General features: G+C 71.3%; 57 protein-coding genes and 1 riboswitch (2 of these 58 only partly in view). Of the genes, 27 read left to right on the top strand and 30 right to left on the bottom strand.

The features are described from left to right. The 6 genes from ASF45_RS31940 to ASF45_RS31915 all read right to left on the bottom strand — a co-directional run. Positions 1 to 1106 carry the 5' portion of a URC4/urg3 family protein gene (locus ASF45_RS31940; protein WP_056673200.1) on the bottom strand. Its footprint begins 172 nt before the window's first position, so only the first 1106 of its 1278 coding nucleotides appear in the window; its start codon is at positions 1104 to 1106; the stop codon falls past the left edge of the window. Beyond that, on the bottom strand, positions 1103 to 2398 hold the full coding sequence (locus ASF45_RS31935) for a GTP cyclohydrolase II (RefSeq protein ID WP_056673197.1): 1296 nt from the start codon (positions 2396 to 2398) through the stop codon (positions 1103 to 1105). The genes ASF45_RS31940 and ASF45_RS31935 overlap by 4 nt, the downstream gene beginning before the upstream one ends. A 153-nt stretch (positions 2399 to 2551) precedes the next feature. Then, a complete protein-coding gene (locus ASF45_RS31930; RefSeq protein WP_056673193.1) occupies positions 2552 to 2773 on the bottom strand; it encodes a hypothetical protein in 222 nt (73 codons plus the stop codon). Between the two features lie 161 nt (positions 2774 to 2934). Next, positions 2935 to 4413, bottom strand: coding sequence for an amidase (locus ASF45_RS31925; protein WP_056673190.1), 1479 nt, complete (start codon positions 4411 to 4413; stop codon positions 2935 to 2937). Between the two features lie 50 nt (positions 4414 to 4463). Next, the gene (locus tag ASF45_RS31920) at positions 4464 to 5528 is read right to left on the bottom strand and encodes a metal-dependent hydrolase (RefSeq protein ID WP_056673187.1); all 1065 of its coding nucleotides are present in this window, start codon (positions 5526 to 5528) and stop codon (positions 4464 to 4466) included. Between the two features lie 4 nt (positions 5529 to 5532). Beyond that, entirely contained in the window at positions 5533 to 7056 is a 1524-nt protein-coding gene (locus tag ASF45_RS31915) for a helicase HerA-like C-terminal domain-containing protein (protein WP_056673186.1), read from the bottom strand. A 71-nt stretch (positions 7057 to 7127) separates the two neighbouring features. Between ASF45_RS31915 and ASF45_RS31910 the strand changes: the two genes are divergently transcribed. From ASF45_RS31910 to ASF45_RS31845, 14 genes are all read left to right on the top strand, one after another. Continuing rightward, on the top strand, positions 7128 to 7847 hold the full coding sequence (locus ASF45_RS31910; RefSeq protein WP_056673183.1) for a YebC/PmpR family DNA-binding transcriptional regulator: 720 nt from the start codon (positions 7128 to 7130) through the stop codon (positions 7845 to 7847). Beyond that, entirely contained in the window at positions 7844 to 9136 is a 1293-nt protein-coding gene (gene purD, locus ASF45_RS31905) for a phosphoribosylamine--glycine ligase (RefSeq protein WP_056673180.1), read from the top strand. The genes ASF45_RS31910 and purD overlap by 4 nt, the downstream gene beginning before the upstream one ends. Then, positions 9133 to 10050, top strand: coding sequence for an oxygen-dependent coproporphyrinogen oxidase (gene hemF / locus ASF45_RS31900; protein ID WP_056673177.1), 918 nt, complete (start codon positions 9133 to 9135; stop codon positions 10048 to 10050). The genes purD and hemF overlap by 4 nt, the downstream gene beginning before the upstream one ends. Then, complete coding sequence (gene nadD / locus ASF45_RS31895; RefSeq protein ID WP_235581093.1) at positions 10041 to 10661, top strand: nicotinate (nicotinamide) nucleotide adenylyltransferase; 621 nt, start codon at positions 10041 to 10043, stop codon at positions 10659 to 10661. The genes hemF and nadD overlap by 10 nt, the downstream gene beginning before the upstream one ends. Continuing rightward, positions 10658 to 11374, top strand: coding sequence for a ribosome silencing factor (gene rsfS, locus ASF45_RS31890; protein WP_056673174.1), 717 nt, complete (start codon positions 10658 to 10660; stop codon positions 11372 to 11374). Before nadD ends, rsfS begins: the two co-directional genes overlap by 4 nt. Before the next feature lie 7 nt (positions 11375 to 11381). Continuing rightward, positions 11382 to 11861 carry a 23S rRNA (pseudouridine(1915)-N(3))-methyltransferase RlmH gene (rlmH, locus tag ASF45_RS31885; RefSeq protein ID WP_056673171.1) on the top strand — a complete coding sequence of 160 codons (480 nt, stop codon included), beginning with the start codon at positions 11382 to 11384 and terminating at the stop codon, positions 11859 to 11861. Positions 11862 to 11872: 11 nt separating this feature from the next. Then, positions 11873 to 12475, top strand: coding sequence for a nucleoside triphosphate pyrophosphatase (locus ASF45_RS31880; protein ID WP_056673167.1), 603 nt, complete (start codon positions 11873 to 11875; stop codon positions 12473 to 12475). A 341-nt stretch (positions 12476 to 12816) separates the two neighbouring features. Continuing rightward, positions 12817 to 13125 (top strand): hypothetical protein, encoded by a 309-nt coding sequence (locus ASF45_RS31875; RefSeq protein ID WP_056673164.1) that lies wholly within the window; start codon positions 12817 to 12819, stop codon positions 13123 to 13125. Between the two features lie 78 nt (positions 13126 to 13203). Continuing rightward, a complete protein-coding gene (locus ASF45_RS31870) occupies positions 13204 to 13662 on the top strand; it encodes an SRPBCC family protein (protein WP_056673161.1) in 459 nt (152 codons plus the stop codon). 18 nt (positions 13663 to 13680) lie between these two features. After that, positions 13681 to 14688 carry an aminotransferase class I/II-fold pyridoxal phosphate-dependent enzyme gene (locus ASF45_RS31865; protein ID WP_200932242.1) on the top strand — a complete coding sequence of 336 codons (1008 nt, stop codon included), beginning with the start codon at positions 13681 to 13683 and terminating at the stop codon, positions 14686 to 14688. Positions 14689 to 14790: 102 nt separating this feature from the next. Continuing rightward, complete coding sequence (gene rng / locus ASF45_RS31860) at positions 14791 to 16290, top strand: ribonuclease G (RefSeq protein WP_056673158.1); 1500 nt, start codon at positions 14791 to 14793, stop codon at positions 16288 to 16290. 174 nt (positions 16291 to 16464) lie between these two features. Beyond that, positions 16465 to 18099, top strand: a complete 1635-nt coding sequence (locus tag ASF45_RS31855) for a methyl-accepting chemotaxis protein (RefSeq protein ID WP_056673155.1) — start codon at positions 16465 to 16467, stop codon at positions 18097 to 18099. A 110-nt stretch (positions 18100 to 18209) separates the two neighbouring features. Continuing rightward, a complete protein-coding gene (locus ASF45_RS31850) occupies positions 18210 to 18485 on the top strand; it encodes a hypothetical protein (RefSeq protein ID WP_156473259.1) in 276 nt (91 codons plus the stop codon). A gap of 142 nt (positions 18486 to 18627) precedes the next feature. Then, positions 18628 to 21696, top strand: coding sequence for a bifunctional diguanylate cyclase/phosphodiesterase (locus ASF45_RS31845; protein ID WP_156473258.1), 3069 nt, complete (start codon positions 18628 to 18630; stop codon positions 21694 to 21696). A 33-nt stretch (positions 21697 to 21729) separates the two neighbouring features. Here ASF45_RS31845 and ligD read toward each other — a convergent pair whose 3' ends face one another. Then, complete coding sequence (gene ligD, locus ASF45_RS31840; protein ID WP_235581092.1) at positions 21730 to 25134, bottom strand: DNA ligase D; 3405 nt, start codon at positions 25132 to 25134, stop codon at positions 21730 to 21732. 401 nt (positions 25135 to 25535) lie between these two features. On the opposite strand from ligD, the gene ASF45_RS31835 reads away from it, so the two are divergent. After that, positions 25536 to 25916: a nuclear transport factor 2 family protein gene (locus tag ASF45_RS31835; RefSeq protein ID WP_056673147.1), complete on the top strand. Its 381-nt coding sequence runs from the start codon at positions 25536 to 25538 to the stop codon at positions 25914 to 25916. Next, positions 25913 to 26785, top strand: coding sequence for an alpha/beta fold hydrolase (locus ASF45_RS31830; protein ID WP_056673144.1), 873 nt, complete (start codon positions 25913 to 25915; stop codon positions 26783 to 26785). Before ASF45_RS31835 ends, ASF45_RS31830 begins: the two co-directional genes overlap by 4 nt. An 11-nt stretch (positions 26786 to 26796) precedes the next feature. Here the strand turns inward: ASF45_RS31830 and ASF45_RS31825 are convergent, their stop codons facing one another. Further along, the gene (locus ASF45_RS31825) at positions 26797 to 27126 is read right to left on the bottom strand and encodes a hypothetical protein (protein WP_056673141.1); all 330 of its coding nucleotides are present in this window, start codon (positions 27124 to 27126) and stop codon (positions 26797 to 26799) included. Positions 27127 to 27267: 141 nt separating this feature from the next. On the opposite strand from ASF45_RS31825, the gene ASF45_RS31820 reads away from it, so the two are divergent. From ASF45_RS31820 to ASF45_RS31810, 4 genes are all read left to right on the top strand, one after another. Next, positions 27268 to 28149, top strand: a complete 882-nt coding sequence (locus ASF45_RS31820; RefSeq protein WP_056673139.1) for a Ku protein — start codon at positions 27268 to 27270, stop codon at positions 28147 to 28149. Between the two features lie 99 nt (positions 28150 to 28248). Next, entirely contained in the window at positions 28249 to 28425 is a 177-nt protein-coding gene (locus ASF45_RS34880) for a DUF3606 domain-containing protein (RefSeq protein ID WP_082551395.1), read from the top strand. Between the two features lie 138 nt (positions 28426 to 28563). Then, on the top strand, positions 28564 to 28779 hold the full coding sequence (locus tag ASF45_RS31815; protein WP_056673137.1) for a hypothetical protein: 216 nt from the start codon (positions 28564 to 28566) through the stop codon (positions 28777 to 28779). Between the two features lie 103 nt (positions 28780 to 28882). Next, on the top strand, positions 28883 to 29188 hold the full coding sequence (locus tag ASF45_RS31810) for a hypothetical protein (RefSeq protein ID WP_056673134.1): 306 nt from the start codon (positions 28883 to 28885) through the stop codon (positions 29186 to 29188). Positions 29189 to 29525: 337 nt separating this feature from the next. On the opposite strand, the gene ASF45_RS31805 is transcribed toward ASF45_RS31810, so the two are convergent. From ASF45_RS31805 to ASF45_RS31765, 9 genes are all read right to left on the bottom strand, one after another. Further along, entirely contained in the window at positions 29526 to 30002 is a 477-nt protein-coding gene (locus tag ASF45_RS31805) for a hypothetical protein (RefSeq protein ID WP_056673132.1), read from the bottom strand. A gap of 100 nt (positions 30003 to 30102) precedes the next feature. After that, positions 30103 to 30591, bottom strand: a complete 489-nt coding sequence (locus tag ASF45_RS31800; protein WP_056673129.1) for a DUF421 domain-containing protein — start codon at positions 30589 to 30591, stop codon at positions 30103 to 30105. Positions 30592 to 30661: 70 nt separating this feature from the next. Then, positions 30662 to 30931, bottom strand: a complete 270-nt coding sequence (locus tag ASF45_RS31795) for a hypothetical protein (protein ID WP_056673126.1) — start codon at positions 30929 to 30931, stop codon at positions 30662 to 30664. Beyond that, the gene (locus ASF45_RS31790; RefSeq protein WP_056673123.1) at positions 30928 to 31134 is read right to left on the bottom strand and encodes a hypothetical protein; all 207 of its coding nucleotides are present in this window, start codon (positions 31132 to 31134) and stop codon (positions 30928 to 30930) included. Before ASF45_RS31790 ends, ASF45_RS31795 begins: the two co-directional genes overlap by 4 nt. Before the next feature lie 153 nt (positions 31135 to 31287). Next, entirely contained in the window at positions 31288 to 31542 is a 255-nt protein-coding gene (locus ASF45_RS31785; protein ID WP_156473257.1) for a hypothetical protein, read from the bottom strand. Positions 31543 to 31719: 177 nt separating this feature from the next. Further along, positions 31720 to 32481, bottom strand: coding sequence for a precorrin-6A synthase (deacetylating) (gene cobF, locus ASF45_RS31780; RefSeq protein WP_056673117.1), 762 nt, complete (start codon positions 32479 to 32481; stop codon positions 31720 to 31722). Then, positions 32478 to 33266, bottom strand: a complete 789-nt coding sequence (gene cobM, locus ASF45_RS31775; RefSeq protein ID WP_056673115.1) for a precorrin-4 C(11)-methyltransferase — start codon at positions 33264 to 33266, stop codon at positions 32478 to 32480. Before cobM ends, cobF begins: the two co-directional genes overlap by 4 nt. After that, positions 33263 to 33676 (bottom strand): cobalamin biosynthesis protein, encoded by a 414-nt coding sequence (locus ASF45_RS31770; RefSeq protein WP_082551394.1) that lies wholly within the window; start codon positions 33674 to 33676, stop codon positions 33263 to 33265. The genes cobM and ASF45_RS31770 overlap by 4 nt, the downstream gene beginning before the upstream one ends. Continuing rightward, entirely contained in the window at positions 33658 to 34836 is a 1179-nt protein-coding gene (locus ASF45_RS31765) for a bifunctional cobalt-precorrin-7 (C(5))-methyltransferase/cobalt-precorrin-6B (C(15))-methyltransferase (RefSeq protein ID WP_056673111.1), read from the bottom strand. Before ASF45_RS31765 ends, ASF45_RS31770 begins: the two co-directional genes overlap by 19 nt. On the opposite strand from ASF45_RS31765, the gene ASF45_RS31760 reads away from it, so the two are divergent. Then, complete coding sequence (locus tag ASF45_RS31760) at positions 34805 to 35587, top strand: cobalt-precorrin-6A reductase (protein WP_082551425.1); 783 nt, start codon at positions 34805 to 34807, stop codon at positions 35585 to 35587. The genes ASF45_RS31765 and ASF45_RS31760 overlap by 32 nt on opposite strands. Here ASF45_RS31760 and cobJ read toward each other — a convergent pair. From cobJ to ASF45_RS31735, 5 genes are all read right to left on the bottom strand, one after another. After that, on the bottom strand, positions 35563 to 36300 hold the full coding sequence (gene cobJ, locus ASF45_RS31755) for a precorrin-3B C(17)-methyltransferase (protein ID WP_255357818.1): 738 nt from the start codon (positions 36298 to 36300) through the stop codon (positions 35563 to 35565). The genes ASF45_RS31760 and cobJ overlap by 25 nt on opposite strands. Then, positions 36297 to 37028: a precorrin-2 C(20)-methyltransferase gene (locus ASF45_RS31750; protein WP_056673108.1), complete on the bottom strand. Its 732-nt coding sequence runs from the start codon at positions 37026 to 37028 to the stop codon at positions 36297 to 36299. The genes cobJ and ASF45_RS31750 overlap by 4 nt, the downstream gene beginning before the upstream one ends. Further along, positions 37028 to 37672, bottom strand: coding sequence for a precorrin-8X methylmutase (locus ASF45_RS31745; protein ID WP_056673106.1), 645 nt, complete (start codon positions 37670 to 37672; stop codon positions 37028 to 37030). The genes ASF45_RS31750 and ASF45_RS31745 overlap by 1 nt, the downstream gene beginning before the upstream one ends. After that, the gene (locus ASF45_RS31740; protein WP_082551393.1) at positions 37644 to 38846 is read right to left on the bottom strand and encodes a hypothetical protein; all 1203 of its coding nucleotides are present in this window, start codon (positions 38844 to 38846) and stop codon (positions 37644 to 37646) included. Before ASF45_RS31740 ends, ASF45_RS31745 begins: the two co-directional genes overlap by 29 nt. Positions 38847 to 38961: 115 nt before the next feature. Beyond that, positions 38962 to 39201: riboswitch (cobalamin riboswitch) on the bottom strand. A gap of 15 nt (positions 39202 to 39216) precedes the next feature. Beyond that, positions 39217 to 39459 carry a hypothetical protein gene (locus ASF45_RS31735; protein WP_056673102.1) on the bottom strand — a complete coding sequence of 81 codons (243 nt, stop codon included), beginning with the start codon at positions 39457 to 39459 and terminating at the stop codon, positions 39217 to 39219. 303 nt (positions 39460 to 39762) lie between these two features. Here ASF45_RS31735 and ASF45_RS31730 point away from each other — a divergent pair, with 303 nt between their 5' ends. Together ASF45_RS31730 and ASF45_RS31725 are read left to right on the top strand one after the other, a co-directional pair. Beyond that, positions 39763 to 40326 carry an ATP-dependent Clp protease proteolytic subunit gene (locus ASF45_RS31730; RefSeq protein ID WP_056673099.1) on the top strand — a complete coding sequence of 188 codons (564 nt, stop codon included), beginning with the start codon at positions 39763 to 39765 and terminating at the stop codon, positions 40324 to 40326. Between the two features lie 52 nt (positions 40327 to 40378). Beyond that, the gene (locus ASF45_RS31725) at positions 40379 to 41704 is read left to right on the top strand and encodes a chloride channel protein (RefSeq protein WP_056673097.1); all 1326 of its coding nucleotides are present in this window, start codon (positions 40379 to 40381) and stop codon (positions 41702 to 41704) included. A 30-nt stretch (positions 41705 to 41734) separates the two neighbouring features. On the opposite strand, the gene ASF45_RS31720 is transcribed toward ASF45_RS31725, so the two are convergent. Further along, a complete protein-coding gene (locus tag ASF45_RS31720; protein WP_056673092.1) occupies positions 41735 to 42646 on the bottom strand; it encodes a LysR substrate-binding domain-containing protein in 912 nt (303 codons plus the stop codon). Positions 42647 to 42753: 107 nt separating this feature from the next. On the opposite strand from ASF45_RS31720, the gene ASF45_RS31715 reads away from it, so the two are divergent. Then, positions 42754 to 44301 (top strand): MFS transporter, encoded by a 1548-nt coding sequence (locus tag ASF45_RS31715; protein ID WP_056673091.1) that lies wholly within the window; start codon positions 42754 to 42756, stop codon positions 44299 to 44301. Between the two features lie 7 nt (positions 44302 to 44308). Here ASF45_RS31715 and ASF45_RS31710 read toward each other — a convergent pair whose 3' ends face one another. Both ASF45_RS31710 and ASF45_RS31705 read right to left on the bottom strand, forming a co-directional pair. Then, positions 44309 to 44566 (bottom strand): DUF4339 domain-containing protein, encoded by a 258-nt coding sequence (locus ASF45_RS31710; protein WP_082551392.1) that lies wholly within the window; start codon positions 44564 to 44566, stop codon positions 44309 to 44311. Between the two features lie 246 nt (positions 44567 to 44812). Further along, positions 44813 to 45076 carry a hypothetical protein gene (locus ASF45_RS31705; RefSeq protein WP_056673085.1) on the bottom strand — a complete coding sequence of 88 codons (264 nt, stop codon included), beginning with the start codon at positions 45074 to 45076 and terminating at the stop codon, positions 44813 to 44815. Positions 45077 to 45341: 265 nt separating this feature from the next. On the opposite strand from ASF45_RS31705, the gene ASF45_RS31700 reads away from it, so the two are divergent. Beyond that, positions 45342 to 46238, top strand: a complete 897-nt coding sequence (locus ASF45_RS31700) for a hypothetical protein (protein ID WP_056673082.1) — start codon at positions 45342 to 45344, stop codon at positions 46236 to 46238. Positions 46239 to 46527: 289 nt separating this feature from the next. Continuing rightward, complete coding sequence (locus ASF45_RS31695; RefSeq protein WP_056673078.1) at positions 46528 to 46812, top strand: hypothetical protein; 285 nt, start codon at positions 46528 to 46530, stop codon at positions 46810 to 46812. 260 nt (positions 46813 to 47072) lie between these two features. Here the strand turns inward: ASF45_RS31695 and ASF45_RS31690 are convergent, their stop codons facing one another. After that, positions 47073 to 47792 (bottom strand): aspartate/glutamate racemase family protein, encoded by a 720-nt coding sequence (locus ASF45_RS31690; RefSeq protein ID WP_056674358.1) that lies wholly within the window; start codon positions 47790 to 47792, stop codon positions 47073 to 47075. Between the two features lie 318 nt (positions 47793 to 48110). Between ASF45_RS31690 and ASF45_RS31685 the strand changes: the two genes are divergently transcribed. Next, positions 48111 to 48809 (top strand): hypothetical protein, encoded by a 699-nt coding sequence (locus ASF45_RS31685; RefSeq protein ID WP_156473256.1) that lies wholly within the window; start codon positions 48111 to 48113, stop codon positions 48807 to 48809. A 364-nt stretch (positions 48810 to 49173) separates the two neighbouring features. On the opposite strand, the gene ASF45_RS35720 is transcribed toward ASF45_RS31685, so the two are convergent. The 4 genes from ASF45_RS35720 to ASF45_RS31670 form a co-directional block, all read right to left on the bottom strand. Further along, a complete protein-coding gene (locus ASF45_RS35720) occupies positions 49174 to 49452 on the bottom strand; it encodes a WGR domain-containing protein (RefSeq protein WP_156473255.1) in 279 nt (92 codons plus the stop codon). Between the two features lie 98 nt (positions 49453 to 49550). Next, positions 49551 to 50936 carry an efflux transporter outer membrane subunit gene (locus ASF45_RS31680; protein ID WP_056673073.1) on the bottom strand — a complete coding sequence of 462 codons (1386 nt, stop codon included), beginning with the start codon at positions 50934 to 50936 and terminating at the stop codon, positions 49551 to 49553. 4 nt (positions 50937 to 50940) lie between these two features. Next, positions 50941 to 54018 (bottom strand): efflux RND transporter permease subunit, encoded by a 3078-nt coding sequence (locus ASF45_RS31675; protein ID WP_056674355.1) that lies wholly within the window; start codon positions 54016 to 54018, stop codon positions 50941 to 50943. 44 nt (positions 54019 to 54062) lie between these two features. Continuing rightward, positions 54063 to 54231, bottom strand: the end of a protein-coding gene (locus ASF45_RS31670; RefSeq protein WP_056674351.1) for an efflux RND transporter permease subunit. Its footprint extends 2885 nt past the window's final position; only the last 169 of its 3054 coding nucleotides appear in the window; its start codon lies beyond the right edge, outside the window — the gene reads right to left on this strand; the stop codon is at positions 54063 to 54065.

The following is a 54231-nucleotide window of genomic DNA, read 5'->3' as shown; positions in this document are numbered from 1 at the left end:
AGCGCGACGGTCAGGGCCCGCCATTCCACCACGAGCTCGTCGCCGGGCTGCCAGCTGCGCTGGGCCAGTGCCGGGTCGCGCAGTGCCAGCACGCCGGCGTCCAGCAACAGGCCGCCGTTGCGGTACTCGGGCAGGCCGGTCAGTGCGTCGATGCCGTCCACATGCACGCCGGCCCACTGGAAGGGTTCGAGCAGCGAGTAGGTCAGCCACTGCGAGAGCTTATGGAACGGCATCCAGCCGGCGGTGAGGCCGGGACCGGTCACGGCCTCGTGGCGCCAGCAGTCGCCCAGCGGCTGGGTGGCGATGGTGTTCTGCGCGGGCCAGATGCCCGACAGCGACATCAGCAGCTGCGACAGGATGTCGTGCGCGGCCACGGTGGCCGTGGGCGCGATGCCGGACGGCCCCAGCGGCGCGACCAGCATGTCGAACAGACCGCCAGGCCGCCCTTGCGGGCCGAACACCTCGGGCTGGGCCGCGAGCGCCTCGCCCAGCTTGCGCAGCAGCAGCACACGGCCCTCGAGCCCGACCAGCGGGTTCGAGGTGCTGACCTGGAAGGCTTGTGCCAGCCGCTCGGGAATGAGGCCGCGCAGGCCGGCTGCGTCGACCTGCAAGGGGTGCGCGGGGTCGCTGGAGAACAACCCGCCCAGGAAGGCATGCCAGCTGGCCACGCCCAGGCCTTCGGACCGCGCGAAGCGCTGGCCGCTGGCGGTCTCCAGGTAGCTCCAGTCCGGGCCGGCGCCGGCGTCCAGCAGCACGCTGACCAGGGCCAGGTCGATCATGGCGCGTGCACGCGCCGGCGGGTCCAGCGGCGCGAGCAGGGTGTCGAGCTCGGCCTTGCGGTCCACGCCACCGGCCTCGAAATGGCGCCAGCGGCTGTGGAACGGGATCTTGAGATCGGGGTAGCGCTGGCGCGTCAGCGCCGCCACGTCGGCCGCCGTGGTCTGCAATGCGTCGTCGTGCACCACGAACCAGCGCGAAGCGCCGACGCGCGCGCGCTCAAGCAGCTGGCGTGCGCGGGCACGCACCGCAAGCGTGGTGCGCAGCGCCGTGGCCGCGCCTTCGGGGTGGCCTGTGTCCTGCGCCAGGGAAGTGCCGTCGAATGTCATGCGTCCAGCCCCCGGCCCTTGGCCTTCTTGAGTTCCTCGGCGTCGGGCACCACGCCCGGCGTGAAGTAGCCGGCCGCCATCTTGGCGTCCATCTCCACGCGCGCATCGGCCGGGATCAGTTCGTCGGGGATGTTCACGCGCACGCCGACCTCGATGCCCGAGCCCGTGATCGCGTCGTACTTCATGTTGCTCATCGAGACCAGGCGGTGGATCTTTTGGATGCCCAGCCAGTGCAGCACGTCGGGCATGAGTTCCTGGAAGCGCATGTCCTGCACGCCGGCCACGCACTCGGTGCGCGCGAAGTACTGGTCGGCCGTGTCGCCGCCGACCTGGCGCTTGCGCGCGTTGTAGACCAGGAACTTGGTGACTTCGCCGAGCGCGCGGCCCTCCTTGCGCGAATAGGCCACCAGGCCCACGCCACCGCGCTGCGCGCCCTGGATGCACTCTTCGATCGCGTGCGTGAGGTAAGGCCGGCAGGTGCAGATGTCCGAGCCGAACACGTCCGAGCCGTTGCACTCGTCGTGCACGCGGGCGGTCAGCTCCACGGCGGGGTTGGCGAGGTCGCGCGGGTTGCCGAAAATGTAGACGGTCTGTCCGCCAATGGGCGGCAGGAACACCTCGAGGTCAGAGCGTGTGACGAGTTCAGGGTACATGCCGCCCGTCTCTTCGAACAGCACGCGGCGCAGGTCGGTCTCCGAGCAGCCGAAGCGCTGGGCCACGCCGGGCAGGTACCAGACCGGCTCGATGGCGGCCTTGGTCACCATGGCCGCACCGCCCGCGGTCAGGAACTTGCCGTCGGCCTTCAGGCGGCCGGTCTGCAAGGCCTCCAGCACCTCGGGCAGGATCACATGGGCCTTGGTCACGGCGATCGTCGGGCGGATGTCGTAGCCGGCCGCCAGCTCGGTCGAGAACACGTCGGCCACCGAGGCACCCCAGGGATCCAGGCTCACGATCTTGCCGGGCTCGCTCCACTGCGGGTAGGGCCCGATCAGGTCGGTCGGCATGGTGTTGGTGAGGTCGGCCTTGTGCTGGCGCGAGAGCGCGCCAGCCGCGACGGCCAGTGCGCGGTAGACGCTGTAGGAGCCGCTGTGCGTGCCGATCACGTTGCGGTGGGCGCGCTTGGAGGTGGTGCCGACCACCGGCCCGCGCTCGGCCGCTGTGGCGGCGTCCCAGCGGATCGGCAGGGCGCCGAAACCACCGGCATGCGAGGTCAGTCGGATGTGGCCCGCAGCCGATTTGAGGCTGGCCGCGGAAGAAGGAGTGGGGGCGGCGGCGCCGGCTTCTGCAGACATGGTCGTTCCTCGAAAGGGACCGGCTGCACGGGGAAGCACAGCCGGCCTGCTGGCACACCGGATGGTGGTGTCTGCCAAGCATACCGACTCGCAGGCGGGTTCTGCATGCGATGCCGTGGCGCGGTGTGCATCCGCGCCACAGCGGCGGGCCGGTCAGGCCTTGGGAGCGGCCGTCGCCTTCTTGCCGGCGTGGCTGGCCTTGTGGCTCTTCTTCTTGGCCACGGTCTTCTTGGCGGGCTTGGCCGTGGTGGCGGCATCCGCAGGCGCGGCAGCGGCCGCAGGTGCGGCCGGGGCGGCGGCCGGGGTCTGGGCGAAGCTGGCCGAAGCGGCGAAGGCCAGGGCGGCAGCGGCGATCAGGGTCTTGGTGCGGTTCATGGTGCGGTCTTCCGAAAAGCAAGACTCGTGGCAACTCCGAGTCGGTCGAGTGGGCTGGGCATCTGCCTGGCTTGGAACCACAACGCGCAGCGGTGCACGCACGGCAGACAGCCCGCGCATCGGCCCAGATGACAGATGCAACAAAGCCGCGTGAGAAGCGGCTAGGCCTTGTCGGACGTGACGTGCACCCCGGGCTTGCGCCCGTCGTTCCAGCGCCCGCCGATCGCGCGCTCGATCTGCGCGGCCAGCTGCAGCAGCAGGCCGTCGCCGGCCTGGCGTGTCTGCGCGTGCATGCCCAGCGGCAGGCCGTACTCGTTCCAGGCCAGCGGCAGCGAGATGCCCGGGATGCCGCACAGGTTGGCGATCGGCGTGTAGGCGAAGTTGCGCCACAGGTTCTCGAACCAGTCGTGCACCGAGGGGTTGTCGCTGGTGGTCAGGTACTCTGTCGTGCCCACGCGCGGCGTCGGCAGCGCGGTGACGGGCGAGAGCAGGATGTCCCAGTCCTCGAAGAAGGCGCCGAAGCCGCGCGCCGTGTTGTTGAACGCGGTCTGCATCTGGAAGCGCTCGGCGTAGCTCGCGTCGCGGCCGGCCTCCCAGATCTTGATGTTGATGGGCTCGACCTTGTCGGCGGGCGGGCGCTCCAGGCCCAGCGTGCGCAACATCGTTTCGATGGTCTGCGCGAAGTTGCTGATGTAGCAGAAGGTCTGGGCCTGGAAGGCAGCGCGGATGTCCACGGCCGGTTGGGCCCATTCCACGTGGTGGCCCAGGCCCTCGAGGAAGCGGCCCACGCGCGCGAGTTCGGCCGCGATGTGCGGCGTGGCCGCGAAATCGCCCCATGCGTGCACGAGCGCGATGCGCAGCCGGCCCGGGTCACGCTGGATGAGGTCGGCATAGGGTTCGGGCGCGGTCCAGTAGGGCATGAACTCGCCCGGCGCGCCGCCGCGGCAATGGTCCACGAAGCTGGCCATGTCACGCACGCTGCGGCTGATGGCGCCCTGGGTGGAGACCAGGCCGGACAGGTCCGACAGATTCGGCGCGATCGAGAACACGCCGCGCGAGCATTTGAGGCCGATCGCGCCGTTGACGCCGGCCGGAATGCGGATGGAGCCGCCGCCGTCCGTCGCATGGGCGATGGGCACCACGCCGGCCGCCACCATGGCGGCCGAGCCGGCCGAGGAGCCGCAGGTCGTGTAGTCCAGGTTCCAGGGATTGCGCGTGACGAACAAGTCGTTCTCGACCGAGCTGCAGACGCCGAACTCGGGCGTGGTCGTGCGGCCGATGATGTTGAGCCCGGCCTGGCGCAGCTTGCCCGCGAGGAAGCTGTCGGCGCTGGCGCGGTTGCCCTGCATGAGCTTGGAGCCCATCTCCTGCAGCCGGCCCTTGAGCGTGGGCCCCAGGTCCTTCATGAGGTAGGGCAGGCCGGCGAAGACGCCGGTCGGGTTCATGCCGTCCTTCAGTGGGTCTTCGACGACGTCGTCGAAGACCTCGACCACGGCGCTGGTCGGGCCGTTGGTCAGCGCGATGCCGGCCGCGGCCTGGGCCGCGAGCTCGGCGGGCGTCAGTTCGCCGGCGCGCACGCGCGCGGCCAGGGCCGTGCCGTCGTGGGCGGTCCATTCGTCCCAGGACATCGCGAGCGTCATGCCAGCGTCTCCTTGCGTGTGGTCAACAGGCGATCCATGGTGTGTGTCCGTCAGGGTGGGGGTAGGGTGAAACGGGTGAATGAGAAGGGCGGCTCGGACGCCGCTGGCTCGTGCCAGAGCCGGTGCCAGGTGCCGCGCACGACGATGCCGCGCGCTTCGGCCGGTGCAGGCACGGTGGTGGGCGTGACCGGTGTCCAGGGCGCCCGCGGCCCTGCGCGTTCGGCGATGCGGTAGCGGAAGCTGTAGAACGGCGCCGCACCCATGCGCAGGTCCGACAGCAGCAGGCTGTCGCCCTCGGCGTTGGCAAGCAGGAAGCCGCTTGCGAACCAGCGCAGCCGCGCGACGGCCGGGGTCTGGGCCAAGGCCTGCAGCGCGGCCGTCTCGCCGGTGTGGCGCGTGAAGCGCAGCGGGCCGCGGTCCACCGGCAGTGAGCGGTAGCCTTCCAGCATGCCGTCCGGCGTCAACGCGACGACGCGCCACAGCAGCGTGTTGAACGGCGTGGGTGTGGAGAAGAAGGGCGCACCGGCCAGGCCCTGCGCGGCCAGCGCGGCGCGGGCTTCGCGGTCGACCAGCGTCTTGGCCAGCAGCGACCAGCCCAGGTAGGCGCTGGACAGCACCAGGCCCCAGGCCAGGAAACCGCGCGCCACGGGCTGCCCGCCCACGGCCAGCACGGCGACGAAGGCCACGAGCAGCGGCAGCGTGTAGGCCGGGTCGATGATGAACACGCTGGACCACATGGTGGGCTGCGGTGGCAGTGGCCACCACAGCTGCGTGCCGTAGACCGTGAAGGCGTCCAGCAGCGGATGCGTGAGCAGCGCGAGCCAGACCGCGAGCAGCCAGCGGCCGGGTGCATCGCGCACGGGCGACCAGCAGCGCCTGAGCAGCAACCACAGCAGCAGGCCGAACAGCGCCAGCACGGGCAGGGCGTGCGAAGGCCCCCTGTGCCAGGTGACCAGCGTGACGGCGTCCACGCCCATCCAGCGCATGGGAAAGCTGTCGAGGTCGGGCAGGGTGCCCAGCACGGCGCCGGCCAGCAGGGCGCGGCGGCGATGGGCGGCGGGCACGGCCATGGCGGCCACGCTGCCGCCCAGCACGACCTGGGTCAGGGAATCCAAGGCGTCAGCGCTTGCGGCCGCCGAAGATGCCGCCCAGCACGCCGCGCAGGATCTCGTTGCCGATCTTGGTGCCCATGGTGCGCATGGTGGACTTGGCCATGGTCTGCACCAGGCCGTCGCGCTTGCCGCCGCGCGGGCCCGTGGAGCCGAACAGCAGGTCGTTGAGGCCGTCCATCATCGTGCTGTTGCCGCCAGCATCCTGGCGCGCACCGGCCGTGGCCTTGGCGTCGGCTGCACCGGCCGCGGCGTCCTCGGCGCGGCCCTTGAGCTTCTCGTAGGCGGATTCGCGGTCGACCACCTTCTCGTAGACGCCGGCCACCAGCGAGCTGGCGATCAGCGCCTGGCGCTGCTGCGGCGTGATCGGCCCGACCTGGCTGCCCGGCGGCAGCATGTAGACGCGCTCCGTGATGCCGGGGCGGCCCTTGGCGTCGAGCAGGCTGACCAGGGCCTCGCCCACGGCCAGCTCGGTGATCGCGGCCTCGATATCCAGGCCTGGCTTTTGCCGCATGGTGGAGGCTGTCGCCTTGACGGCCTTCTGGTCGCGCGGCGTGAAGGCCCGCAGCGCATGCTGCACGCGGTTGCCCAGCTGCGCCAGCACGGTGTCGGGAATGTCTAGCGGGTTCTGCGTCACGAAGTACACGCCCACGCCCTTGGAGCGCACCAGCCGGACCACGAGCTCGATGCGCTCGATGAGCACCTTGGGCGCCTCGTTGAACAGCAGGTGGGCCTCGTCGAAGAAGAACACCAGCTTGGGCTTGTCGGGGTCGCCGATCTCGGGCAACTGCTCGAACAGTTCGGACAGCAGCCACAGCAGGAAGGTGGCGTACAGCCGCGGCGAATTCATGAGCTTGTCGGCCGCCAGCACGTTGACCATGCCGTGGCCGTTGTCATCGGTCTGCATGAAGTCTGCGATGTCCAGCATGGGCTCGCCGAAGAACTGGTCGCCGCCCTGGCCCTCGATCTGCAGCAGGCCGCGCTGGATCGCGCCCACGCTGGCGGCGCTGATGTTGCCGTACTCGGTGGTGAAGCTCTTGGCGTTGTCGCCCACGTGCTGCAGCATGGCGCGCAGGTCTTTGAGGTCCAGCAGCAGCATGCCGCTGTCGTCGGCGATCTTGAACACCAGGTTCAGCACGCCGGCCTGGGTCTCGTTGAGGTTGAGCATGCGCGCCAGCAGCAGCGGCCCCATGTCGGAGACGGTGGCGCGCACCGGGTGGCCTTGCGCACCGAACACGTCCCACAGCTGCACGGGGCAGGCCAGCGGTGTCGGTGCTTCGATGCCGCGCTCGGCCAGAATGGCCGCCATCTTGGCGTTGGGGGTGCCAGCCTGGCTGATGCCGGTGAGGTCGCCCTTGACGTCGGCCATGAACACCGGCACGCCGATCTTCGAAAAATTCTCGGCCAGCGTCTGCAGCGAAACCGTCTTGCCGGTGCCCGTGGCGCCGGTGATCAAACCGTGCCGATTGGCCAGGCCCGGCAGCAGCTCGCACTGGGTGTTGGCGTTCTTGGCGATCACGAGCGGCTCGGCCATGGCTGGGTGTCCTTCAATCGAAAAGTAAAATCCGCGCCCGAGATTAAATCAGACCGATAGAAGGATTCTTCGTGGCCGGACACAGCAAATGGGCGAACATCCAGCACCGCAAGGGCAGGCAGGACGAAAAGCGGGGCAAGATCTGGACGCGCATCATCCGTGAGATCACGGTCGCGGCCCGCCAGGGCGGCGGCGATCTGTCCGCCAACCCGCGCCTGCGGCTGGCCGTGGACAAGGCCAAGGCGGCCAACATGCCGGCCGACCGCGTCAAGTACAACATCGACAAGGCCACGGGCAATGCCGAAGGCGTGCACTACGAGGAAATCCGCTACGAAGGCTACGGCATCGCGGGCGCGGCCATCATCGTCGACACCATGACCGACAACCACGTGCGCACCGTGGCCGAGGTGCGGCACGCCTTCAGCAAGTACGGCGGCAACATGGGCACCAACGGCTCGGTGGCCTTCCAGTTCAGGCACTGCGGCCAGATCGTGCTGGCGCCTGGCGCCGACGAGGACAAGGTCATGGAGGTGGCACTGGAGGCCGGCGCCGACGATGTGATCACCGACGCGGACGGCGCCATCGAGGTGCTGACGCCTTACCCGGAGTTCGAGAAGGTCAAGAATGCGCTGGAGGCCGCCGGCTTCCAGCCGGAACTGGCCGAGGTGACGATGCGTGCCGAGAACACCATCGAACTGAGCGGCGAAGACGCCGAACGCATGCAGAAACTCATCGACGTCCTGGAAGATCTGGACGACGTGCAGAACGTCTACCACAACGGGGCGCTATGAAAGTATTGGTGATCGGCGGCGGTGGCCGCGAACATGCACTGGCCTGGAAACTGGCGCAGTCTTCCCGCGTCACGCGCGTCTACGTGGCGCCCGGCAACGGCGGCACGGCGCTGGACGAGCGGCTCGTCAACCTGCCCATCACCGACGTGGTGGCGCTGCGCGAATGGGCGCAGAAGGAACACATCGCGCTCGCCGTGGTCGGCCCCGAGGGTCCCCTGGCCGCCGGCGTGGTGGACGAATTCCGTGCCCACGGCCTGCGCGTGTTCGGCCCGACCAGGGCCGCCGCCCAGCTGGAAAGCTCCAAGGCCTTCTCCAAGGCCTTCATGCAGCGCCACGGCATCCCGACGGCCGAGTACCAGACCTTCAGCGATCCGGCGCAGGCCCATGCCTACGTGGACGCCAAGGGCGCGCCCATCGTGGTCAAGGCCGACGGCCTGGCGGCCGGCAAGGGCGTGGTCGTGGCCACCACGCTGGCCGAGGCCCACGAGGCCATCGACTTCATGCTGGTGGACAACACGCTGGGCGTGGCGCACAACGCAGGCGGCGCGCGCGTGGTGATCGAGGAGTTCCTGGCGGGCGAGGAAGCCAGCTTCATCGTGCTGTGCGACGGCAAGAACGTGACCGCCCTGGCCACCAGCCAGGACCACAAGCGCCTGCAGGACGGCGACCAGGGCCCGAACACGGGCGGCATGGGCGCCTATTCGCCGGCGCCCGTGGTCACGGCCGACGTGCACGCGCGCGCCATGCGCGAGATCATCCTGCCGACCATCCGCGGCATGGAGAAGGACGGCATCGCCTACACCGGCTTCCTGTACGCTGGCCTCATGATCGACGCCCAGGGCCGGCCCAAGACGCTGGAGTTCAACTGCCGCCTGGGCGACCCCGAGACCCAGCCGCTGCTGATGCGCCTGAAGTCCGACCTGTTCGAGGTGCTCTGGGCCGCCACCGAGCCCGGCCCGCATGGCAAGCTCGACCAGGTCGAGCTCGAGTGGGACCGCCGCATCGCGCTGGGCGTGGTGCTGGCCGCCCACGGTTATCCGCTGACGCCGCGCAAGGGCGATGCGGTCACCGGCCTGCCGGCTGCCGAGCCCGACGCGGTGGTGTTCCACGCCGGTACCGAGCGCGACGCCGACGGTACCGTGCGCGTGAGCGGCGGCCGCGTGCTGTGCGTGACCGTGCTGGCCGACAAGGTCAAGCTGGCCCAGCAACGCGCCTACGAGGTCGTGCGCGGCATCCAGTTCGACGGCATGCAGTACCGCCGCGACATCGGCCACCGCGCCGCGAAATGACGGCCGGCGCCGCTGCACAGTTCGCGGCCTGGCTGCGCGGCCTGCAGGAGGAAATCTGCAGCGCCGTCGCCGCGGTGGATGGCGGCCGCTTCGTGACCGACCCCTGGACCAAGGGCCCCGACGAGGTGCTGCAGGGCGAGGGCGTCACGCGCATCCTGGAGAACGGTGCCGTGTTCGAACGTGCGGGCTGCGGCTTCTCGCATGTGCGCGGTCCCAAGCTGCCGCCCTCGGCCACGCAGCACCGCCCGCAACTGGCGGGTGCGCCGTTCGAGGCCATGGGCGTTTCGCTGGTGTTCCACCCGCGCAACCCTTTCGCGCCCACCGTGCACATGAACGTGCGCATGATCGCGGCCGGCCATCCTGGCGAGGTGCCGGTGTGCTGGTTCGGCGGCGGCATGGACCTCACGCCCATCTACGGCTTCGAAGACGACGCGCGCCACTTCCACCAGGTCTGCCGCGATGCGCTCGCGCCCTATGGCGACGACAAGTACCCGCGCTTCAAGCAGTGGTGCGACGAATACTTCTTCTTGAAGCACCGGCAGGAAGCACGCGGCATCGGCGGCGTGTTCTTCGACGACTTCTCCGAGCTCGGCATGGTGCGCAGCCAGGCCATGACCCAGGCCGTGGGCGCGGCCTTCCTGGGCGCCTACCTGCCCATCCTGGAGCGCCGCAGGGGCATGGCCTATGGCGAGCGCGAGCGCGCCTTCCAGCTGTATCGGCGCGGACGCTACGTGGAGTTCAACCTGGTCTGGGACCGCGGCACGCACTTCGGTCTGCAGTCGGGTGGGCGCACCGAGTCCATCCTGCTGTCGATGCCGCCGCAGGCGGCCTGGTCCTACCGCCACACGCCAGAGCCCGGCTCGGCCGAGGCGCAGCTGACCGCGCACTTCCTGGTGCCGCGCGCGTGGATCTGAGCGACGCTTCGCTGCTGCGCGTCGGCGTCTACGGTGGCGCCTTCGACCCGCCGCACAACACCCATGTGGACCTGGTGCGCGCCGCCATGGCCCGGTGGCAACTCGACCGGTTGCACGTGCTGCCCACGGGCCAGCCCTGGCACCGCCCACGGCAGCCCACCGACGCGGTGCACCGCCTGGTCATGGCCGAACTGGCCTTCGAGGGCATCCCTGGCGTGGTCGTGGACGCGCGCGAAATCGAGCGTACCGGCCCCAGCTATACCGTGGACAGCCTGCGGGAACTGCAAATCGGCTATCCTCGCGCCCGGCTGCACCTCTTGATCGGCTCCGACCAGGCGCGTGCATTGACCAGTTGGCACGCGTGGCAGGAGATCGTGAAGCTGGCAACCCTGTGCGTCGCCGCCCGTGTGGACGACGCCGCGCCGCAAGGCCAGGTGCCCGACCTGGCATTGCCGGGCGCGACAATCGACTTCCTCCAGACCGTTCCGGTGGCGACCAGCGCCACTGAAATACGCCAGCGCGTCGCGGCGGGCCAGGGCATTGCCCATCTGGTTCCGCCCGCCGTTGCAGGCTATATTGACCAACACCACCTCTACCGTACCGCTCGATGACCACTGGCCCCTCCACGGAATCCGCCGCCAAGAAAGACACCCAGAAGCTGCAGAGGTCCATCATCGATGGCCTCGAAGACGTCAAGGCGCAGGACATCCAGGTCTTCAACACAGAGCACCTGTCCCCGCTGTTCGAGCGCGTGATCGTCGCCTCGGGCACCTCCAACCGCCAGACCCGCGCGCTGGCCGCCAGCGTGCGCGATGCGGTGCGCGAGGCCGGCTTCGGTAAACCGCGCATCGAGGGCGAGGACAACGGCGAGTGGATCATCGTGGACTGCGGCCCGGCCGTGGTGCACATCATGCAGCCCAGCATCCGCCAGTACTACCACCTGGAAGAGCTGTGGGGCGACAAGCCCGTGCGCCTGAAGCTCGGTGCGCCCAAGCCCGCCGCGCCGGTCAAGGCGGTCGAGAAGGCGCCAGCCAAGAAGGTCGCGGCGAAGACCACCGCCAAGACGCCCGCAGGCAAGAAGGCTGCCGCCAAGAAGGCCCGCAAGCCCGAGCCCGAGTACGCACCCGAGCGCCCCGTGATCGAGGCACCGGCCCGCAAGAAGGCGCCGGCGAAGAAGGCGGCACCGGCCGCCAAGACCGCCGCGCCCGCCAAGAAGGCCGCGGCCAAGAAGGCACCCGCGAAGACCCCGGTCAAGACCGTGGTCGTGGGCAAGCCGGCGGCGAAGAAGGCGGCGCCCGCCAAGAAGGCCGCCCCGCGCCGCTGATCCGCGCGTGAAGCTCGTCATCGTGGCCGTGGGCCTGCGCGTGCCCGACTGGGCACAGACGGCCTACGACGATTACGCCAAGCGTTTTCCTGCCGAGCTGCGCGTCGAGCTGCGCGCCGTCAAGACCGAGCCACGCGGCTCGCGCACGGTGGCCCAGATGCAGGCCGCCGAGCGCGAGCGCATCGCGACCGCCATCGCCTCGGCCGTGGGCCGCAATGCGCGCGTGGTCGCGCTCGACGAGCGCGGCAGCACGCTGACCACGCAGGCCCTGGCCACGCGGCTGACGACCTGGCAGCGCGAAGGCGACGGCGTGGCCCTCGTGATCGGCGGGCCCGACGGCCTGGAACCAGCCTTCCGCCAGAGCGCGCACGAGCGCATCCGCCTCTCGGACATGACGCTGCCGCACGCCATGGCGCGCGTGCTGCTGATCGAGCAGCTCTACCGCGCCTGGTCCATCAACGCCAACCATCCCTACCACCGCGAGTAGGTTCTCCCGGCATGCCCGATTTCGTCTACCTCGCCTCGCAGAGCCCGCGCCGGCGCCAGTTGCTCGACCAGATCGGCGTGCGCCACGAACTGCTGCTGGCCGCGCCGGGTGAAGACGCCGAGGCGCTCGAAGCCGTGCGCGGCCGCGAGGCACCCGCGCGCTACGTGCAGCGCGTGACGGCCCTGAAGCTCGATGCCGCCGTGGCACGCCTGCGCGCGCGCGGCCTGGTTGACGCGCCCGTGCTCTGCGCCGACACCACGGTGGCGCTGGGCTCCACCATCCTCGGCAAACCCGATGACGCTGACGACGCCGCCCGCATGCTGGCTGCGCTGTCCGGCCACACGCACCGCGTGCTGACGGCCGTGGCCGTGCAGCATGGCGGGCAGCGCCTGCAGGCGCTGAGCGTGTCCGAGGTCTGTTTCGATGCGCTCACGCCGGCCCAGATCGCGGCCTACGTGGCCAGCGGCGAGCCGCTCGGCAAGGCAGGCGCCTATGCGGTGCAGGGCAGGGCGCAGACCTTCATCCGCACGCTGCGCGGCAGCTACACGGGCATCATGGGCCTGCCGCTGTTCGAGACCGCGCAGCTGCTGCGCCAGGCCGGCATCGACTGCTGAATTCCTAGCGCCGGACTTGTCCCGGCCGCCTGTGGATATCGTTGGGGACAGGCATGGGAGGGCCGGTACCAACGCCAGCGCCCATGCGGCCTGCCACAGGATTGCCTTGTTTTCGGGCAGCCGGCGCGCTGTGGAGGACCGGCTTTTTGGACGCAGCACCTGCATGGTCGGCGCACGATGTCCACCGTGCCCTCGCCATGCCCCTGCGGTCAGGTAGCCGATCTTCCCCGTGTGCCCGCGATCTCGACCAGGCTGGCGCACACGCCGGGCTTGTGCGTTTGGAGGCCGTGGGCGCGACTACACTCGCGCCACACCAGACCGACCCAGAACAAGGAGCCGCCGTGACCACCGCCAAGCCTGCCCGCAAGTCCACCACCGCCAAGGCCAAAGCCGCCGCCCCCGCGCGCAAGCCAGCGGCCAAGCCCGCCCAGGTCGAAGCCCTGCTGCCCAACATGACGCGCGACGCGCTGGGCGAAGTCACCGAGACGCTGGAATTCATGTGGTCGGCCACGAAGACCGTGTTCGGCGACAAGGCCCGGCCCGAGCACGCGATCTCGCTGCTGCCCTATGCGCTGGATGCGCTGGAAGTGCGCCGCCTGCTGGCCGAGGACATGGCCAAGCAAGCCAAGGCCGCCAAGTCCAAGTCCTGATCCGCCTGTTGTCGATTTCGGCCCACGCCATGCGTCGTGGGTGCAGAGGGTCGTCCTCGGCTTGATCAGGAGTACCGCATGTCCGCTTCCGCCCACACCGTTCGCCTGCACCGCGTGCTGCGTGCGCCGCCCGAACGTGTCTACCGCGCCTTCGTCGACCCCGAGGCCATGGTCAAGTGGCTCCCGCCGCACGGCTTCACGGCCAAGGTGCACACCATGGAGGCACGCGTGGGTGGCAGCCACCGCATGTCGTTCACCAACTTCACGACCGGCAGCAGCCACAGCTTCGGCGGCACCTACCTGGAACTGGTGCCCGGCGAACTGCTGCGCTACACCGACCGCTTCGACGATCCCAGCCTGCCCGGCGAGATGCAGGTCACGGTGCGGCTGGCCCAGACCGTGGTCGGCACCGAGATGCATGTGGAGCAGCAAGGCATTCCGGCCGTGATCCCGGCCGCCGCCTGCATGCTGGGCTGGCAGGAATCATTGACGCTGCTGGCGCAGCTGGTCGAAGCCGAGATCCCCGACGGCGCATGACGCAGGCCTTGCCGCGCCGTGGCCGGCGCTGACGCGGTGCAGGCCGCGCGCGTGCACGGCGGGCCGGATGCCACGGGCCCGGCCGCGCACGATTTCTCGACCAACGCCAACGCCTGCGGGCCATGCCCTGCGGCGCTGCAGGCGCTGCAGGTCGCCGACCCCACGCGCTACCCCGATCCTGGCTACGGCGCGCTGCGCGAGCAACTGGCGGCCTTCCACGGCGTTGCGCCCGCGCGCGTGCAGGTGGCAGCCAGTGCCAGCGAATTCATCATGCGCATCAGCGCCGCTGTGGCTCAGCCGGATGCCGCGGTGCGGGTGCCCACCCACGCCTACGGCGACTACGCCTGGGCCGCGCAGGCGCAGCGGATGGCCGTGCACAGCACCGATGGCCCGGCCCGGCTGGTCTGGGCCTGCGAGCCGTCCTCGCCGCTGGGCCAGGCCCATGCCGGCCTGGCAGCGCAGCTGCAGGCCCTGCCACCGCTGGTGCCGCTGGTGCTGGACTGCGCCTACGCACCGCTGCGCCTGGCCGGCCAGGCGTCGCTCGACAGCGCGCAGCACCAGCAGGTCTGGCAGCTGTGGTCACCCAACAAGGCCCTGGGGCTGACCGGCGTGCGCGCGGCCTACGCCATCGCGCCGTTGCAGGCCGACCTGCAACTGCTGGCGCGGCTGACGCAGCTGGCGCCGTCCTGGCCGGTCGGATCGCACGGTGTGGCCATGCTGCAGGCCTGGACCGGCCGCGCCGCGCAGGACTGGCTGGCCGCCAGCCTGGCGCAGCTGCGCGCCTGGAAGGCACGGCAGGCGGCGCTGTGCGCAGGCCTGGGCTGGCAGGTGCTGGCCAGCGACACGAACTTCTTCTGCGCGCGGCCACCCGAGCCGGCACGCCTGATCGGGGACCTGGCCCGGCTGCGCGAGCAGGGCGTGCAGCTGCGCGACTGCGCTTCCTTCGGACTGGCCGGCCATGTGCGGCTGGCCGCGCTGGCGCCCGTGCACCAGGATGCATTGGCGCGGGCCTGGCTGCGTCGCTGAGCGCGTACGATCCAGACCCGGACAACACGAACAACGAGGAGCCGCTGTGCGCACCGTCGCCGACACCCGGTCGCTGCGCGCGCGCTCCACAGCAAGGAACGCATGCAGCAGGACATCCTGATCAACTGGTCGCCGCAGGAGACGCGCGTGGCCATCGTCGAACACGGGGCCGTGCAGGAGCTGCACCTGGAACGCACGCTGGAGCGCGGCCTGGTCGGCAACGTCTACATGGGCAAGGTGGTGCGCGTGCTGCCCGGCATGCAGTCCACCTTCATCGACATCGGATTGGAGCGCGCCGCCTTCCTGCACGTGGCCGACCTGCTGCCCAGCGCCGCCGCCGTGCGCGGCGAGGGCGAGCCGAGCCAGCCCAGGCCCGGCGGCAATGGCCAGGTGCCGATCGAACGCCAGGTGTTCGAGGGCCAGGCACTCATGGTGCAGGTCATCAAGGACCCGATCGGCACCAAGGGCGCTCGGCTGTCCACGCAGATCAGCATCGCCGGCCGGCTGCTGGTGTTCCTGCCGCAGGACGAGCATGTGGGCGTGTCGCAGAAGATCCCGGCAGCCCAGCGCGAGGACCTGCGCCGGCGCCTGCAGGCCCTGGTGGGCGATGCCGCCAGCGGTGGTGGCGGCGGCTTCATCCTGCGCACCAATGCCGAGGACTCCAGCGACGCAGAACTCGCCGAGGACATCGCCTACCTGCGCAAGGCCTGGGCCCGCACCAAGGCCGCAGCGCAGAAGCTGCCGCCGGCCTCGCTGCTGCACCAGGACCTGGATCTGCTGCAGCGCGTGCTGCGCGACCTGGTGACCGAGGAGACGCAGAGCATCCGGCTCGATTCGCGCGAGCAGTTCGACAAGCTGCAGGCCTTCGGCCGCGAGTTCATGCCGGCGGCCACGCAGAAGCTGCAGCACTACAAGGGCGAGCGGCCGATCTTCGACCTGTTCTCGATCGACGACGAGGTCGCCAAGGCCCTGGGCCGGCGCGTGGACCTCAAGTCCGGCGGCTACCTGATCGTCGACCAGACCGAGGCCCTGACCACGGTGGACGTGAACACCGGCGGCTATGTCGGCGCGCGCAACTTCGACGACACCATCTTCAAGACCAACCTGGAGGCGGCCGGCGCCATCGCGCGCCAGCTGCGGCTGCGCAACCTGGGCGGCATCATCATCGTGGACTTCATCGACATGGTGCGCGACGAACACCGCGCCGCCGTGCTGGCCGAGTTGCGCAAGCAGCTGGGCCGCGACCGCGTGAAGACCACGGCCAGTGGCTTCTCGCCGCTGGGCCTGGTGGAGATGACGCGCAAGCGCACGCGCGAATCGCTGGCCCACATGCTGTGCGAACCCTGCGCGATCTGCCGCGGCACCGGTGCCGTGAAGACCGCGCGCAGCGTGACCTACGACATCCTGCGCGAGATCCTGCGCGAGGCGCGCCAGTTCAACCCGCGCGAGTTCCGCGTCGTGGCCTCGCCCAAGGTGGTGGAGCTGTTCCTGGACGAGGAGAGCCAGCACCTCGCCGGCCTGTCGGACTTCATCGGCAAACCGATCTCGCTGCAGGCCGAAAGCGCGATGGGGCCGGAGCAGTACGACATTGTCCTGCTTTGAGCTTTCTGCGAAGCGTCAAGAGCCTGCTTCTCGAGGGCTCGAGCTGGCGCGCGGCAGGGCGCCGCCGGTACCGCGCGCGCAGCGCTGACTGCGCAGACCAGACTGCGTCTTCACAGTTCTGACACAAAGCTGCCCTGCGATCCCCAGACACTCCACTGGATTTGGAGACACATCATGAGCAGGACAGGTACTTTCGGCATCGTGGGCAGGCTGTACGTGATCACTGCTGCATTGGTCGCCATCTTGGCCGCCACAGCGGTGATGGGTTCGATCAAGCTCGACGAGATCGTCCAGATCGCCGAAGAGACCCAGTCGCACCGCGTGGCACAGCTGCAAAGGATTGCGGCGATCGAGCTGAATGTCACGCGCGTCTCGCTGCAACTGCGCCACGCCATCCTGTCGCGCACACCGCAGGAGCTGCAGGCAACGTTCCAGGACGTCCAGGCCAAGCGCGCGCTCCTCGGCGAGCTGGTGGCCGAATATGGCTTGCAACTCAAGAGTGCCGACGCCGCCAGCAGGATCGCCGAGATCGAAAAGCTCTCGGCCGCGTTCTGGAAGGTGGGTGAGCAGAACATCCAGCTCATCCGGGATGGACGCAAGGAAGAAGCCTTCGCCTTCCTCGTTGACAGCACGATTCCGGCGCGCAACACGCTGTTGGGCGTTCTCGCAACCAATGTCAAGTTTCAGGAGGAGCGGCTGCGGGCCGACCTGTCGCGAGTCAGCCAGGACGCGATGGCCGTCAAATGGGCGCTGCTGCCTCTGGTGGCGATCATCACCCTCGGTCTCCTCGCTTTTGCCTGGTACCTCGCCAGCACCTTGCGCGGCCGTGTGGCCCGCTCCTGTGCGGTTGCAGAACGCGTGCGTGATGGCGACCTGACACAGGACATCGTCGACCGGCGCCGCGACGAGTTCACGCCATTGCTGTCGGCCTTGTCTGCCATGCAGCAGTCGCTCATCACCGTCGTCGATGGCGTGCGCGACCACGCCGAAGGGGTTGCCACCGCCAGCGCCGAGATTGCGCAGGGCAACGCCGATCTGAGCCACCGCACCGAGCAGCAAGCGTCGGCCGTTCAGCAAACGGCTGCGGCCATGGACCAGCTGAGCGCGACGGTGCAGCAGAACGCGGCCAACGCCGGCGAGGCCAACACGCATGCCAACGCAGCCCGCGCGGTGGCCGAACGCGGCGGTGTCGCGGTCGGCGAGGTGGTGGTGACGATGAAGTCCATCAGCGAAAGCAGCAAGAAGATCGCCGACATCATCGGTGTGATCGACGGCATCGCGTTTCAGACCAACATCCTCGCTCTCAACGCGGCCGTGGAAGCCGCCAGGGCCGGCGAGCAGGGGCGAGGCTTCGCGGTGGTGGCAGGTGAAGTCCGCACCCTGGCTGGTCGCTCGGCGGAGGCATCCAAGGAGATCCGAGGCCTCATCCAGGAGAGCGTCGCACGCGTCGAACAAGGTGCGCAACTCGTCGATCGCGCCGGCGCGACGATGCAGGAAATGGTCGATTCGATCCACAAGGTCACCGAGGTGGTGGGCCAGATCAGCAACGCCAGCACCGAGCAGGGCCACGGCGTGAGCCAGGTCGGCCTGGCCATCACCCACATCGACGAGGCGACCCAGCAGAACGCTGCACTGGTCGAAGAAAGCGCTGCAGCGGCGGCCAGCCTGGACCTTCAGGCCAAAGAGCTGGTGGCTTCGGTCGCCGTCTTTCAGACCCGCAAGTCCGCGATGCACACGCCTGCGAGCGCTCCCCCTGCGCGCCCCAAGAAGCCGTTGCGCAGGCTGCCGGCGAACCTCAAGCCCGCTTGACCCGAGGCAAATGGCGCCAGCACCGCCACAGTCCCGCCACATTCGATTCTGCGATCTCCACAGAATGGAGGATGACGGGCACTTGCTAGCCCGTGTCCAAGAGGATCGACATGAATCTGGTAGTGATCGCGACGGGGGCGTCGGCAGAGCAGAGGGCCATGGGCGCCAGGGCTGCGGCCCATGTATTGCGCAGTGCGGGCCTGAGCCCGGAGGCCGCGCACCGGGCCCATGAGCAGCTTGCGCGTGCGCAGGCCCAAGCCGCCGCGGCGGACACCAGCCCCGCCATGGTGCGTGCAGCGCGCACCTGGCAGATCGCGGGCCGCGCGGCGATGGTGGCCTGCTGCGGCATGGTCTCGGCAGACTTTCGTTTGCTGGTCGGCCCGTGATGGGACGCGGTGAACGGCTAGCCAGGCGGTGCAGTGCCCGCCCGCCAACGCCCGGGACCGGCACCGCGCGCGCGCCGGCCACAGGTGCGCACGACGCCGTCGTGCCGGTGGCCGTGCGGCGACGCCATCTGCATCCAGACGTATGAGCGTGTCATTGCGTGGCCGGCCGCTCTCGTGGCGGCTCACGGCTGGATTCATCGCCTTCGCCGCCGCCATCCTGTGCCTCGGAAGCCTGGTCCTGCACCAGGCCGAACGCTGGAGCGAGCGTGCCGCGGTGGACACCTTGCGCGCCACCGTCCAGCTCGGTGCCCGCGGCATGAACGCATGGCTGGCGGAGCGCTTCGCGGATGCGGACGTGTTCTCCAGCCACGCCAGCATGCAGCACGTGCTGCGCCATGCGGTGGAGCGCGGCGTCGGCAAAGCCGAGGAAGAAGACATCCAGAATTCCCTGGACGCGATCCGCCAGCGCTACGGCTACCCGTCGGTCAGCATCATCGACACCGAGCAGAAGCTGGCGGTGTTCTCCAGCGGTGTCCGGCCGCGCCACGCCGACATCGCCCTGGCCACCGCCGTGGCGGGGGTCGACGGCGTGCGCTGGATCGATTTGCCATTCCCGGGCTCGGCCAACGCCTACCGCGCTGCAGTGGTGCGCCGCATCGCCGCGCACGGCCCGCTGGCGCACTTCGTGTTCTACCTCGAGGTGGACCCGGTGCAGCTCGTGCGGGCGCTGACGCAATCCAGCCCGAAGGTGTTCGACGGCCATGGCATCCTGATGCGGGTGCAGGACGGCAAGCCCGTGCGCTTCGGCAGCATCGGCGGCCCCGCGGGCGAATCGCTGGCGGTCGTCGACGACGTCGTGGCCGGCAGCATCGAACACCGCCTGCTGACCGCGCCCCAGAACCTCGTCAAGGGCGTGTCAGGCAGCGGTCACGAAGCCATCGCCATGCGCGAAGCCTTGTCGCTGCCAGGCTGGTATCTGGTCGGCGTGCTCGACGAGACGGAGATCCACGCCGGCCTGAGAGAGCCGACCCGGGTGGCCATGGTTGCCTACGGCGTGCTGCTGGCGCTGGTGGCGGCCGGCCTGGTGCTCTGGCTGCGTGCGGAACGCCACCACCACTTCCAGCGGGAAGCCGAGATGGCGGGCTTCTACGACCAGATCCTGCGCGGTGGCGATGCGCTGTTCGTGCTCAACGACTGGCGCGGCAAGGTCGTCGATGCGAGCGAGTCCACGCTCAAGGCATTCCGCCTGGCGCGCGACCAGCTGATCGGCAGCGACATCATGGCGCTGGCACCCGACAGCGAACGCGATGCCGTGCTGGAGATGGTCAAGGGCATGCGGCCCGGCGACTCGCGCCGGTTCACGGGCCAGCGCCGCCGTTCCGACGGCAGCATCTTCTTCGTCGAAGGCAGCGTCGGCCTGCTGGAAATCCAGGGCCGCCGCTACTTCCACAGCGTGGCCACGGACGTCACCCAGGCGCGCGAGCTGCAGGCCCGCCTGCAGCAGGCGGCCAGCGTCTTCGAGCTCGCGCCGGCGGCCATCGTCGTGTGCAACAGCGAGCGGGAGGTCGTCTCCGTCAATCCGGCGTTCACGGCCATCACGGGCTACACGCCCGAAGAGGTGCTGGGCGTGCCGGTGGAGGCGCTCACCACGGGTGCCGACCCCGAAAAGAACGCCATGATGGTCGCGGCCGTCCTCGAGAACGACTTCTGGGAGGGCGAGCTGGAGGGACGCCGCAAGAACGGCCAGACCTACCCGCGCCACATGCTGGCCGCCGCGCACCGCGACGCGAGCGGCGAGGTCTACCAGTTCGTCGGCATGTTCACCGACCTCACGGCGCTGCGCGAGGCGCAGACGCGGGCCGAGTTCCACGCCAACCACGACCAGCTTACCGGCCTGCCGAACCGGCGCCGCCTGGATGCGGTGCTGCCCACGCTGGTCCGGCAAGCCGCCGAGCGGGACAGGAGCCTGACCGTCGTCGTGCTCAACCTGGACCGCTTCAAGTCCATCAACGAGTCGTTCGGGCTGCCCGAGGGCGACAGGATGCTGGTCGCGCTGGCGCAGCGGCTGCAGGCCTCGCTGCCCGCGGACAAGCTGTTCCACTTCGGCGCCGACGAATTCGTCGGCCTGCTCGAAGGGCCACCGGTCGGCCACGCGCTGACCATCAACCGCATGCTGGAAGTGGCCTGCTGCAAGTACACCGCGGGCACCCATGCGATCACGCCCTCGGTCAGCGTGGGCGTGGCCAGCTATCCCGAGCTGTCGCAGGACGCCGAATCGCTGCTGCGCAACGCCGGCGCCGCGCTGAGCACGGCCAAGTGCCGCGGCGGCAAGACCTGGCAGCTCTACGAGCCCGCGATGAATGCCTCGGCGCACGACGACATGCTGTTGGCGGTGGAGCTGCAATCGGCCATCGAACACCGCCAGCTGGAACTGCATTACCAGCCCCAGGCCCGTTTGTCCAACTGGTCCCTGACCGGTGTCGAGGCGCTGCTGCGCTGGAAGCATCCGCGGCGCGGCATGGTGTCGCCGGCGCGCTTCGTTCCCATCGCCGAAGCATCCGGGCTCATCGTCGAACTGAGCCAGTGGGTCCTGGAAGAAGCCTGCCGGACCTGGGCTGGCTGGTGCAGCGACGGCCTGCTGCCGCCGCCCATCGCGGTGAACGTCTCGGCCCTGCAGTTCAGCCGGCCGGGCTTCGTCGAGCAGGTGCAGCAGACCATGGCGCGCTTCGGGGTCGCGCCGCATGGCCTGGTGCTCGAGCTGACGGAGAGCCTCATCATGGAGAGTTCCGAGGCGGCCGTCGCGACCATGGAGCGCCTGTCCGCCATGGGCGTGCGCATTGCGCTGGACGACTTCGGCACCGGCTACTCCAGCCTGAGCTACCTCACGCGGTTCCCGCTGGACAAGCTCAAGATCGACCGGTCCTTCGTCCTGCCCATCGGCACGGCGAAGGGGCAGGAGGCCGAGGCCATCGTCCAGTCGGTGGTCTCGATGGCCAAGGCCCTGCGGCTGCGCGTCATTGCTGAAGGGGTGGAAACCGACGAGCAGGCGAACTTCCTCAAGGACTGCGGCTGCGACGAGATGCAGGGCTACCTGTACTCCAGGCCGATCCCGGACGAGGCGCTGCGCAGCCTGCTCGAAACCACCTTGCCGCTCAGAAGCGCGGCCGCGCCTTCCGGGCTGCAGCCCCTGTTCGGGCGCGAAGGACGCTGAGCCGGCGCCCCCTGCGCACGGCAAGGCATCGCCTCAGCGCCCAGTGGCACGGGCCAGCGTCTTGAGCGCTGCGGCCAGCCCCTGGCGCGTCGTCCAGTAGTCCTGCCACGGATCGCGCTCCTGGAAGCTCAGGTACTCGCGTGCCGTGGCGATGGTCCATTGCGCACCGCTCCTCAGGTCGGCCAGCTGCTCCCAGGCGACCGGCATGGACACGCCCAGGCCTGGGCGCGAGCGCGCCGAGAAGGCCGCCGCCGTGGTGGCGCCGTGGCCGTTGCGCAGGTAGTCCACGAACAGCTTGCCGACGCGGTTCTTCGGCCCGCTCTTGGCGACGAAGCGCGCGGGGATGGTGCGCGCCAGGTGCTGCACCACGGCCTGGGAGAAATCCTTCACCGCCGCGTAGCCCAGCCGCGGCGCCAGCGGCACCACCACATGCAGGCCCTTGCCGCCGGAGGTCTTGAGCCAGCATTGCAGCCCGAGTTCCCGCAGCAGGGCACGCACCAGCAGCGCCGCCTCCTGCACCTGCTGCCACGGCGTGCCTTCGCCGGGGTCCAGGTCGAACACGATGCGGTCGGGCTTGTCGATGCTGCTGGCGCGCGAATTCCAGGTGTGGAACTCGATCACGTTCATCTGCGCGCAGGCCAGCAGGGCCTGGGCCGAGGACACCTCCAGCAGCGCGGCATGCTCGGGCCACAGGCGCTCGGGCAGCTTGCGGACATGGGGGATGGCGAGTTTGTCGTCGTGCTTCTGGAAGAACAGCTCGCCCGTGATGCCGGTGGGCCCGCGCACCAGCGAGACCGGGCGGCCCTGCAGGTGGGGCAGCAACCGGTCGGCCACGCTTTCGTAGTAGCGGACCAGGTCGAGCTTGCGCAGGCCGCTGGCAGGGTCGATCACCCGCTCGGGATGGGTGAGTTTGGTGCCCGTGGCCGGCGTCTTGGTCGTGGGCGCAGGCCGGCCGCCGAGCAGCCTGGGCCGCTCGCGCACGATCAGCGCGGCGGGCTTGTCGCTGCGGATGCCGCGGAAGACCGCATGGCGCACCTTGCCGTCGGCCGTCCATTCGGCGAACGCCACCTCGACCACCAGGCGCGGCAGCACCCAGCGTTCGCTGCCCGCCGCGCGCCGAGACCAGCGGCCGGGCCGGGCGTCCTCGGGCGCCACCGCGGGCTGGTCGGTCCGCAGGCCGGCGAGCCTGGCCATCAGCGCCCGGCCGGTCTCCGAGCCCCAGCCCGTGCCCACCGCCCCCGCGAAGCGCAGCACCGGCCCTTCGTGGTAGCCCAGCAGCAGGCTGCCCACCTCGCCGGCGGCGCCGGCGCGGTCGGTGAAGCCCACCACGACGAACTCCTGCCGGTGCTGGCACTTGAGCTTGAGCCAGCTCTCGCTGCGGCCTGGCGTGTAGGGCGCATCGGCGCGCTTGACCATGACGCCCTCCATGCCCATCCGGCAGGCGGCCTCCAGCAGCTGGCCGGGCAGCACGTCGAAGGACTGGCTCAGGCGCACGATGCCTTCGCCGCGTTCGTCGAACAGCTTGCGCAGCACGTCGCGCCGGCGCGCCAGGGGCAGCCCGCGCAGGTCCATGCCGCCCAGGTAGGGGATGTCGAAGACGAACATCGCGATGTCGTCCGTGCGGGCGTTGTCGATGGCGTTCTGCAGGCGGTTGAAGTTCGGCAGGCCGGCGTCGTCGAGCACCACGATCTCGCCGTCCAGCCACGCGCTGTCCAGCCCCAGGTCGGCGATGGCCCGGGCGATCGGTTCGAGCTTGCCGGTCCAGTCGTGGCCGTTGCGGGTGAACAGGCGCACGCTGCCCTGTTCGCTGCGGGCCAGCAGCCGGTAGCCGTCGAGCTTGGACTCGACGATCCAGTCGCCCGAAGGCACGGCGGACACCAGCGTGGCCAGCTGCGGCTGCAGCCTGGCGGGCAGCGGCGCGCGTTTGGCCTGCTGCAGGTCGGGCGCTTGCAGCGCTGGCCGGGCCGGCGGCCGGACGCGCTGCGGTTCGCGCTGCTCGACCGGGCCCAGCGGGTGCGTGACGACGCTGTCCGGCAGCGCCGCGATGACGTCGTACTCGGTGCCCGGCCGGGCCCAGGCATCGCCGCGCTTCTTGAGGAACAGCCACTGGTCCTGCTGCTTGGCGCCGGGCTTGGAGATGCGCACGAGCTCCCACAGCCCGGCCAGCTTCTGGCCGTGCAGGTGGAACACCAGCTTGCCCTTGGCCAGCCCCGCGCGCGCATCGCCGACGGGCTCCCAGCTGCCGCGGTCCCAGACGATGACCTTGCCGGCGCCGTATTCGCCCTTGGGGATGCTGCCCTCGAAGCTGTTGTAGTCCACGGGGTGGTCCTCCACATGGATCGCCATCTGCTTGACGGCCGGGTCGCAGGAGGGGCCCTTGGGCACCGCCCACGAGACCATCACGCCGTCCAGCTCCAGCCGCAGGTCGTAGTGCAGCCGCGATGCCCAGTGCTTCTGGATGACGAAGGCCAGGGCCTGGCTGTCCGCCTCGGCGCGTGCGCGTGGCGTGCCGGCGGGCTCGGCCGTTTTGGAGAAGTCGCGCTTGGCGTTGTAGCGGGCGAGCGGGGCCGCGCCGTCGGGGCCGGGGGGCGGTGCCGGGCGGGTGCGGCGGGCAGGGCGCGCGGCCGTGTCCGCCCGCGGCGTGCGCTTGGCCCGGGCCAGCGCGAGCTCCGCCCAGACCGGGGCGTGGTCGCTGGCACCCTCGCGGCCGCGCTCGTCGCGGTCCACGCCCGCGTCGCGCACCTTCAATGCCGCGCCGACCAGGATGTGGTCGATGCGCAGGCCCGCATCGCGCTCCCAGCGCTTGCGCCGGTAGTCCCAGAAGCTGAACTGCCGGCCGCCCGGGTGCACGCTCTCCAGTGCATCGGTCCAGCCCTGGGCCAGCACGGCGGCGAAGCGTTCACGGACTTGGGGCTGCAACAGCGCGTTGTCGCGCCAGGTGTCGGGTTTGTAGATGTCCGCGTCCGTGGGCACCACGTTCCAGTCGCCCAGCAGCACCACCGGTTGCCCTGAATCCCACAGCGCCTGCGCGCGCAGGCCCAGGCGCTCGAACCAGCGCAGCTTGTGGTCGAACTTGGGGCCCGGCTGCGGGTTGCCGTTGGGCAGGTACAGGCAGGCGAACAGCACGCCCTGGATGGCCGCTTCGACGTAGCGGGCTTCCTTGTCCTGCGGGTCGCCGGGCAGCGCAGCCGCCACCGGCAGCGGCGCCTGCCCGCGGGCCAGCAGCGCCACGCCGTTCCAGCTGCGCTGGCCGACCACCAGGCTCTGGTAGCCGGCCGCGGCCAGCGCCTGGGCGGGGTAGTCCGTAGTGGGCGTCTTGAGTTCCTGCAGCGCGAGCACGTCGGGCTGCGCGCGCGCAAGCCAATCCAGCAGCAGGTCCAGCCGCTTGCGGACGTTGTTGATGTTCCAGCTGGCGACGCGCATCGTGCGCGGGGCCATGGCTTGCGGTGGCCCCGGGGGCGCCCGTCAGTCGCTGCGGTCGCGCCGGTAGGCTGTCCCGGGCTTCGCCGCCTGGCGGGCCTTGAACTGTTTCCACAGGAAGCCGGCAATGGCCATCAGGATCATCTTGCGCATGGTGTGCTCCGGTGCGTTCTCTCGGTGTCGGGGGTGTTTGGCCGGTGAGTCTGGGGCCGACGCGCGGCAGCCGCTGTAGGCAAGCATGGCCAAAGCCTGTCGGCCGCGGGAGGCGTTCGCGTCACCGGCAGTCCGCGCAAGCGCGGCGCGTTCGGCGTCGCTGGATTGGCGAAGATTTCCGACAGCACACGCCCCCGGTCGCAGCCAGGATGGGCGCATCGGCAAGTTCCTCGTTCCTGCACTCGTTCCTGCACTGAAAGGCACGCATGTCATCCACGCACAAGGATCTCCTGGCCCGCGCCAACGCAGCCGTCGCCCGCGGCGACCACGAGGCTTTCCTGGCGTGCTGCACCGAGGACACGGAATGGACCTTCGTGGGCGACAGGACGCTGCGCGGCAAGCAGGCCGTGCGCGCGTGGATGGACGACAGCTACAAGGCCGCGCCGCCGCGCCTGCGGGTCCACCGCATGGTGGCCGAAGGGGATTTCCTGACGGCCCTGGGCGACATCGTGCTCACCGATGGCAGCGGCCGGCATACCAGGCATGCCTACTGCGATGTCTGGCGCGTGCGCGACGGCCGGTTGGCCGCGCTGCACGCCTTCGTGGTCGAGACCGACGAGGACATCTCTGCACTGGAGCGGCCATGACCGGGCAGGCCGTGCGCCACCGCCATCTGGAGGTCGACGGGGTCCGGGTGTTCGTGCGCGAGGCCGGGGCGGACGACGCACCCGCTTTGCTGCTGCCGCATGGCTACCCCTGTTCGTCGTTCCAGTTCCGGCGGCTGATGCCCGCGCTCGCCGACCGCTGGCACACCGTCGCCTTCGACTGGCCGGGCTTCGGCTACAGCGACACGCCCGCGCATTTCGCCTACGGCTTCGATGCCTACGCCCGGCTCCTGGCCCGCGTGGCGGAGGCACTCGGCCTGGAGCGCCATGGCCTGTGGCTGCACGACTATGGCTCGCAGATCGGCCTGCGCTACGCCATCGCGCATCCTGACCGGATCGCGGCCCTGGTGGTCCAGAACGGCGACATCTACGCCGACGCGCTCGGCCCGAAGTACGCCGCCCTGCGGGCCTGGTGGGCCGACAAGTCGCCCCAGACGCACCGTCCGCTCGACGAGGCGGTGAGCGAAGACGGTTTCCGCGACGAGTTCCTCGGCGAGGTGTCCGGGGAGGTCGCCAGCCGGATCGCGCCCGACCTGTGGAAGCTGCACTGGCCGCTGATGGACACGCCGGCGCGGCGGGCGTTGTCGGTCCAGCTGATGGAAGGGCTGGAGGAGAACCTGCAGTGGTTCCCGCGCTACCAGGCGTATCTGCGCCAGCAGCGGCCGCCGACGCTCATCGTCTGGGGCCCGCAGGATGGCTACATGCCCGAACCGTCCGCGCGGGCCTATCTGCGGGATCTGCCGCAGGCCGAACTGCACCTGCTTGCCGACGCGGGCCATTGGCTGCTGGAGACCCATTTCGAGCAGGCACTGCCGCTGGTCCGCGACTTCCTGTCGCGCACGCTGCGCTGAGGCGCTAGCCGCTAGCGCGCCGGACCAAAACCGAAGTAGGCGCCCTTGTTTGGCGCGGCCTTGTGCGGGGCCTCTTGCGTGTGCTCGCGTGCTGGCGGTGCGGCTGGATCCTCGGCATCGGCATCGGCGTCTTCGTCGGCGCGCGGCCCGAGGTCCAGGTCGTCCACCAGCTGCTGCAACGCCAGCAGCCCCTCGGCCATGGCACGCTGGTAGCTGCGCACGGCCGTGCCGGCGCGGTCCAGCGGCTGCCAGTCGTCGCCGCGGCGCTCGGTCAGCACCCAGACGAAGCGCCCGCCGCGGGGCTCTTCGACGTGGACGGCGATGTGGCGCAGGGCGGGCATGGGCAGAGCCTATCGTCTCGCGCGGGCCCGCAGCGCAGATCGGCCGGCTGCCTGACGGCGCTTGCCTGCGCCGGCCTACGCAGGGGCGGTCAGCGGCGCCGACACTGCAGGCTTCGCCAGTCCACACAAGGGAGGCCGCACATGGCAACTGGGTCGCGCACGCTCTGGAAAGGTGCCATCACCTTCGGTCTGGTCCACATCCCGGTGGGCCTGCACACGGCGTCGTCCGAGCAAGGGGTGGACTTCGACTGGCTGGACAAGCGCTCCATGGACCCGGTGGGCTACAAGCGCATCAACAAGCGCACCGGCAAGGAAATCGCGAAGGAGAACATCGTCAAGGGCGTGCAGTACGAGGACGGCAAGTACGTCATCGTCAGCCCCGAAGAGATCGCGGCGGTGTTCCCCAAGACCACCCAGACCATCTCGATCGAGCGCTTCATCGACGCCGCTGCCATGCCCTTCATCTTTTTGGAGCGGCCCTACTACGTGGCGCCCCTGGCCAAGAGCGAGAAGGTCTACGCCTTGCTGCGCGAGGCCCTGGTCGACACCGGCAAGATCGCGCTGGCCAAGGTGGTGATCGCCACCAAGCAGCATCTGGCGGCGCTGGTGCCATCCGGGCCCGCGCTGGTGCTGAACCTGCTGCGCTGGGGCGACGAGGTCAAGACGCTGGACGCGCTGGAGCTGCCGCCCGCCGGCCGCAAGAACATCAGCGCGGCAGAGATGAAGATGGCCAAGCAACTGGTGGCCGAGATGTCCGGCGACTGGGACCCGGAGGATTTCAAGGACGAATTCCGCCACCAGGTCATGCAGCTGGTCGCCAAGAAGGTCAAGGCCGGCGACACCGAGACGGTGATCCAGCCCGAGGAGGCAGCCCCGGAAGCCGCCAACGTGCTCGACCTCACCGCGCTGCTGCAGCGCAGCCTGCAAGGCGGACGCAAGCCCCCCGCCAAGGCCGCAGCGAAGAAGAGCCCGGCCAGGAAGGCCGCGACCGGCAAGTCTGCGCCGCAGAAGAAGGCCGCCTGAGCGGCTGGCCCCAGGCCGGCTGCGCCTGGGCGCGCCGTCCTACGCCCCTGCGCCCGGCCCCTGTGCAGCATGACGCCATCAACGACCAAGGAGCACAGCATGGCAGACGACAAGGGCCAGACCGCAGCGGACCGCCAGCGGATCGCCATCGACCAGGACTACGAGCGGCGCGATTGGGCCAGGAGCCTCGACACCACCGAAGACAAGCTGCGCGAGGCGGTGCAGGCCGTCGGCAACTCGGCGGACAAGGTGCGCGAGTACCTGCGCAGTCGTTGAGGTTCCGTGGCGCAGAGCACCACGTTCGTGATTCCCGCAGACCGCTTCGCTGCGGCTGTGGCAGCCTTGTGCTCGCCAGGCCCGCTAGGCAGGCCGCCCTCCGGCCCCGGGAAGCCGCCCATCCGCAAAGGACACACCATGGCCGACAACGCCGCCTTGCTCCGGATCCAACAGCAACAGCAACAGCAACAGCAACAGCAACACCAGCAGCAGCAGCCGCTCCAGCCCGAACCCAGCCCGGCGCTGTCGCCGCAGCCGGGCCACATCGACCAGCCGCAGCACCCGCTGCCCGGCAATCCGCCCGTGATGCCGCCACCCACGCCCGTGGAAACGCCGCCGCACCCCGGTCTCTGACCGCGGCCGGCGGCCGTGCGGCGCGGCATGGGCTTGAAGCCGCGTGCGCAGCCCCTATCTCGCTCGGACCTGGTTGAACGGTCCGCTTGAAAGGAGGAAGCACATGGCCACCCAACAACCCGCTGCCGCGGCTCAGCAGCCCGGCTGCATGCCGGCTCCGGGCGCTCGCGTCGACACGGTGCAGGAGCAGGCGATGTCCTACCGCGGCGTGGACATCCGCATCGCGGTGCAGCGCACGCCCGACTATGTGTTCGGGCGCGCCGACCTCGTGGCCGGCGAGCACTACCTCGGCCGGCTGTCCATCGGCAACCCCCGGGCCACGCCGCAGCAGATCCAGCAGCGGCTCGCGGCCCTGGCGCAGGCGCGCGTGGACATCGCCAAGGCCTTCCGCGGTCCACCAGGGTCATGACGACCGGCACTGAGGCGCGCCTGGGCTAGCACCTGGATCACCGCCGCGCGGAGCGGCCCACGAACAGCATGGGCCGGTCGGCAGCCGCCCTATGGCTCCAGCGTGAGTTCAGACAGTTGCTGTTCGCCCACGCCCGGCGCGCGTTCGACCGGCAGCGCCGACCGCACGCACCCCGAGCCGTCGCGCAAGTCCTCCAAGAAGCTCGCGCAGGCCAAGGCCCGGCACGACCGCGCCAAGGCGGCCATCAGTGCACGCAAGCGGCGTGCAAGCGGCCGTGCGCAGTGCTGCGCGCGGACCCTGGACATGCCAACGGGCCTGGCAGCCCGTTGTGGTGCGTCTACTTGCCGTCCCGGTCGGAGTCGCCGGGCACGGCACGCTCGACCCGGTCGCTCAGGCGTTGCCAGGCGTCGCGCGTGGCATGGCGCGCGTTGTCCCATTCGAGGGACGAGCGGCCGCGCGATGCGGACCAGCCCGTGCCCAGCTCGGGCTCGACCTCGTCGAAGGAGCGGCCCGGGTACTTCTCGTAGGCGCTGGCACCGTACATGTAGGCCGGACCGTACTGGTCGTAGTTGGAGCCCGCGGCATAGGGCCGGGTGTTGAAGTTGTCGCGCCAGTAGTTGTCCTCGGCCACCGGGTCGACCTTCGCCGCCTTGCCCGCCAGGGCGCCGACGGCGGCACCGACAGCGGCGCCCAGGGCCGCACCGACCGGCCCCGTCATTCCGCCGACGGCCGCGCCCGCCGCAGCGCCACCGGCCACACCACCCGTCACCGCACCGACCGCAGCCCCGGTGCCGACCTTGCTCTTTTCTTCCATCGTGATCTCCTGTTGAGTGAGCCACCAAGGTAGGGCGTGCGCGTCCCGCGGGCTGCGGGAACAGGCGCTCTGCGCACGTCGTCCATCTCCTGCGTGCGCGTCAGCCGCGCAGGTGGGCGGCCATGCCCTCGGCGTGGCGCAGGATGCTGATCCGGCCATCGGCCTCCAGCAGCGCCAGCTTCATGTCGGCGACATCGCAATCGGCCTCGCGCAGGGCCTGCAGCACGTCCTCGCGCGTGACATGCTCGGCGCGCAGGCGGTCCGCGAGGATGCGGCCGTTGCAGCCCACGACCACGGGCTCGCCTTCGGCCAGCTTGCGGATGCGGTCGCTGCGCGCGCTCGCGCGGCTCACGAGCACGTTGAGGCCGAGCAGCGTGCAGGCCACGATGAGGCCGCCTGCCAGCGACTCCTCGCCCCCCAGCAGGGCGTTGGACACGCCCTCGCTGAGCAGCATGACGACCAGGAGGTCGAAGGGCGTGAACTGCCCGACCGTGCGCTTGCCCGACAGGCGCATGAGCACCAGCAGCGTGGTGTAGACCGCGGTGCCGCGCAGCACCAGTTCCCACCAGGGCAGCGTCAATTCGAACATGCTGTTCCTCCGTGTTGCCGTCCGCGGGCCTTGGCAGTGCGTGCGGCCCGCTGGGCTGGCGCGCAACGCGTCAGCCGCCGCGCTCCCAGGCGGCGCCCGGCTGGATGGCCAGGATCGTGACGCCGCACCGGGCCAGCCGCGCCACATCGCTGCTGCGCCGCCTGGCCGTCTTGCGGTCCAGGCGCGCCAGGCCCAGGGCGCGTGCGCGCTGGAGCGCAGCGGCGGCGAACTGCTCGGCCGACGGCATGCCGCGGCACAGCAGCTCGATGGCGAGATGGCGCCCGTCGGCATGGCGGGCGCGCGCGACCCAGCGCCCCAGGCCCATGTCCACTGCCGTCATGGGCTCTTGCGCGGTGCGACACCGCGGATCTGGGGCTCGCTGAGGCCTTCGGCTGCCTTGCTGCCTTCGCGCACCAGGCCGTACTGGCCGTGTTCGGCCTCGGGGGCGCCGCGCTCGGCCGGCACGCCGGTGCGCGCGCCGTCGTCGGCTGCGTCCGGGAGCATGCCTGCACGTTCGCGGTCGCGGGGTTGGTTGGTGGCCATGGGCTGTCCTTTCGGATGGGGGAGTGGTGTGCTACAGCCTAGGCAGGCTGGCGCGGCCGCGCTGTCGCGCCGGCCCGCAAGCGCTTGTAGGAGAGTCCGCCACCTGCGGGCGCCCGGTGGCCTCGCAGTGGGCCACCACCGATGGCGCGCAGGCTAGGCGCCCGGCTCGGACTGGCTGTCGCCGAGCCGGGCCCGGATCCGGTCGACGCAGACCACGAGGTCGGGGATCAGGGCCAGTGAATCCAGGACCAGCAACAGCACCTCGCGGCTCAGCCGGCCGCCGTCGTACATCCTGAGCAGGGTGTCCAGCAGGTCGCTGGCCAGCGCGCGCATCTCGTCCGATGTGTCGGCCGAGGCAAGTGCACGCCGGCACTGCTCCAACTGCTCGCGGGTCACGTGTCGGTGCATGGTTCGGGGGGCGCGGCGGCCAGTCGGTGCCGGGCCGGCCGCGTCGGGTGCGGGCTGCGTGTCGCGGGCCGGGGCCCGGGAGACGGTGTGGCGACTGTACGCGTACTTCCGTGCAGCACGGCCATGCCCATGGTCCGGACAGGTGCAATGCCTGTGCTGCACAGGCATTGCCGGCGCCTACGCTGCCGCAGGGCTGCGCCGCAGCAGGTAGGTGTCCATGATCCAGCCCTGCGCCTGCCGTGCCGTCTCGCGCAGCTGGGCGATGGGTTCGGCCACGTCGGCCAGCGCGCCGTGGCGCAGCAGCTGCTGCGGCAGGCCGAGGTAGGCGCCCCACCAGATCGACAGGCCTGCGGGGTCCAGGCCGCGGAAGGCGCAGCGCCCGTCCAGCAGCACGGCCACGGTGTCGGCACCGGCCGGCCAGCCGCCCGTCTCCAGCCGCCGCCCGGTGGTGATGGTGACCGGGCTGTTGATGGCGTTGAGCGGGATGGCGTGCGCGGCCGTCAGCGCCTGCAGCGCCGTGATGCCGGGCACGACGCTGGTGCGCAGCGCGATGCGGCGCGCCAGCCGCGCGGCGATGCGCAGCGTGCTGTCGTACAGCGAGGGGTCGCCCCAGACCAGCAGGGCCAGGCGCCCGCCGCCGGGCAGGTGCGCGGCGATGGCCGCCAGCCAGGCCTCGGCAATCGCGTCGTGCCAGCGTTCGACGGCGCCGGCGTAGTCGGTCGCCGCGCCCGCGCGCACCGGCATGTCGAAGAAGGCGATGCGCGTGCCCGCAGTGACGACGGCCGAGCAGATCGCCAGCCGCACGTCCGCCAAGTCTCCCTTGCCTTCGCCCTTGCGCGGGATCAGGATCAGGTCGGCCGCGTTCAGCGCGCGCTCCCCTAGCCGCGTGATGTGGTCGGGGTGGCCGGTGCCGATGCCGACCAGCGCCAGCTCGATCATGCGTCGTCGCCCGCGGGAAAGCGCGGCGTGGCGCCAAGCGGGCGGTAGCGGCGGTCGTAGTCGCTGGCATAGAGCCGGCTGGTGCCGAAGTCCTCTGCGCCGAGGTTGGCGCCGACCAGGATCAGCGCGGTGCGGTCCATGGTCGGCCCCACGGCGGCCTCGATGCTGGCCAGCGTGCCGCGCAGCACGCGCTCGTCGGGCCAGCTGGCGCGCCAGACCACGGCCACCGGGCAGTCGGGCCCGTAGAACGGCAGCAGCTCGGCCACCACCTGGGCCAGCACATGGATGGACAGATGGATCGCCAGGGTGGCGCCGGTGGCCGCGAAGCGCGCCAGGGCCTCGCCCTCGGGCATCGCCGAGGCACGCCCGGAGGTGCGTGTCAGCACCACCGACTGCGCGCGCCCGGGCAGGGTCAGCTCCTGCGCCAGCGTGGCGGCCGCCGCGGCGAAGGACGGCACGCCCGGCGTGACCGTGAACGGGATGCCGAGTGCGCGCAGCCGGCGCAGCTGCTCGCCCATGGCCGACCAGACCGACAGGTCGCCCGAGTGCAGGCGCGCCACGTCCTGGCCGGCGGCGTGCGCGCCGCGGATGGCCTCGACGATTTCGTCGAGCGACAGCGGCGCGGTGTTGACCAGGCGCGCGCCGGGCGGGCAGAAGGCCAGCACGCCCTCGGGCACGAGCGAGCCCGCGTAGAGGCAGACCGGGCAGGCGGCGATCAGGTCGCGGCCGCGCAGGGTCAGCAGGTCGGGGGCGCCGGGGCCGGCGCCGATGAAGTGGACGGTCATGGTTCGCTGGGGTCGATGGGGTAGGGCAGGGCCGCGGCCAATGCCGCCGTGGCCTGCCGGTCGGTGGAGACGGCGCGCGGCGCGAGCAGCCGCGCGCCGGGCCCGGCGGCCGCGAGCGCGGCGGCTTCGGCCAGGCTGCGTCCGCCGTAGCGCGCCGGCGCGAAGGCACTGGGTGTGGCGGGCTGCACGGCCAGCAGAGGCAGCGGGACGCCGATCAGCGGCACGCGCAGTTCCGCGGCGAACTGGGCCAGCGCGGCGCAGTCCAGCTTGTCCTGCGCTGTGGCCACGGCGCGCAGCACGGGGCGGGCCGGCAGCGCGGCGCAGGCGGCACGCAGCGCATCGCGCAGCGAGGCCAGGCCGGCGCCGGAATGCAGGCCCACGCCGAGCACGGTCACAGCTGCACGCTCCACTGCACGATGGGGCGCGACGGCGCCCAGCCGCGCAGGCGGCCCAGCGGCGCGGCCTGGGCGATGTCGATGCGCAGCAGCGCGCCGCCATGGCTGCCCTGCAGCTGCAGCAGCAGGGCTTCGGTCTCCAGCGTGACGGCATTGGCCACCAGGCGCGCTGCGGGGCTGGCAGCGCGCAGCGCCTCGAACAGGGCGAGGTCGAAGCCGCCGCCGACGAAGATGGCCTGCGCGGGCGCCAGCCCCGCCAGGGCCTGCGGCGCGCGGCCGTGGACCACCTGCAGGTGCTCGGCCACGCCGAAGCGCCCGGCATTCGCCTGCACGTTGGCCGCGCGCGCCGCGTGCTGCTCCACGGCACAGGCACGCCCGCCCGCCAGGCACCACTCGACCGCGACGGAGCCCGAGCCGGCACCGACATCCCACAGCAGCTCGCCGGGGCGGGGCGCCAGTGCCGCCAGCGTCAGCGCGCGCATGGGCGACTTGGTGATCTGCCCGTCGTGCGCGAAGGCTGCATCGGGCAGGCCGGCCGTGCGCGGCAGCCCGGCGGCACCAGCCGGCTCCAGCGCCACGGCCACGGGCGCCGCGATGCCGGCCAGGTCGAAGCCTGCGGCGGTGGTCTGGCGCACGCGCTCGCGCGGGCCGCCCAGGGCTTGCAGCACCCACAGCGTGGAGCCGCCGAAGCCTTCTGCGCACAGCCATTGCGCGAACGCGCCCACGGCCTCGGCCGAGGCCAGCAGGCACAGCAGCCGCGCGCCCGGATGCAGGTGCGCGCGCGCGACGGCGAAGGGCCTGGCATGCAGGCCCAGGCAGGCGGTGCCCTCGAGCCGCCAGCCCAGCCGCGCGGCGGCCAGCGAGAAGGTCGACGGGGCCGGGTGTGCCGTCCACTCCTCGGGCGCGAGCTGCGCCGCCAACGATCCGCCGGCGCCGAACCAGAACGGATCGCCCGAGGCCAGCACGGCCACGCGGCGCCCGCGCAGCGCCAGCACCGGTGCGAGGTCGAAGGGCTGCGGCCAGGCCTGGCCGCGCGCACCGGCCTGCGCCAGCGCGAGGTGGCGCGGGCCGCCGAAGACGACCGTGGCCTGTTCCAGCGCCGTGCGGCCGGCACCGGACAATCCGGCCAACCCGTCTTCTCCGATGCCGATGATGTCCAGCCAGCGCTCAGCCACGCCCCGCCTCCTGCTCCTGGGCGGCACCACCGAAGCCCGCCAACTCGCCGACGCCCTGGCCGCGGCGGGCGTGGACGCCGTCTACTCCTACGCCGGCCGCACCCAGGCACCGCGGGCCCAGCCGCTGCCCACGCGCGTGGGCGGCTTCGGCGGCGTGGCCGGGCTGTGCGCGTGGCTGCGCGCGCAGCGCATCACGCAGGTGGTGGATGCGACCCACCCCTTTGCGGCCCGCATGAGCGCCAATGCGGTCGAGGCCTGCGCCGCGCTGGGCATCCCCCTGGTGGCGCTGGAGCGGCCGGCCTGGGTGGCGCAGGCCGGTGACGACTGGCGCGAAGTGCCCGATGTCGCCGCCGCCGTGGCGGCCTTGCCGGCCGCGCCCACGTGCGTGTTCCTGGCCATCGGCCGGCAGACCCTGGACGCCTTCGCCCAGGCCCCCCAGCACCACTACCTGCTGCGGCTGGTGGATGCCCCCCTGCAGCCCCTGCCCCTGCCGCAGGCCACGCTGGTGCTGGACCGCGGGCCGTTCACGGTGGAGGGCGACCGACAGCTGATGCTCGCGCACGGCAGCACGCACGTGGTCGCCAAGAACGCGGGCGGCAGCGGCGCGCGCGCCAAGCTCGACGCCGCCCGCAGCCTGGGCCTGCCGGTGGTCCTGGTCCAGCGGCCGCAGCTGCCACCCCGCACCCGCGTGGCCTCGGTGGCCGAGGCGATGGCCTGGCTGGCGGCTCACCGGGCCGCCCTCGGCGTGTAGACGAAGCGGCCGACGCGCCGGGTCGCGGCATTGCCCACCAGCACCACGGTGCGCATGTCGGCCATCTCGGGCGTCGCCTCGGCCAGCGTCACGGTGCGCAGCCGCTCCTCGGGCGTGCCGACGGCGCGCGCGAAGACGACCAGACGCTCGGGTTCGCAGGTCTCGCGCAGCAGCGCGAGGATGCGCGCGAAGGTGTCGGGACGGCTCACCGAGCGCGGGTTGTAGAAAGCCATGGCGAAGTCCGCGGCGGCGGCGGCGCGCACGCGCGCTTCGATCGTCGTGGCCGGCTTGAGGTTGTCGCTCAGGTTGATCGCGCAGAAATCGTGCCCCAGCGGCGCGCCGGCCCGGGCGGCCGCGGCCAGCATGGCCGTGATGCCAGGGAGCACGCGGATGTCCAATTGCTGCCACTGCGGCGCGGCCTCGAGCGCCTCGAACACCGCGGAGGCCATCGCGAAGACGCCCGGGTCGCCCGAGGACACCAGCACCACGCGCTGCCCGGCCGCGGCCATGGCCAGCGCAGCCTGCGCGCGCGCGATCTCCTGGCGGTTGTCCGAAGGGTGCAGGCGCAGCCCCGCGCGCGGCGCGACACGGGCCACGTAGGGGATGTAGCCGACCACGTCGGTGGCCTGGTCCAGCGCCTGCGTGACCTCGGGCGTCAGCATGGAGGGGTCGCCCGGTCCGAGGCCGGCGATGCAGAGCCAGCCGGCGTTCACTCCAGCACCTCGGGCCGGCGCCCCTGGCCATGGACCAGCACGATGGCGAAGTAGGGGCAGTCCGCGCCGTCCACCTGGGCCAGCGGCACGATGCGCTCGCCAGGCATGGTGCCGCGCTCGACGAGCCAGGCCGCGTCGAGCCGGCCGGCGGCCTGCAGCGCGCGCCGCACGCGCGGCAGGTTGCGGCCGGTCTTCATGATCACCAGCGCATCGGCCGAGCGCATGTGGCGCTCCAGTTCGGCATCGGGCAGCGTGCCCATCAGCACCACCAGCACGTCGTCGCCCCAGGTGATGGGCACGTTGGTGGCCGACCAGCAGCCCACCATGCCGGGCATGCCCGGGATCACCTCGACCTGGGCGCGGCCCTGCAGCCGTGTGTGCAGGTGCATGAAGGAGCCGAAGAAGAAGGGGTCGCCCTCGCACAGCACCACCACGTCCTGCTGCTGCGCCAGCGCCGCCAGGCGCGCGGCCCAGTCGTCGTAGAAGGCGGACAGGCAGGCCTTGTAGGCGGGGCTGTCGAACGGCAGCTCGGTCGTGACCGGGTACTCCATCGCGTACTCCTGCACCGCGGGCGCCAGCATGCCTTCGACGATGCGCCGGGCCTGGCCGGGCCGGCCGCGCTTGCGGAAGTAGGCGACATGGCCGGCCGTGCGGATGGCGCGGTCGGCGCGCACGCTCATGAGTTCGGGATCGCCGGGGCCCAGCCCGGCGCAGAGGATGCGGCCCATCAGATTTCCTCGCGGCTGGCCAGCGCGTTGATGGCCGCCACCGTGATGGCCGAGCCGCCCAGGCGCCCGTCCACGACGATGGCCGGCGCGGGCAGCGTGTCCATCAAGGCGGCCTTGGATTCGGCCGCGCCGACGAAGCCGACCGGGCAGCCCACGATGGCCGCCGGCCGCGGACAGAGCGGGTCCTGCAGCAGGTTGAGCAAATGGAACAGCGCGGTCGGCGCGTTGCCGATGGCGACCACGGCACCGGCCAGCCGCGGGCGCCACAGCTCCACCGCGGCAGCGCTGCGCGTCGTCCCGAGCCGGGCCGCGATGGCGGGCACCTCGGGGTCGTGCAGCGTGCAGACGATGCGGTTGCCGGCCGGCAGCCGGGCGCGCGTGATGCCTTCGCTGACCATGCGCGCATCGCACAGGATGGGCGCGCCGGCCTCGAGCGCGGCGCGCGCGGCCTCGGCCGCGCCGGCGGAAAAGCGGATGTGGGGCGCGAGATCGACCATGCCAGCGGCATGGACCATGCGCACGGCCACCATCTCCTCGGCGGGCGAGAAGCGCGCGAGCGCGGCTTCGGCGCGGATGATGGCGAACGAGGCGCGGTAGATGGCGGCGCCGTCGGTCTCAAAGCGGTGGGGTGTCGGTGGCCTCATGGGGCGGGGCGTCTTGTGTTGTTGTGGTGGTCTCCCATGCGTGGGCGAGATGGGAAGCGAGTGCGTCGGCGCGCAGGGCGCGCCGGTCCGGTGGCGCCGAGGCCTTGCCATGGCGGACCAGGTCGTAGCCCGCGGGCGTGGCGACCAGCGTCACCGTGGGCTCGGCATGCGCGCAGCCCTTGCTGCAGCCGGAGACATGCAGCAGGCCATGCGCGGGCACGAGGCCGGCCAGCGCGCGGGCCAGCGGGCGTGTCGGGCCCGCCGCCTGGCGGCAGCCCTCGGTGCCGCTGCAGGCGACGACGCGCAGCAACGGGTCGGCCGGGTCGTTCAGCAGCCCGGGCAGTGCCGGTGCGCTGCGCGCGCCTTCGACCAGCAGCATGCGCCAGGGTGTGAGGCGCAGGTCGCCATGTTCGGCCAGGTGCGCCAGGATGTCGGCTGGCAGCTGCCCGAACGCGGCGGCCACCAGCCAGCCGCCCGGCACCGGCCCGGGCTGCGGCCTGGGGCCGGCGCGCTGCAGCACAGGGGCCGGCTGGAAACCGGGCGGCGGCGCGGCAGCGTCGCCGCGGGCGAGCCAGTGTGCGAGTTGCATGGCGATGGCCACCGCGTCGTGCGGCGTGGCGCGTGCCAGCAGCGGCGCGCGGTCGGCGCGCACGACGAGGCCTCGGCCGTCGCGCTCGATGCGGACGTGGGCGGGCGTGGCGCGCAGCACGGGCGTGGCGCCGCAGTCCACCGCGAAGCCGAACTTGGCCGGCAGCGCCGGCGCGTCGGGCGCCGCCAGGGCCTGGGCGAGCGCCTCCGCGAGCGCCAGCGTGGCGTCGCCCGGCGCCCGGAAGGGCGTGACGACGATGTTGCGGCGCTGCTCCGCTGCGGCATCGGCGTCGACCAGACCCAGGGCCTGCAGGCCTGCGAGCAGCTCCGGGTGGCTGGCCTGCGCCACGCCGCGCAGCTGCAGGTTGGCGCGGCGCGTGAGTTCGAGCGGGCCCCGGCCGTGCGCCGCGGCGAGCCGCGCGATGCCGGCGGCCTGCGCGCGCGTGAGCCGCCCCGCATGCGGCCGCACGCGCACGATCCAGCCGTCGCCCGAGGCCATGGGCCGCAGCGCACCGGGGCACCAGCCATGGACGGTGGGGGGGGGAGCGCCAGGCGCCGGTGCCGGCGTGGCCGAAGGCTCGCGCATCTGTCCTCTTGAACGGTACGGGCCGGGGCCCGGGGCTGCCGTACGTGGCAAGAGGGGATGTGGTCGGATGGCTTCAGGTCGTGCGCAGCCATGGGACCCGCATCGCCCACCGCAACGCCAGCTCGGAACAACAGGCCGGTCTCCGGGCTCGCGAGTTCCGGGCGTCTGTCGCGACGCTCGACGCTGGCGGCAACCTTCCCAGGTGCACCGACCCAGTGGTTGTGTTTGCCGCTTGCTTCTCGCACACCGTTGCGGGGGCAGCGCCGGCATCGTGCGGGCCCGAAGGCGCACACACCGGCTTCCCGTTTAACCCGGCGCGCTTGTGTCGCCGGGCACCTGTTGCAGCGGCGGATGGTAGCAGCCCGGCCGCTCAGCCTTCGGCCCCGGTGTCGTTCTTGCGCAGCCCGCGGATGTTCATGGCCGCCAAGCCCAGCTGCAGCGCGACCAGCGCCCAGCCACTGGTGTGCACGCCCCAGACCACCCACAGCACGTTGCTGAGCAGGAACACCCAGAAGCCATGGGCGCGCCGCTGTTCCGAGGCCGAGGCGACGAGCCAGGCGGCGGCGAGCGAAGCGGCCATGGCGGGCCATTGGATGAGGTCGATGAAGTCCATGGTGGGTGGCGCTGTGGGGCAAAGTGGAGCCGCCACCCTAGCGCCGGCGCGCGGTGCCCGCATGTCGCGCAGATGCCAGCCTGCAGGTAGGACGCCTGCCGGCCCTGTGCCCTTGGTTGCCATCGGCGTGGGCTGCGCAGGCGGCCTTGGCTTGGCGAAAGCGTCCGACGGGTGCGTCAGCGCTTGTCCGCTGCAAGGTGTGCGCAGTGCCGGGGAACAGTGCAGTGGCGTGCGCAGAGCGCGCGCTCCATCCCTTCACCCCGCTCACCACTCGCCATGTCAGCCCCCCATTTCCAAGCGTCGTTGCCGTCCGTTCCCGCAGCCCTGTCGCAGGCGCCTGCCATCCGCCTGTACGGCAAGGTCGACCAGGCCATGCTGGCCGAGTTCCTGCGCCAGCGGGCCGAGGCGCCGGCCGATGGCCCCATCGTGTTCGAACTGTCCACCTCGGGCGGCGATGCCGACATGGGCCGGCGCATCGCGCAGGAGATCCGCGCCTGGCGCCAGGGTGGCGCGGCGCTGTACTTCCTGGGCAAGTCCTATGTCTACTCGGCCGGTGTGACCGTGATGGCGGCGTTCGCGCGCGAACGCCGCTTCCTGACCGCCGACTGCGAGCTGCTGGTGCACGAGCGCCGGCTGCGCAAGACGCTGCAGCTGGACGGCCCGCTGCATGCGTGCATGGTCCAGGTCAAGGGCGTGCTGGCCGAGATCGTCTCGGGCCAGCGGCTCGAGCGTGCGGGCTTCGCCGAACTCGTGCAGGGCTCCAGCCTATCGCTGGCCGACCTGGAGGCCCGCGTGCGCGACTGCGACTGGTATGTGCCGGCGGCCGAGGCGCGCGAGCTCGGCCTGGTGGGTGGCATCGTGGGTTGAGGCACGCGGCTTGCAGGCCGGCCCGCGCCGATGCCGCTGCCAGAATCCCCCGATGCACCAAGAGCCCGACTTCTTCCAGAACCTGCGCGCAGAGTTCTCCAGCTGGCGCCTGTGGCTCGACCGCGCGATCGTGCTGGGCTATGCGATCGCTGCCGGGCTGTTCGTCGTGGGTTTCACGGTGGCGGCCGAATGGGCCTTCGGCTGGTTCGAGCGCCTGCACCATGCCCAGCCCTGGGCCGTGCTGCTGTGGACGCCGGCGCTGACCGCCGGCATCGTCTGGGCCACGCGGCGCTGGTTTCCCGGCGCCGGCGGCTCCGGCATCCCGCAGATCAAGGCCGCGCTCGACCCTGCCGTGCTGCCCGGGCAGCGCGGCCTGTTCGCCTCGCTGCGCCTGACCCTGGCCAAGATCGGACTGGGCGTCGCGGGCTTCGCGGCGGGCCTGTCGATCGGGCGCGAAGGCCCGTCGGTGCAGGTGGCCGCCGGTGTCATGCAGCACGCGCGGCGCTGGCTGTCGCCCGGCAGCCAGATCGACACCCGGGCACTGCTGATCGCCGGCGGCGCCGCCGGCATCGCGGCCGCCTTCAATGCGCCGCTGGCGGGCGTGGTGTTCGCCATCGAGGAGCTCTCGGGCCGGCTCGAGGCGCGTGCCAGCGGCCTCATCATCACGGGCATCGTGCTGGCCGGCCTGGTGGGCGTCTCGGCCTTCGGCAACACCAGCTACTTCGGCATCATCCGCGTGCCGGCGCTGGGCTGGGACCTGTTCGGCCCGGGCCTGCTGGTGGCGCTGGCCAGCGGCGTGGCGGGCGGCCTGTTCGCGCGCCTGATGATCGCCTCGCTGACCGGATCGCCGCAGCGCCTGAACCGGTGGCGTGCACGCTGGCCGGTGCGCTTCGCGGCCACCGGCGGGCTGCTGGTGGCCGCCATCGGCCTGGCCACTGGTGGCGCCACCTTCGGTGCGGGGTCTGACGCCGTCAAGCAGATGCTGGCCGGCCACGACGAGCTGTCGCCGCTGTACACGCTGCTCAAGTTCATCGCCACCTGGCTCACGGCCTGGTGCGGTGTGCCGGGAGGCATCTTCGCGCCCTCGCTGTCCATCGGCGCGGGCATCGGCGACGGCATCGCGCAGCTGGCCGCGCCGGGGCTGGGGCCGGCGCTGATCGCCATGGGGATGACCGGCTTCCTGGCCGCCGTGACGCAGGCGCCGCTGACGGCCTTCATCATCGTGATGGAGATGGTGGACGGGCACTCCATGGTGCTGAGCCTCATGGCCACCGCCATGCTCGCGAGCCTGGTGTCGCGCATGCTCAGCCGGCCCTTGTACGCGACGCTGGCCGAGCACATGGTGGCGGCTTCCCGCGCGAACGCGCCCAGGCCTTGAACCGCGCGCCCGGCCGCGGGGGCATGCCGCTCAGTCCCCAGCGGCGACCGGCGCGCGGCGCGGCGACCGGGCCGGCTTGCCCTGCTGGGCCCAGCCGGCCTGCTCGATGAGCCGGCCCAGTTCGCGCACGGCCGGGTCGTGCTGGCCGGCAGCGTCCTCGCTGTAGACCAGCGTGAAGTCCAGCATGGGCAGTGGCGGCAGACCGTCCTTGGCGTCGAGCACCCGCATGCCCGGACGCAGGTTGTCGCGCGTGAACGGGGCCACGGCCAGGCCGCTCAGCGCGACCGCGCGCAGGTCGTGCAGGCTGTGCGAGCTGAAGGCCGCGTGCCAGGCGATGCCGGCCTGGTTCAGCGCGTCCATGGCGATCTGGCGGCACACGCAGGGCGGCGGCGAGTAGGCCAGCGGCAGCGAGTCCGCGCGCGACCAGATGAAGCCTTCGGCCGCGGCCCAGACCATGGGCTCGCGCTGCAGAAGCCGGCCCGGGGCCGCGCCCGGCTGCGCCACCACCACGGCCAGGTCGAGCTCGCGCTCGCGCACCATGCTGGCCAGGTCGAGCGTGAGGCCCACGCTGACTTCCAGCCGCACCTTGGGGCAGCTGCGCGCGAACTGGCGCAGCAGCTGCGGCAGGCCTTCGCGCATGAAGCTCTCGGGCACGCCGAAGCGCACCGTGCCCTCGATCGGCGAGCAGCGGAAATGCCGCGCCAGCGCCTCCTGCGCCTGCAGGATGCGCTGCGCCAGGCGCAGGAAGTCCTCGCCGTCGGCCGTCAGGCGCAGGCTGCGCGTGGTGCGCAGGAACAGCGGGCGGCCCACGAGTTCCTCCAGCCGCCGGATCTGGTGGCTGACCGCCGACTGCGTGAGGTGCAGCTGCTCGGCCGCGCGCGTGAAACCCTGGGCCGCGTGCACGGCGATGAAGGCCTGCAGCAGGCCGGTGTCGTAGCTCATGGCTGCGAGATTAATGAATCTTGGCACTGAATCCTAGAAAAATTCATCATTTGCATCATGGGTGAGGGGTCTTGAGAATCCCCATCCCCGATTGCTCCCTGCCGCCCATGCCGCCCATGCCGACCCATCCCGCCCTCGCGCTGTCCGCCACCTGCCTCGCCGCCCTGTTGTTCGGCCTGGAGATCTCCAGCGTGCCCATCATCCTGCCGGTGCTGGAGGCGCAGCTGCAGGCCGGCTTCCAGGACCTGCAATGGACCATGAACGCCTACACCATCGCCTGCACCACGGTGCTCATGGCCACCGGAACCTTGGCCGACCGCTATGGCCGGCGCCGCGTGTTCGGCCTGAGCGTGGCGGCCTTCGGCGTTGCCTCGCTGCTGTGCGGCCTGGCGCCGCACATGCCCGCGCTGATCGCCGCCCGCTTCGTCCAGGGCCTGGCCGGCGGCGCCATGTTCATCTGCTCCATCGCCATCCTGTCGCATCAGTTTCCCGAGGGCAGGGCGCGTGCGCGGGCCTTCGCGGTGTGGGGCGTGGTGGCCGGCATCGGCCTGGGCTTCGGGCCCGTGGTGGGCGGTGCCATCGTGGCGCTGGCCAGCTGGCACTGGGTCTTCCTCGTGCACGCGCCGCTGGCCCTGGTGTGCCTGGCCCTGGTCCGCGCTGGCGTGGCCGAGTCCAGCGACCCGCAGGCGCGTCAGCAGCGCCTGGACTGGGCCGGCATCGCCACGCTGACCGTGGCCGTGCTGGGGCTCAGCTGGCTCATCACCCAGGGCGCCAGCCTGGGCTGGACCAGCCCGGCCGCGCTGGGCCTGCTGGCCGCCACACTGGCGGGCTTGGCGGGCTTCGTCCTGGCCGAGCGCCGGCATCCACACCCGATGTTCGATTTCTCGGTGTTCCGCATCCGCGACTTCTCGGGTGCCATCCTCGGCTGCGTGGGCATGAACTGCAGCTACTGGCCCTTCATGGTCTACCTGCCGCTGTACTTCACGGCCGGGCTGGGCTGGGACACCACGGCCACCGGGCTGGCGCTGCTGGTCTACACCGTGCCCTTCCTCGTGATGCCGCCGATCGCGCAGTGGCTGCTGCTGCGCTACCAGGCGCGCACCGTGATCCCGGCGGGGCTGTTCGCGATCGGCCTGGGCTTCGTGGGCATGCAATGGGGCAGCCGCTTCGCTGAGCTGGGCGGCTGGACGGTGCTGCCCGGCGCCTTGCTCGCCGGCATCGGCCTGGGCCTGACGACCACGCCCGCGACCAACATGACGACCTCGGCCGTGCCGCCCGAGCGCGTGGGCATGGCCTCGGGCATGGACACCAGCGCGCGGCTCATCAGCTTGGCGCTCAACATCGCGGCGATGGGCGGGGTGCTGGTGGCCGGCATCGCGGCGGCGCTGCGCACGGTGTTGGGGCAGGGTGTTCCGGCACCGCAGCTGCGCGCGCTGGCCGAGCAGCTGGCGGGCGGCAATGTGGCGGGCGCCCGGCAGGTGCTGGCGACGCTGGCCGGGCCCGACGCGGCGGGCACGGCGCTGCAGGCGGCCGTCACGCAGGGCTTCGGCACGGTGATGCTGTACGGCGCGGTCGCCGTGTGGCTCACGGCGGTGGCCAGCTGGGCGGTGCTGCGCCGGCCGCACCCCGCCGCGGGGGCCGCGGCCACGGCCTGATGCACGGCTACGACGGCTGCCGGTCCACGGGCCGCGCCTCGGCGCCGGAGCGCAACAGCGGCGGTTGCAGGCGCCGGGCCAGCACCACGTGCAGTGGTTGCCAGGCCGCGGCCATGGGCGAAGGCTCCTGACGCCAGACCAGGGTGTCGCCGGCGATGCGCCCTGCCGCATGCAGTTGCTGGAGGCGCTCGGTGGCGACGGGGCCGCGCTTTTCCTGCGCGGACATGTACCACCAGGATCCGTCCGGTGCGTCAAAGGTGTTCATGCAGGCAACGTAGCAGACGATGACGGCATTGGGAATCCGCAGGAAGGAGGAAGTTCCGCGGCGCGGCGGCCCGTGCGCTGGTTGCGCCGGCAGGACATGGCGCGCGCCCGGAGGACCGGGCCGCCTTCGGCGCGGCCTCGACCACGTGCGTGCAGCCCGGCTGCTTCCAGGCCGTCTGCAACGCGTCCAAGGCCGCGCAAGCTGGCCGAGCCGGGGGAGGGTGGGGCGCGGAGCGGCACGCTGCGGTCAGGGGCGCAGCCGGTAGTCGGCAAGGAAGACCAGTCGGGAGGGTGTGCCCTGGTCCAGCACCGTGAAGCGCAGCAGCTTGATGGACTGCGGCCCGAACCGGGCGCGCAACGGCCCGTCCTGCATCCTGGCGGCGAGCGCGCGGACCGCCTGCTCCTGGCCCTCGATCTCTGCGCTCAGAACGCCTGCCGAACAGCTCCGCGCGACGCAGCGGGCGAAGGCAGCCGGCTGTTGCAGGTCGGGGAAAGACAACTGTTCGTTCATGGCACCACCACCTTTGCGACATGCGCGCGGCACCAGCCGCCGCGGACATGTCGCAAATTGTGTCGATGCCGCGGATGTTCGTGCGTAGGACAGCAAGCTGATCGCGTGCGGCAGGCGCTGGTGCCTCTCCTGGTGCGGGCCGCTGTCCTGGGGGCTGTCGCTTTTTTTGCACACAAATTCCCGGCCTTTCGTTGATTTGGTGGATGTCTTGCGGCCCGGCAGGCCGCAACCTCGTCTGCGTATCCAACAGCGCCGGGAGACACGCATGGAACAGGTCGGGAACCAGGCCGCGACGGCGTGCAGGCTGGCGGCGAGCGCGACGTTGTTGCGCCGGCACGCCGAGCGTGTGCTCTACCGCCAGTGCGACGAAGACGCGATGGTGGCGGCCCTGGGCGAGATGGTCGACGGCCTGCCGCCCGACGCGTTGCAGAGCCTGGTCACGCTGGCGGCGTCACCGGGCGGGGGCGCCGTCGGCGCTGCGCTGCGTTCGCAGATCCATGCGGCGGCGGTGCGCTGCAGCGAGGAACAGGTGGCTGCGCAGGATGGCCGGCGCGCGCATCTGTTCGCGCTGCCCATGGCCATCGCGGGGCCGGAGCGCCCGCGCCACCGGTCCACCGCGCTGGCGGCCGAACAGCTGGCCGCGATCGCCCGCGCGCTGGGCGGCGCCCAACTGGCGCCCGATGCCGAGGTCGCGGTGCTGCCCTGGTTGCTCAGTGCGCACGAGGCCGTGTTCCTGAGCCTCGGTGAAGTGCACCTGTTCAAGCAGCACCTGTGCGCGGGCCGTCCTGCCGCCGCCATGCAGGCCCTCGCCATGGCCGCAGCGCAGCAGCATGCTGCCACGCGCGCGCACGTCGCCCTGGTCGAGCAGACGGAGCTGCGCCTGCGCGACCATGTGGTCCTTCTGGTCGGCATCGCGCGCCGCGCACAGGACGCCGCCGCGCCGTTTCCCTTGCCTGCCCTGCGTGGCGGCACTGCGGCGCAGGAAGCGGCGGAGCAGGGCTTGGCGCAGGCGCTTGGGTGCGCGCTGGAACTGCTCAAGCCGGCTGCGGCATGGAGCGCCAATGTGCCGGGCTGCAGTGCCTTGCCGCGTGCCATGCCGGCCGACCTCGCGCACGGGGCGTGGAAGCCAAGCGCGGGGGCGCCGCTTGCGGGGCTGCATTGACGCGGGCAGCGGGGGGGCGCCACGTCGTTGGCCCACGGTGGCTGTCTGGTTCGTCCGGCGAACAGGGCGCGCCTGTGGCCAAGCTCCGGATTCCAGCGCCGCTCGGCCGCCCAAGAAAGGACGCACTGCCGGCCCCGGGCCGCCGAAGATCGACGCCCCACGGCAAGGGGAACACAGGCGGCGATCGGGGCCATGTCCCACGGTCGACCTGTCAGGTTTGCCAGCCAAGGCGGGCAGGCATGCCACGCGCCTTCTCTAAGATCGGCGAAGACATGAACAGGGAGGCGACGTGGCCGATGAAGAGCGCGAAGAACAGGGGGCTGCGGCCAACGGCGATGGCGCGTTGCTGGACGTTCTGCGCCGGATCGAGAGGGCGAACTTTCCGTTCCGCGTCGGCACCCCGGCGCTGGTGGCGGAGATCGAGGCACTGCTGCGCGCCGGCCTGGTCGAAGGCGGCGTCGGCCGCTCGCCGGTCGACGCGGGGAAGATCGCGGTGGTGCGCAGGATCTCTGCGCTCGGCCGGGCCCGGCTGGCGCTGACGCGCGACTCCGCGCGCGGCGCGCTGGAATGGTAGCCGGCGCCGCCACCCACGTCGTCGACACATGACGTCCGGCAACGCCATCGAGATGAAGTCCTTCGCCGACCTGAGCTCCCTGTTCGCGCAGTGAGCGCGGCCCTGGCCTGCGGCGGCCAGGCCGATGCGCAGAGCGCTCCCTTGAAGAAGGTCCAAGAATCCGGCGCCATCGCCATGGGCACAGGACTCATGCACCAGAGCATGGAGCCCAGGTCGGGCTTGCAGACAGCGATGAAGGTCTTGAGTTCGGTGATCAAGACTCAGCCAGCGAAGGGTGGGGCGCTGCGACCGGCCAGGGCCTGCTCTGCTGCCGCGCGGGCATGGATGGCCGTGGTGTCGAACAGCGGCACCTCGGCATCCTGTGGGCCGATCAGCAGCGAGATCTCCGTGCAGCCCAGGATGACGGCCTGCGCGCCCCGGGCTGTGAGCCGGGCCAGCACCTGCTGGAACGCCTGGCGTGACTGCGGCCGCACGACGCCCAGGCACAGCTCTTCGTAGATGATGCGGTGGACACAGGCGCGGTCCTCGGCGTCCGGAACGATGACCTGCAGGCCGTGGCGCTCGACCAGTCGGTCGCGGTAGAAGGGCTGCTCCATGGTGAAGCGGGTGCCGAGCAGTCCCACGGTCGAATGGCCGGCGGCCTGGACCGCGGCCGCCGTGGGATCGGCGATGTGCAGCAGCGCAATGCCCACCGCCGATTCGATGCGCGGCGCCACCTTGTGCATGGTGTTGGTGCACAGGACCAGGAAGTCGGCGCCTGCGCGCTCCAGCGCGCGTGCGGCCTCGGCCAGCACGGTGCCGGCCTTCTCCCAGTCGCCCGCATGCTGGAGTTGCTCGATCTCGTGGAAATCGACGCTGTACAGGATCAGCTGGGCCGAGTGCAGCCCGCCCAGGCGTGCCTTGACGGTCTCGTTGATCTGGCGGTAGTAGGGCACCGTCGATTCCCAGCTCATGCCGCCCAACAGGCCAATGGTCTTCATGTGCTCCACCTTGCAATCCATCGGCCGTTCCACGGTGTCCGCGGACGGGGCATGGCAGCCCGTGCCCAGTGCGAAGGGCCACTGTAGCGGCTGGCCGCCCGTGCTGGTTCCGCCGGTCCAGGTCGGTGGGCAGGTCGCTTGCGCGTTGCCTGCCTTCGGATCGGCGGCACCGGCGCAGCCGACAAGTGTCGACTCCCCATCGGTATGCGTCTGGCTGCGGATGGCTTGTGCCCATTGGCTGCAAGGGTTGGATTTTGACGCTAGGCTAGCCCGTTTCAGTCAGCGAAGCCCGCTAGAACGCAACCATTGCCAATGCACGTGCACAACGACCCTGGTGAGGGTCAGGCGCGAGGTTCCGTCGCCCCTGCGCTCACACTGACCGCGACCTTGTTGTTCCTCTGGGCAAGCTACGTGGCGGCGTCGCGCCTTCCGAACTCGACCGGTTGGGAGAACGGCCCCGTCGAGAATCTTCAGGTGGCCATGCTGCTGGCCGGAGGGCTTGTTGCCCTCCACGGTGGCCATGTGCACCAGCCAGGCCGGCTTCGAACCTTCTGGCGCCTGATGGCTCCGATCTGGTTCGTCCTCGCCGTGCGTGAACTCAGTTGGGGCGCTTGTTTCCTGCCGCCGTACGATGTGGCAATCGAGACCGGCCCCAAGTTCTCTTCTTCTGTCCAACTGTGGTATCGGCCTGCGGTTCCGTATCTGCTGCTGGCCCTTCTCGGCCTGCTGCTCTTTCAGTTTGTTCGGACCGGCCAGATCTACTTTCTCGCCGCGCTCTGGAAGCGCCGGCAAGTGCCATGGGTCGAACTCTCCTGCGCAGTGCTCTGCATGCTGGCGTCTGGCGCCGCAGAAGGGCACCTGCATGTTGACCTTGCCTTTGAGCACCACTGGATGGCTCAAAACTTCGAGGAACTGTCAGAGACTGGCGCATATGCCCTGGTTTTGATGGCGCAGTGGCGCGTCTTTCGCGACAGCATCCTGCAATCTCGCGATGCTTCGGGCGGGCTTGGCCGTTGAATCTGCAGTGCCGGTCAGCCCTTGGTTGCGGTACGCGAGACTTTGGCCGCGTTCACTCGCACAGCTCTGGCCTGACAGGCCCTCGCGACGGCCACGTGGTCGTGGGTGAGGCCTTCGACATCGCCCAGTCCCATCGGCAGCATGGGTTGAGCGGGAAGGCTTGGAGATGGCGTGCAACGGTGCTCTTGCGCGTGCCTGTTGGCCCGCCAGCGCGCGTGTGCTCGAGTGCGTGGCGCCGTCGGCCGGCTTGGTATGCCAGGCCTTGTCGATCAACTGGGCAACCTGCTCATCGGCCAGACTGATGGATCTCCAAGGACGCCTCACCCCAAGCAGTTGTGTGCCGATGGATTGATGGGGCAGAACACTAGGCGCTGGCCACCAGCAGGTAGCCGTCCGCAACACGCCGCCTGGCGATGCCGCTGAAGGCCAGGTCGACCGCGTCGGCGTTCGCCAGTGCACTGCTGACCTGGCGCCCCAGCGAGGTGCCGATCCGGCCCCAGGTCGTCACCGTGGACCAGGCGCCCCACAGGTCCTGCAGCCGCCGGAACTCGTAATAGCGTTGCCGCTCGCCGTGCTCCCATCGCGCATAGCCTGGTGCGGCACAGGGTGCGCCAGGCGGATTCGGTAGGGGGGAGTCGCTCATCGGGGGCTGCCGGGGTGTCGTGGGGGGCGGCGATGGTAACGGCTCTGCCAGGCGCCGCGTGCCCTTGCACGGCGCCAAGGCCGGGGTGTGCACAGGCCTCAGCGTGCAGGCTGCCAGCCCCCGCCCAGTGCCGCCACCAGCGCCATGCTGGCGGCCAGCCGGTCGGCCTGCACATCCAGCAGGTCGCGGCGTGCCGTCAGCGCGAGGTTCTGCGCCGTTGCGACTTCGAGGAAGCTGATCTCGCCGGCCGCGTAGCGGTAGCCGACGACCTGTTCGTTCTCGGCTGCCAGCGCCACCAGGCGCTGCTGCTCGCGCTCCTGCTCGGAAAGAAGGGCCAGCTGGGCCAGCGCGTCCTCGGTCTCGCGCACGGCGGCCAGTACGCCGGCGCGCCAGGCTGCGGCCTGCGCGTCGTAGACGGCCAGGGCCTGGGCCTCGGCGGCGCGGCGTGTGCCGCCGTCGAACAGCGTGGCGGCCAGGGACGGGCCCAGCGACCACACGCGCGCCGGCGCGTCCAGCAGGCTGGCCAGTCTGTCGCCTTGCAGGCCGCCGCTGGCCGACAGCGTGAGGTCCGGCAGCCAGGCCCGTTGGGAGACGCCCCACTGCGCGTGGGCGGCCGCCAGTTGCCGTTCGGCCGCGGCCAGGTCGGGGCGGCGGCGCAGCAGTTCGGCCGGCAGCGCGGTGGGCACGGCCGGCATGGCTGGCAAGGCCTGGTCGTGCGCGGCAATGCGCAGCTCGGCCGGCGTGGCGCCGGCCAGCAGCGCCAGGGCATTGGCTTCGAGCGCGCGCTGGCGGCCAATGGCGAACACCTGCGTGCGCAGCGACTGCAGCTGGGTCTCGGCCTGGATCACGTCGGCGCGGGCCACCAGGCCGGCCTGGTACTGCGCGCGCGTGAGTTCGAGCGAGCGCGCGTAGGCGGTCTCGGCCCGGGCCTGCAGGGCCAGCTGCGCGTCGCGCGCGCGCAGCCGCACATAGCCTTGCGCGGCCGACAGCTGCAGCGCGAGCCGCGCGGCGTCCAGCAGCGCGGCCTGGGCCTGGGCGCCGGCCTCGGCAGCGCTGCGCTGCTGTGCCACGCGGCCCCAGAGGTCGGGCGTCCAGGCCAGCGTGAGGCCGGTGGACAGCGCCGTGCCGGTGCCGGTGGCACTGCTGGCGCGGCTGGCACCGCTGCGCGTGGCGGTGGCGCTGGCACCGAGCTGCGGCTGCTCCAGCGCGCGCGCGGCATCGACCAGGGCCAGGGCCTGGCGCCAGCGGGCCTCGGCCTGCGCGAGTTCGGCATTGGCCTGGCCGACCTGGCGCAGCAGGCGGTCGAGCTCGGCGTCGGCATATGCGTTCCACCAGTCGGCGGCGATGTCAGGCGTTTCGGCAGCAGGCGCGGCATGCACGAAGGCCGGCGGCAGCACGATCTGCGGCGCCTGGTATTCGGGCGTGCTGGCACAGGCGCTCAGCAGCGCGGCCAGGATGGCGTAGGCAGGGCGGGGCAGGAGCATGGTGTCAGGCGGGCGCGGCCGCGTGGCGGATGAAGCGCTGGCGCAGGCGCTCCAGGGCAAGGTAGACCACGGGCGTGGTGTAGAGCGTCAGCAGCTGGCTCATGGCCAGGCCGCCGACGATGGCGATTCCCAGCGGGCGCCGCAGTTCCGAGCCTTCGCCCAGGCCCAGCACCAGCGGCATGGCGCCCAGCAGCGCGGCCAGGTTGGTCATCAGGATGGGGCGCAGCCGGCGCAGCGCGGCCTCATGGATGGCGGCCTCGGGCGCGAGGCCCTGTTCGCGCTGCACGACCAGCGCGAAGTCGACCATGAGGATGGCGTTCTTCATGACCACGCCGATCAGGAGGAACAGGCCCAGCAGCGCAATCAGGCTGAACTCGGTGCCCGACAGTGTGAGCGCGAGCAGCGCACCGACGCCGGCCGAGGGCAGCGTGGACAGGATGGTGAGCGGGTGCAGCGTGCTTTCGTAGAGCATGCCCAGCACCAGGTAGACCGTCAGCAGTACCGCGAGGATCAAGAGCGGCTGGCGCTTGAGCGTGGCCTGCAGGCTGCCGGGATCCTCGCCGCGCTCGCCATGGCTGATGCTGGCCGGCAGCATCACGCCGCCCACGGCCCGCGCGATGGCCTGCTGCGCCTGCTGCAGCGAGATGCCGGGTGCCAGGCCGTAGCCGATGCCGATGGCGGCAGACTGCGCGTCGTGGAACACGCGGTCGCGCGTGAGGCCGTAGCGCCAGCTGGCGACGGCGCTGAGCGGCACGCGCTGCCCGGCCTCGCCCTGCAGCTGCACTTGGGCCAGCGCCGCGGGCTCGCTGGCGTTGCGCGGATCGGCTTCCATGACCACACGGTACTGGTTGAGCGGGTCGTAGATGGTCGCCACCTGGCGTTGCGAGAAGGCGTTGTTGAGGGCGGATGCGATGGTCTCCATGCGCACGCCGAGCCGGCGTGCGGCCTCGCGGTCCACCTCCAGCACCACCTGCTGGGCCTCTTCTCCCCCTGGAATGTCCACGCCGACCAGCTCTGGCAACTGGCGCAGCGCCTCGCCGACCGGCCGCGTCCAGCGGCGCAGGTCTTCGAGCGAATCGGAACGCATCACGAACAGGTATTCCCCGTCGCCGCCCTGGCTGGACAGGCGGATGTCCTGGTCCACCCACAGGATCAGGATGCCGCCGGCCACGGCCGGCGCGGCGGCACGCAGCCGGGCGGCCACGTGGGCAGCCGGCTCGCCGCGCTCCGCGAGCGGCTTCAGGCGGATGCGGAAGAACGAGTTGCTGATGCCGCCGCGCCCGCCGCTGGAGCCCGTCACGTCGGCCACACCGGGGTCGGCGACGAGCAGCTTGCGGAAGGTCTCGATCTTGGGCTGCATGACCTGGAACGAGAAGGCGTCGTCGCCGCGCACGAAGCCGCCGATCTGGCCCGTGTCCTGCTGCGGCAGCATGCCCTTGGGGATCGCCAGGTAGAGCCAGACGTTGAGCGCCACGGTGGTGGCCAGCACCAGCAGCGTGGGCACGCGGTGGCGCAGCGCGAAGGCCAGGCTGCGGCCGTAGCCCCGCTGCAGATCGGCCAGCAGGCCGGCGAACCAGCGCGCAGCGCGGCCCGGCGGCTTCGGCGCGCCGGCCGGCAGCCCGTGCGCGCACAGGGCCGGCGTCAGCGTGCCTGAGACCGCCAGCGAGATCAGCATGGCCGCCACCAGCGTGATCGCGAACTCGCGGAACAGCCGCTCGACCACGCCGCCCATGAACAGCGTGGAGACGAAGACCACGACCAGCGCCAGGTTCATGGCCACCAGCGTGAAGCCGACCTCGCCCGCGCCGCGCAGGGCCGCGCGCCAGACCGTGCGGCGGCCGACCTCGCGCTGCCCGGCGGCGGCCTGGGCGGCGCGCGCGCGCTCGGTGTGGCGCTGGATGTTCTCCAGCACCACGATGGCGTCGTCCACCACCAGGCCGGCGGCCACGATCAGCGCCATCAGCGAGAGGTTGTTGAGCGAGAAGCCCTGCCACCACATCACGGCGAAGGCGCCGACCAGCGAGACCGGCAGGGCCAGTGCCGGGATCAGCGCGGAGCGCATGCTGCCCAGGAAGGCCCAGACCACGGCCACCACGAGCGCGCAGGACAGCAGCAGCGTGACCTTTGCCTCGCGCAGCGTGGCGCGGATGCCCGGCGAGCGGTCCATCACCACGCGCAGCTCGGTGTCCGCCGGCAGCAGCGCGCGCAGCTGCGGTAGCTGGGCGCGGATGGCGTCGGTGGTCTGCACGATGTTGGCGTCGGCGCGGCGGCTGATGAGCAGCACCACGGCCGGGCGGTCGTTGTGGTAGCCGCTGGCGTAGCGGTTCTCGGTGGCGTCCGTGACCTCGGCCACGTCGGCCAGGCGCACCAGCGCGTTGGCATCGTGCCGCACCACCAGCTGCGCGAAATCGGCCGCGGTGCGCAGCGGCGCGGCCAGCGTGAGCTGCCAGCGCCGTGCGTCCTGCTCGACCTGGCCCAGCGGCTGCCAGGCGTTGGCATCCGCCAGCGCGCTGCGCACATCCTCCAGCGCCATGCCGCGGTGCGCCAGCGCCTCGGGGTTGACCTGCACGCGCACGGCCGGCAGCGAGGCGCCGTCCACGCTGACCTCGCCCACGCCGACGATCTGCGCGATCTTCTGCGCCAGGATGGTGGAGGCGTTGTCGTAGAGCTTTGATGACGGCAGCCGCGGCGAGGACAGGGCCAGCGCCATGATGGGCGACTGCGAGGGGTTGAGCTTCACAAAGCCCGGGTTCTCGCGCATGCCCGAGGGCAGCTGGCTGCGCGCGGCGTTGATGGCGGCCTGCACCTCGCGCGCGGCCTCGTCCACGTTGCGGTCCAGGTCGAACTCCAGCGTCACGCTGGTCGCACCCTGGTTGCTGCTGGACTGGATGCGCTGCACGCCGGCGATGCTGCCCAGCGCGCGCTCCAGCGGGCCGGCCACGGTGGCGGCCATGCTCTCGGGGCTGGCGCCGGGCAGGTTGGCGCGCACCTGGATCACCGGGAAGTCCACGCGCGGCAGCGGCGCTACGGGCAGGAGGCGCAGGGCCAGCAGGCCCGCGAGCAGCACCGCGATGGCCAGCATCGCGCTGGCCACGGGCCGGTGGATGAAGAAGCGCGAGAGGGTCTTCACGCAGCTTGCGCCTGCGGCGCGCGCCGCTTGCCCAGGCGGTCGAAGGCCAGGTAGACCACGGGGGTCGTGAACAGCGTGAGCACCTGGCTCACGATGAGCCCGCCCACCATCACGATGCCCAGCGGCTGGCGCAGCTCGGCGCCCGAGCCGCTGGCCAGCATGAGC

The organism is Pseudorhodoferax sp. Leaf265 (assembly GCF_001422365.1).
In the GTDB taxonomy this organism is placed as follows: domain Bacteria; phylum Pseudomonadota; class Gammaproteobacteria; order Burkholderiales; family Burkholderiaceae_C; genus Pseudorhodoferax.
Note: the sequence above shows the minus strand (reverse complement) of the source record. Positions and strands in the feature narration are given on the sequence as shown.

Excerpts from the sequence above, each read along its gene's own strand:
- ligD (WP_235581092.1), bottom strand. The coding sequence starts at position 25,134 with ATGGCCCCGCGCACGATGCGCGTCGCCAGCTGGAACATCAACAACGTC.
- ASF45_RS31800 (WP_056673129.1), bottom strand. The coding sequence starts at position 30,591 with ATGTTCGAATTGACGCTGCCCTGGTGGGAACTGGTGCTGCGCGGCACC.
- hemF (WP_056673177.1), top strand. The coding sequence starts at position 9,133 with ATGACGGCCGGCGCCGCTGCACAGTTCGCGGCCTGGCTGCGCGGCCTG.
- rsfS (WP_056673174.1), top strand. The coding sequence starts at position 10,658 with ATGACCACTGGCCCCTCCACGGAATCCGCCGCCAAGAAAGACACCCAG.
- ASF45_RS31750 (WP_056673108.1), bottom strand. The coding sequence starts at position 37,028 with ATGGGCCGCATCCTCTGCGCCGGGCTGGGCCCCGGCGATCCCGAACTC.
- ASF45_RS31740 (WP_082551393.1), bottom strand. The coding sequence starts at position 38,846 with ATGCGCGAGCCTTCGGCCACGCCGGCACCGGCGCCTGGCGCTCCCCCC.
- ASF45_RS31675 (WP_056674355.1), bottom strand. The coding sequence starts at position 54,018 with ATGCTGGCCATCGCGGTGCTGCTCGCGGGCCTGCTGGCCCTGCGCCTC.
- ASF45_RS31795 (WP_056673126.1), bottom strand. The coding sequence starts at position 30,931 with ATGACGGCAGTGGACATGGGCCTGGGGCGCTGGGTCGCGCGCGCCCGC.
- ASF45_RS31715 (WP_056673091.1), top strand. The coding sequence starts at position 42,754 with ATGCCGCCCATGCCGACCCATCCCGCCCTCGCGCTGTCCGCCACCTGC.
- cobM (WP_056673115.1), bottom strand. The coding sequence starts at position 33,266 with ATGACCGTCCACTTCATCGGCGCCGGCCCCGGCGCCCCCGACCTGCTG.
- ASF45_RS31815 (WP_056673137.1), top strand. The coding sequence starts at position 28,564 with ATGGCCGACAACGCCGCCTTGCTCCGGATCCAACAGCAACAGCAACAG.
- ASF45_RS31845 (WP_156473258.1), top strand. The coding sequence starts at position 18,628 with ATGAGCGTGTCATTGCGTGGCCGGCCGCTCTCGTGGCGGCTCACGGCT.
- ASF45_RS31935 (WP_056673197.1), bottom strand. The coding sequence starts at position 2,398 with ATGTCTGCAGAAGCCGGCGCCGCCGCCCCCACTCCTTCTTCCGCGGCC.
- ASF45_RS31690 (WP_056674358.1), bottom strand. The coding sequence starts at position 47,792 with ATGAAGACCATTGGCCTGTTGGGCGGCATGAGCTGGGAATCGACGGTG.
- ASF45_RS31710 (WP_082551392.1), bottom strand. The coding sequence starts at position 44,566 with ATGAACACCTTTGACGCACCGGACGGATCCTGGTGGTACATGTCCGCG.
- ASF45_RS31820 (WP_056673139.1), top strand. The coding sequence starts at position 27,268 with ATGGCAACTGGGTCGCGCACGCTCTGGAAAGGTGCCATCACCTTCGGT.
- ASF45_RS31700 (WP_056673082.1), top strand. The coding sequence starts at position 45,342 with ATGGAACAGGTCGGGAACCAGGCCGCGACGGCGTGCAGGCTGGCGGCG.
- ASF45_RS31720 (WP_056673092.1), bottom strand. The coding sequence starts at position 42,646 with ATGAGCTACGACACCGGCCTGCTGCAGGCCTTCATCGCCGTGCACGCG.
- ASF45_RS31830 (WP_056673144.1), top strand. The coding sequence starts at position 25,913 with ATGACCGGGCAGGCCGTGCGCCACCGCCATCTGGAGGTCGACGGGGTC.
- ASF45_RS31760 (WP_082551425.1), top strand. The coding sequence starts at position 34,805 with ATGCCGATGATGTCCAGCCAGCGCTCAGCCACGCCCCGCCTCCTGCTC.
- ASF45_RS31790 (WP_056673123.1), bottom strand. The coding sequence starts at position 31,134 with ATGGCCACCAACCAACCCCGCGACCGCGAACGTGCAGGCATGCTCCCG.
- ASF45_RS31705 (WP_056673085.1), bottom strand. The coding sequence starts at position 45,076 with ATGAACGAACAGTTGTCTTTCCCCGACCTGCAACAGCCGGCTGCCTTC.
- ASF45_RS31805 (WP_056673132.1), bottom strand. The coding sequence starts at position 30,002 with ATGGAAGAAAAGAGCAAGGTCGGCACCGGGGCTGCGGTCGGTGCGGTG.
- rng (WP_056673158.1), top strand. The coding sequence starts at position 14,791 with ATGCAGCAGGACATCCTGATCAACTGGTCGCCGCAGGAGACGCGCGTG.
- ASF45_RS31930 (WP_056673193.1), bottom strand. The coding sequence starts at position 2,773 with ATGAACCGCACCAAGACCCTGATCGCCGCTGCCGCCCTGGCCTTCGCC.
- ASF45_RS31835 (WP_056673147.1), top strand. The coding sequence starts at position 25,536 with ATGTCATCCACGCACAAGGATCTCCTGGCCCGCGCCAACGCAGCCGTC.
- ASF45_RS31925 (WP_056673190.1), bottom strand. The coding sequence starts at position 4,413 with ATGACGCTCGCGATGTCCTGGGACGAATGGACCGCCCACGACGGCACG.
- ASF45_RS31745 (WP_056673106.1), bottom strand. The coding sequence starts at position 37,672 with ATGAGGCCACCGACACCCCACCGCTTTGAGACCGACGGCGCCGCCATC.
- ASF45_RS31825 (WP_056673141.1), bottom strand. The coding sequence starts at position 27,126 with ATGCCCGCCCTGCGCCACATCGCCGTCCACGTCGAAGAGCCCCGCGGC.
- ASF45_RS31915 (WP_056673186.1), bottom strand. The coding sequence starts at position 7,056 with ATGGCCGAGCCGCTCGTGATCGCCAAGAACGCCAACACCCAGTGCGAG.
- ASF45_RS31725 (WP_056673097.1), top strand. The coding sequence starts at position 40,379 with ATGCACCAAGAGCCCGACTTCTTCCAGAACCTGCGCGCAGAGTTCTCC.
- ASF45_RS31880 (WP_056673167.1), top strand. The coding sequence starts at position 11,873 with ATGCCCGATTTCGTCTACCTCGCCTCGCAGAGCCCGCGCCGGCGCCAG.
- ASF45_RS31850 (WP_156473259.1), top strand. The coding sequence starts at position 18,210 with ATGAATCTGGTAGTGATCGCGACGGGGGCGTCGGCAGAGCAGAGGGCC.
- ASF45_RS31870 (WP_056673161.1), top strand. The coding sequence starts at position 13,204 with ATGTCCGCTTCCGCCCACACCGTTCGCCTGCACCGCGTGCTGCGTGCG.
- cobF (WP_056673117.1), bottom strand. The coding sequence starts at position 32,481 with ATGATCGAGCTGGCGCTGGTCGGCATCGGCACCGGCCACCCCGACCAC.
- ASF45_RS31735 (WP_056673102.1), bottom strand. The coding sequence starts at position 39,459 with ATGGACTTCATCGACCTCATCCAATGGCCCGCCATGGCCGCTTCGCTC.
- ASF45_RS31680 (WP_056673073.1), bottom strand. The coding sequence starts at position 50,936 with ATGCTCCTGCCCCGCCCTGCCTACGCCATCCTGGCCGCGCTGCTGAGC.
- ASF45_RS31785 (WP_156473257.1), bottom strand. The coding sequence starts at position 31,542 with ATGCACCGACACGTGACCCGCGAGCAGTTGGAGCAGTGCCGGCGTGCA.
- ASF45_RS34880 (WP_082551395.1), top strand. The coding sequence starts at position 28,249 with ATGGCAGACGACAAGGGCCAGACCGCAGCGGACCGCCAGCGGATCGCC.
- ASF45_RS31855 (WP_056673155.1), top strand. The coding sequence starts at position 16,465 with ATGAGCAGGACAGGTACTTTCGGCATCGTGGGCAGGCTGTACGTGATC.
- ASF45_RS35720 (WP_156473255.1), bottom strand. The coding sequence starts at position 49,452 with ATGAGCGACTCCCCCCTACCGAATCCGCCTGGCGCACCCTGTGCCGCA.
- ASF45_RS31810 (WP_056673134.1), top strand. The coding sequence starts at position 28,883 with ATGGCCACCCAACAACCCGCTGCCGCGGCTCAGCAGCCCGGCTGCATG.
- purD (WP_056673180.1), top strand. The coding sequence starts at position 7,844 with ATGAAAGTATTGGTGATCGGCGGCGGTGGCCGCGAACATGCACTGGCC.